This is a genomic window from Bacillus cereus group sp. N11 (genome assembly GCF_016483605.1).
GTDB classification, from domain to species: Bacteria; Bacillota; Bacilli; order Bacillales; family Bacillaceae_G; genus Bacillus_A; species Bacillus_A toyonensis.
This window is the reverse complement of sequence record NZ_JAEHBN010000022.1, coordinates 1-57,671: the sequence shown is the minus strand read 5'-3', so window position 1 is coordinate 57,671 and position 57,671 is coordinate 1. Positions and strand designations below refer to the sequence as shown.

The following is a 57,671-nucleotide window of genomic DNA, read 5'->3' as shown; positions in this document are numbered from 1 at the left end:
TACAAATATGGGTCCTGTTAATGACCAAGCTGCATTCGATAAAGTAATGAGCTATGTTGCAATTGGTAAAGAAGAAGGTAGAATCCTAGCAGGTGGCGAAGGAGACGATTCTAAAGGCTGGTTCATCCAACCAACAATCGTTGCTGATGTTGCAGAAGATGCTCGCTTAATGAAAGAAGAAATCTTCGGACCAGTAGTAGCATTCTGTAAAGCAAAAGACTTCGATCATGCACTTGCAATTGCAAACAATACAGAATACGGTTTAACAGGAGCAGTTGTTTCTAATAACCGCGACCATATTGAAAAAGCACGTGAAGACTTCCATGTAGGTAACTTATACTTCAACCGTGGATGTACTGGTGCAATCGTAGGTTACCAACCATTCGGTGGCTTTAACATGTCTGGTACAGACTCTAAAGCTGGTGGCCCAGATTACTTAGCACTTCACATGCAAGCAAAAACTACTTCTGAAACTTTATAAGAAATAGTAGAGGAGCTTTTCACAGAATGTGAAGAGCTCCTTTTTAAATTAGAATCCCATATATTACTATTATGCGAAGAGGACGAGCTAAACCCTATTAATAGCGGGACAAACATGTAAATAGAAATAAAGTGACGGGAAAAGTTGATTTATTAGTCGCATTTTTTAGTATTCATTTTAAGAATTTCCTGTATAATACAATTTGAAAGAAAATCTATGGTTTGACAAGAAACACTCTTTTCGGTTTTGCTCACTGAATGGAGTGTTTTTTTGTAACCAAAAATTCCTCTGTACTCATTGCATTTGCATATACTCCATTTAAACTGGCCAAAATTGTATTGTGAATATAAACAGCTGGTATAGTAGCATTCTTAAAAGAAAGATCTTTTGTAGCACAAGCATCGTGTATAACGGTACAATGAAAGCCGAAATCAAAAGCAGCTCTTACGGTAGCATCAATACACATATGAGTCATCATCCCGCATATGACGATGTGTTCAATGTCTAAACGTTGTAATTGTTCTAAAAGATTAGTTTCTCGGAAGCTATTTGGATAATGTTTGAGTATAACAGTTTCTTCTCTAAGCGGACGGACATTCTCGTGAATATGGACACCTTCTGTATTAGGTAGGAAAAAAGTAGCATCATCTTTTATTGCTACATGCTGGATATGAAAAATAGGTTCGCCGTTCATTCTAAAGTGTTTTAGTAGCTCACTGGCATACTCACTTGCTTCTACCGGATTGCGCAATTCCATCTTTCCATTTGGAAAATAATCATTTTGGATATCAACGAGTAATAGAGCTGTTTTCATATATTCACCTTCCTCTGATTTCATATTCAAATAATAGTATTCAATTCATAGAAAAAATAATCCTTTTAAAAAATATGAGGGAGAAGAATTTTACATAACCTTCAAGATTACTATTTTATTATGAATTTTTATTTGAAAATTTTAATAAAGAAATAATTAATATTTTTCTAAAAAATGTATTGACTCTCACTATTCTGAGTTCTATAATGAGAATTAATTAAACGACAATTAAATCGATACATTCTTATCCAGAGAGGTGGAGGGACTGGCCCTACGATACCTCAGCAACGGGTTTTTTAATACCGTGCTAACTCCAGCAAGTCTTTATAGGCTTGGAAGATGAGAAGATGTGAACGAGTACATATAAGTGCTCTCCTTCTTATCTTTTATTACTGATAAGAAGGAGAGCACTTTTTATTTTACCTCGAAAGCTCTACTTCTAGTTTTTACAGCATATAGGAGGGAAGAAAATGATTTCTTTTAATAACGTAAGTAAAGTATATGAATCAGGTGGGCAATCTGTTCATGCTGTGGAGGATGTAACATTATCAGTTGAGAAGGGCGAAATTTTTGGCATTATCGGATTTAGTGGTGCTGGAAAGAGTACTTTATTACGCCTAGTAAACATGTTAGAGAGACCGACTGCAGGAACGATCTCAATAGATGATAAAGATATTACATCATTATCAACGAAAGAATTACGGAAACTTAGACAAAGAATTGGGATGATTTTCCAAAGTTTTAATTTATTTAATTCAAGAACAGTGTTTGGGAATATTGCTTATCCATTAAAGTTAGCGAAAGTACCAAAGAATGAAATAAAAGAAAGAGTCAATGAACTGCTGAAGTTTGTAGGGCTAGAAGATAAAGCAAACTATTATCCGGAGCAGTTATCAGGCGGACAAAAGCAACGTGTTGGGATTGCTAGGGCACTTGCAACATCACCAGATATACTTATATGTGATGAGGCAACATCAGCCTTAGATCCAGAAACAACGACAGAGATTTTAAACTTATTAAAGAAAGTCAATCGTGAATATAATTTAACAATTCTTCTTATTACACATGAAATGCATGTTGTGAAAGAAATTTGTCACCGTGTAGCTGTAATGGAGAAGGGAAAAGTTATTGAAGAAGGAAAACTGTTTGATGTTTTCACACAACCAAAAACAAAGACAACTCAAAACTTTGTACGTTCTGTTATTAATGACCACTTGCCAGAAAGTGTTCTAGCGAAAATTCAAAATGGTGGTCAGATTTATCGCTTAACTTTTACTGGTGAGGAGACAGGACAGCCGGTACTATCATATATTGCAAAAAACTATAACGTCGATGTAAATGTACTGTACGGAAATATTATTGAACTTCAAAATGTGCTATTTGGAAATCTTCTTGTAGAATTGCAAGGTGAACAGAAGGAAATTCAAAAAGCATTACAACATCTAAGACTGCAAGTGAAGCTGAAGGAGGTAGAAGCTCATGCGAGTTGATTGGAGTATATTTTGGCCTCGTATATTAGATGCGACGGGGGACACCCTCTTAATGGTAATTGTAACCCTTATATTCGCTACAATTCTCGGTATACCTCTAGGTTTACTTTTATATGTAACGAGAAAAGGTAATTTTTTAGAAAATAAATGGGTTTTTTCTATTCTTAACGTCATCATTAATACAATTCGTCCAGTTCCATTCATTATCTTTTTAGTAGCTTTAAGCCCACTAACAAGAAGCGTGATTGGAACGACGATTGGAACAGCGGCAGCAATCTTCCCAATGACGTTAGTGGCATCTATTGGTATTGCTAGAATGGTTGAAACAAATCTTGTCTCAGTTCCAAAAGGAGTAATTGAAGCTGCACAAGCGATGGGCGCTTCACCACTTAGAATTGTTTTTGAAATTCTCGTGCCAGAAGCGTTAGCACCATTGATCTTAGGTGTTACGTTTATGACAGTTGGTTTAATTGAATTTTCTGCAGTTGCTGGGCTTGTCGGTGGTGGTGGTCTTGGTGACTTAGCAATGACATATGGTTATCAACGTTTTGATACATCAGTTATGTTCGTAACGGTCGTTTTACTTATTATTCTCGTACAGATAGCTCAAAATTTAGGAAACTACTTTGCGAAAGTCTTTTTACGCAGATCATAAAAAGGAAGAGGGGAAAAGAAAATGAAGAAAATTTTAGCATTTGCATTATCAGCGATTGTAGGAATTTCAGCACTAAGCGGCTGCTCAGGTGGAGACACGGGTGCAGGAGCGAAAGAGAAAGTAGTTCGCGTCGGTGTAACTGGAACGGATGGAGACGTTTGGGAAATTTTGAAGAAAAAAGCTGAAAAAGAAGGGATTAAAATTAAACTGGTTGAGTTCTCTGATTATACAACGCCAAATAAAGCGTTAGCTGATGGAGATATTGAATTAAACTCATTCCAGCATATTGCTTTCTTAGAGCAATTTAAAAAAGAGCATAAGTTAGATATTACAGCTGTCGGTACAACACAAATTGCACCAATGGGCTTATTCTCTGAAAAATATAAGAAAGCAAATGAAATCCCAGATGGTTCAGAAATTGCTATTCCAAATGATCCAACGAACCAAGCACGTGCATTAAAACTTCTTGATACAGCGGGGTTATTGAAACTTAAAAAAGATTTTGGTCTATTTGGGGATCCAAGTGGTATCGCTGAAAATCCGAAGAAGTTAAAAATTACACCGGTTATTGCACAGCAAACACCTCGTGTATTAAAAGATGTAGCAGCTTCAGTTATTAATAACGGTGTGGCTGGTCAAGCTGGATTAAATCCAGCGAAGGATCCTATTTTCTTAGAAGATCCAAAGAATGAAAATGCGAAGCCTTATATTAATATTTTCGCAGCTCGTACGAAAGATAAAGACGATCCAACACTGAAAAAAGTAATTGAATTATATCATTCAAAAGAAGTAACAGATGCAGTTAAGAAAGAAACAAAGGATGGTTCAATTTCAGTAGATCTTTCACTTGAGGAGCTTGAAAAAATCGTAAAATAATCATTGGGTTTAATGAACTAACAGAAGGAACCCCTCCGCTGTTAGTTCGTTCAACATATAATCTACTTAACAAACAAAACCCTAATTTTGTACCTTCCAATTTTGTATAACGTAGAATCCAATGTTTGTTAAGTAGAGTGATGGACCGGGAGTTTTCCTGGTCTTTTTTTATTACTGAAAGCAGTTAGTGAATAGTAAGGTAATCCAAATTATAATGGGATAAGAAAGTAAGCTGAAAATGAGTGTAATTACGAATTGCTTTTTATGGATTAATTGTTTTTTGGATGAAAAAAAGAAAATAGAAAAGATAACAATGAAAACTGAGGCTATTACGCCAGGATTATAGGAGCGATAAATCAAAAACAAAATAATATGTTGCACAGCGTTAAAGAAAATGGCTCCTTGTATAAAAATAATCCAGTGTATAGAAGACAAGAAGTTTAGTTGATATAGAAAGACGATAAGTACGACGAAGATTGTTAATATGGAAATGGCAATGAAAAATTGTTGGCTAGTTATAAGATGAATTGAAAATTGATTAGCAAGATATTGTGGCATTTGGAAAGCTTCTTCAAGGTTATGAATGAAAAATAATAAAGGAATGATCCAAAGCGTAATAGTGGAATGTTTTTTTAGCAACTTATATCACTCTAATAAAGTATAGAAAGCCTAAAAAGGCCCTCTATACAGAGATGATTATTCAATTATGATACTTTTTAAATTATCTTCATGATGCTCTCGTTCTTTCGGATAAGCAGCTAGCTCCTCTTGCAAAATACTTAGCATTTGCTTAGCTGATTGCTGGATTGGAGTAGGTAGCTCTTCTAATATACGCATACCGACTCTTACTTTTGTCCGAATTACTTTTCGTAGTAATTCCTCATGCATGCACCACACCTCCAAATCGAATGTTTAGTACATCCTCTTCAAACTTGGCTCCTTGAATAGAAAGGTGTGTTAATGTTTTTGGTAATGTGATGTTCCGTTTAACAGAGCCGGCTCGAATAATAAGCTCATCACCTTTTTGATTTAATGAAAGTTCACTTTTGTTTGAGAAGGGGATGGATAGAACGAAAATATATTCATCGCCATCTTTTTTCACATATTGTGTGCGACCATTGAATTTCACTTCAGTAGGAGAGGAATCGGATTTAAATAAAGCATTGCCTACACGCTCTAACATAGGTAAACCAACAACTTCTTGTTCGAACATGGGAGCTTCGTAAATAGGAAGCGGCTGAAAACTATCTTGAATTAATGTTTTATATTTCTTTTGCGTATCTTTCCATGCTTGAAAATAAGGATCGGTGACAGTGTTAGGGATGACACGGTTAATCATGATGGCATCTACGTTATAATCGTATAAATTTAAATAAGTAAAACTACGCTGAGCTTCTTTAATGACCATTTTTTCGGGATTTACAACGATGCGGATACTTGTTATTTCTCGGTTCGATAAAATATCTCTCATTTCTCCAAGCTGTTCAAGTGTATTTGTTAATTCGTCCATAATATCATCGGTTGGAAGGGGGACACCAAGAAGTGGTTGAGCTACAGGACGAACGACTTTTAAAACTTTTCTTTTAATAGGAAATAATTTTTCCATCCACCAGCCGAGCATGTCTGGAAAACTAAGCATTGCTAATGTTTCTCCTGTTGGAGCGCAATCAATGATGATAACGTCGTATGTGTTTTTTTTATAATAATCGAGCACGCGAAGTAAGCTAATTAAATCTTCCATACCAGGAAACATCGTTAATTCTTCTGTTGTAATATCATCAGCTGCTTTGGAAGTGAATAACAAGGTAATGTATTTCTGTAACTTTCCCCAGCCTTTTTCCATTTCATAAATCGTATTAATCTCTTGTGCCCACAAGTTTTCGCGAATTTCTAATGGCTCAGAAGATAGCTTTATACCAAATGAATCTCCTAAACTATGAGCAGGATCTGTACTCATTACTAATGTTTTTAATCCTTGTTTTGCGCTTTGAAGTGCTGTTGCTGCTGAAATGCTAGTTTTTCCTACGCCGCCTTTACCTGTATACAAAATAATTCTCATCATTCTATCCCCTTTATTTCGGTTATCGAATATTATGAACATCGAAGTATTTAATTGAATAAAAACCCAGTTAGGGCTTTATCCCGCATTAACGGGCAGTAAGACTTCCGTCCAAAAATTCGGCTGGAGCAAAGAAATTAGGTGGGAGGTCAACTGCCCGTAAATGCCCGATTGGTTCAACTAATAATCAGTGAGGGATGAGAAAACCCCTCACTGATTAAAGTTTCACTTTATTCAATCGGAATGTTTTTCATTCTAGGTGTAGAAACCTTTTCTTCTGTTTTTTGCTGTGTCGTAGCAATGTGATTCATAATCTTTTGGAAGATTTGTAGTAAGAATGCTTTTTCTTCTTCTGACAATGCTTCTGTCACTAAGCTAAAGTAATGGGCTGCATTTTGTTTTACTTCTTGAACGAGCATTACGCCGTTTTCTGTTAAACGAATTAATACAATACGTCGATCGTTTTCATCACGGTACCGTTCAATATACCCCTTTTTTACAAGGCGATTTACAACACCTGTCGTTGTACTCATCGGTATATCAAGAAGGTCAGCAATTTTTGTCATTGTAATATCTGTATTTCGCTCCATCCAAAGTAAACAAAATACTTCTGTCTTTGAAAGTGTTAAATCAAGGCTTACCCATTCTTCAGGATAGAAAAGTTTCTTGGCGTTATCTAGCAGTAAGTCTAAAAAATGTTCATATTGCAACAATTAATTCCACTCCCGTATATTTCGAAGTTCGTAATATTTATTTTTATTTTATGCAGAATAGAAATAAATGTAAATAATTTTAATTAATTTTTCAGATTAGAAAGAAAACAATCTTTAAAATGGCATTTTTTTATGATAGATTAATAAATAGAAAAATAATTTTACATAAAAATCCATAACGGTAAATATATTTATCTATAATGGATGTGCATCTAACAAGGGGGATAATGATGAGAAGAAGAAATACGCAAGCGTTCACGTTTTTAGCATGGACTTCATTTGTTTGTGCGCTTTCAGGGATGCTAATTGGGATTTACACGTTAGATGAAACGCTTAGTGTAAAAGGGTACTATTTAATTGGAACGTTATTTTTAACGATGTCTTGTTTTGTATTACAAAAAACAATTCGTGATAATGAAGAAGATAACGAGAGATTTCCAAAAAATAAACCGTTAGATAAAGAGTAAATTGTAAAGAAAGGCGTTTGCCTTTCTTTTTTTATGTAAAAATGCCGTAAGTGCCATGTGTTGACTTGCTTGAAGTACTGAAAATTTGGTATCATCAATAGTATTGTAGATTGAACGATATATTATGGAGGTGGCCTAGCCGTGTCAAGAATTTCCGTTGAGAATGTAAAGCACGTAGCACATTTAGCACGTCTTGCAATTACTGATCAAGAAGCAGAAAAATTTCAAAAACAACTAGATGCAATTGTTACATTTGCAGAACAGTTAAATGAATTAGATACAACAGATGTAAAACCAACAACTCATGTATTAACTATGAAAAATGTTATGCGTGAAGATGTGCCAGAAAAAGGTTTACCAGTAGAAGAAGTATTAAAAAATGCACCGGATCACAAAGATAATCAAATCCGTGTTCCAGCAGTATTAGAATAGAGGAGGGGAATTTCGATGTCATTATTTGATCATTCTGTATCAGAGTTACATAAGAAGTTAAACAACAAAGAAATTTCCGTTACGGATTTAGTAGAAGAATCTTACAAACGTATTGCGGATGTTGAAGATAACGTAAAAGCTTTTCTTACATTAGATGAAGAAAATGCACGCGCGAAAGCGAAAGAATTAGATGCTAAGATCGGCGCTGAAGATAATGGTTTGTTATTCGGTATGCCAATCGGTGTAAAAGATAACATTGTAACTAACGGTCTTCGTACTACTTGTGCGAGCAAAATGTTAGCAAACTTTGATCCAATTTACGATGCGACAGTTGTGCAAAAGTTAAAAGCTGCTGACACAGTTACAATCGGTAAATTAAATATGGACGAGTTCGCAATGGGTTCTTCAAATGAAAACTCAGGTTTCTACGCTACAAAAAATCCATGGAACTTAGATTACGTTCCAGGCGGATCTAGTGGTGGTTCTGCAGCAGCTGTAGCAGCAGGAGAAGTATTATTCTCTCTAGGTTCTGATACGGGTGGTTCTATTCGTCAGCCAGCTGCATATTGCGGTGTTGTAGGTTTAAAACCAACTTACGGACGAGTATCTCGTTACGGATTAGTAGCATTCGCATCTTCACTTGACCAAATCGGACCGATTACACGTACAGTAGAAGACAATGCATACTTATTACAAGCTATTTCAGGTATTGACCGCATGGATGCAACTTCTGCAAATGTTGAAGTTGGAAACTACTTAGCTGGTTTAACAGGCGATGTTAAAGGTTTACGCATTGCTGTACCGAAAGAATACTTAGGCGAAGGTGTTGGCGAAGAAGCTCGTGAGTCAGTACTAGCTGCTTTAAAAGTATTAGAAGGTATGGGCGCAACTTGGGAGGAAGTATCTCTTCCACACTCTAAATACGCTCTAGCAACGTATTACTTATTATCTTCTTCTGAAGCATCTGCTAACCTTTCACGCTTTGATGGCGTACGTTACGGTGTTCGTTCTGATAATGTAAATAACTTATTAGATCTTTACAAAAACACACGTAGCGAAGGTTTCGGTGACGAAGTAAAACGCCGTATTATGCTTGGTACATTTGCACTTAGCTCTGGTTACTATGATGCATATTACAAAAAAGCACAACAAGTACGTACATTAATTAAAAACGACTTTGAAAATGTATTTGCTAACTACGATGTTATTATTGGACCAACAACGCCAACTCCAGCATTTAAAGTGGGCGAAAAAGTGGATGATCCAATGACAATGTATGCAAACGACATTTTAACAATCCCAGTAAACTTAGCAGGTGTTCCAGCGATTTCTGTTCCATGTGGATTCGGTGCTAATAGTATGCCACTTGGATTACAAATCATTGGTAAACACTTCGATGAAGCGACAATTTACCGCGTTGCACATGCGTTTGAGCAAGCAACAGACTATCATACAAAAAAAGCAAGTCTGTAAGGAGGCGAGCATAGATGAATTTAGAAACAATTATTGGTTTAGAGGTTCACGTTGAGTTAAAAACAAATTCGAAAATTTTCTCTGCGAGTCCAACAGAATTCGGAGCAGAGCCAAATACACAAACGAGTGTAATTGACTTAGGATACCCAGGGGTACTTCCAACTTTAAATAAAGAAGCAGTTAACTTTGCAATGAAAGCTGCAATGGCATTAAACTGTGAAATCGCAACGGAAACGAAGTTCGACCGTAAAAACTATTTCTATCCAGATAATCCGAAAGCTTACCAAATCTCTCAGTTTGATAAGCCAATTGGAGAAAATGGTTGGATTGAAATCGAAGTAGATGGCAAAAAGAAACGTATCGGTATTACACGTCTTCATTTAGAAGAAGATGCTGGTAAATCAACGCATACAGCTGACGGGTCATTAGTAGACTATAACCGTCAAGGTATGCCTTTAATCGAAATCGTGTCTGAGCCAGATATGCGTACGCCAGAAGAAGCATACGCATACTTAGAGAAGTTGAAATCAATCATTCAATACACTGGCGTATCTGATTGTAAGATGGAAGAAGGTTCTCTACGTTGTGATGCGAATATTTCCCTTCGTCCAGTTGGACAAGAGAAATTCGGTACAAAAGCAGAACTGAAAAACTTAAACTCATTCACTTACGTACAAAAAGGTCTTGAGCACGAACAAGTGCGTCAAGAAAAAGAATTGTTATCTGGTGGTATCATCCAACAAGAAACACGTCGTTATGATGAAGCAACGAAGAAAACGATCTTAATGCGTATAAAAGAAGGATCTGATGATTACCGTTATTTCCCAGAGCCAGATTTAGTTGAACTTTATATCGATGATGCGTGGAAAGAAGAAGTGCGTGCTTCTATTCCAGAACTTCCAGATGCACGTAAAGCTCGCTACGTTGCTGAAATTGGATTACCAGCTTATGATGCACACGTATTAACATTAACGAAAGAGATGTCTGATTTCTTTGAAGCAACAATTGCAGATGGAGCAGATGCGAAATTAACATCAAACTGGTTAATGGGTGAAGTACTTGCATACTTAAACAAACAACAAAAAGAATTAAAAGATGTTGCATTAACGCCTGCTGGTTTATCTAAAATGGTTCAATTAATTGAAAAAGGTACAATTTCTTCTAAAATCGCGAAGAAAGTATTTAACGAGTTAATTGAAAAAGGTGGAGATCCAGAAGAAATCGTTAAAGCGAAAGGTCTTGTTCAAATTTCTGACGAAGGTACACTTCGTAAAGTCGTAACAGAAATCCTTGATAATAATGAACAATCTATTGAAGACTTCAAAAACGGTAAAGACCGTGCAATTGGCTTCTTAGTTGGTCAAATTATGAAAGCGACAAAAGGACAAGCAAACCCACCGCTTGTTAACAAAATCTTACTTGAAGAGATTAATAAGCGATAAAATAGTATAGATTCTTAAAGATTAAACAGAAAAAACACCCTTATTTGGGTGTTTTTTCTGAGTTAATCAAACGTTTGTTTAAATGGTGAAAAATAATTTAAATAAACGTTTGATTAACTGTCAAAAGTGAAAAAATGTTTGTATAGCAACTATGGTATGATAGTTGCAAAAAGGTGGGAATAATGATAAATCTAGACATAGAGGTTTTTTTTCATCTCATGAAATAATAGATAATTATTATTCGTTATATGTAAATTTTTATGGAAGAATGGATAGACATAAAGTGAAACTTTAATCAGTAGTGGGGGTGTTCATCCCCCGTTGATTATTAGCCTTCACCAATCGGGTTCTTACTGCCTGTTTGAGCGGGATAAAAGAAGGATAGGAAGATGAGAGGAGGTAGGCATAGGGATACTGAATAAGAATTCGGTGTATTCTTTTTTTCAATGAATAAGGAATTTCCTGTGCTAATAAATGATGAAACGAGCAAGGATTATTTATAACCCTACTTCTGGGCGTGAGCTATTTAAGAAGAGCTTACCAGAAGTATTACAAAAATTAGAACAAGCTGGATATGAAGCGTCTTGTCATGCGACAACTGGTCCTGGAGATGCAACTGTAGCGGCGAGACAAGCTGCGGATCGTAAGTTTGATGTTGTTATCGCCGCTGGTGGTGACGGTACGTTAAACGAAGTGGTAAATGGTTTAGTAGGACATGAGCATCGTCCGAAGTTTGGAATTATTCCAGTTGGAACGACAAATGACTTTGCACGTGCGATCGGTGTACCCCGCGCTATAGAAGAGGCAGCCGATATTATTTGTGAAGGGAAAACAGTTCCTTTAGATCTTGGTAGAGCGAATGATACATATTTCATTAATATTGCTGGTGGCGGCCGTATTACAGAATTAACATATGAAGTACCAAGCAAGCTAAAGACAGTATTAGGCCAACTTGCTTACTATTTAAAAGGAATAGAAATGTTACCATCATTACATCCAACATATGTTGAAATCGAGTATGATGGGAAGTTATTACAAGAAGAAATTACGATGTTTTTAATTACAAATACTCGTTCAGTTGGTGGATTTGAAAAAGTAGCACCGTATGCATCGATTAACGATGGATTATTTGACTTATTAGTGCTGAAAAAAGGTTCTATCGCTGATTTAATTAAGGCAGCAACACAAGCGCAACGTGGGGAACATATTAACAATCCGAAAGTACTATACACACAAGCGAATCGAATTAAAGTGCATTCACCAGATAAACTAATGATTAATTTAGATGGTGAGTACGGTGGGGATGCACCGATGGAATTCGAAAACATATATCATTGTCTGGAATTATTTGTTCCTGAACATCAAGAGGATGCCCTGTAAGGGCATCTTTTTTTATTAGAATTGTAAATTGGAAGTTAGTTTGATTTTTATGGTATTTTTACAATTCGTTTATTTTATATCCATATTTTATTGATACACTGAAGAGGATAAGAAATGAGAGGTAGGGTGCTATGGAGAAGGTAAAAGCAATACTATTTGATAAAGATGGGACATTAATGGATTTTCACTCAATTTGGATAAAAGTAGCGGAAGAGCTTGTAGCGGAATGTATAAATTTATATCAATTACCAGAGTCAATGCAGCAAGCTTTATTAAAAGAGATTGGTGTGGATGGGGTATTTGTTCATCCAAGTAGCGCACTAGCGGCTGGAACAAGCCTCGATGTAGCAAAGGGGCTTTGTAAGTATATTAAGTCATCTAAGGAAGAGGAGATGCATGAATGGGTAAGTGAAAAATTATTTTCGCTTATGTACGAGCATCATTCCTATATGAAAATGACGGCAGATCTACCAAGAATTTTACAAAGTTTAAAAGATAAAGGATTTATTTTAGGTGTTGTTACAGCTGATGATTTTGCGCCGACAGAATTATTTTTAAAACAATATCAATTAGAATCCTTTTTTGATTATATTGTAGCTTCTGATACGTTTCCGGCACAGAAACCTGATAAAAGAATTATAGAATCCTTTTGTGAAAGGTTTCATTTAGAGGCATGTGAGGTGGCAGTCGTTGGAGATACGCCAACCGATCTATATTTAGCTAAAAACGGTGGTGATTGTTATGCTATTGGAGTACTATCTGGTACGGGAGACCGCAAAACTTTAGAACCACTTGCGGACTTAGTCGTAGAATCTGTTGGTGAGTTTATTTCTCATTCAGGTGAGTTTATTTGGGAACAAGGAAAGTCTAGTATGCAAGGGAAATAAGTCTATAAAGACTCTTGATGAGTCTTTATAGACTTATTTTTTATGCCTGTATACAAAGAGTATAGGATGAATACTAGAACGGAAAGTTGGCATGTATTTTGCAATAAAAAGAGAAAACAATGTAAAGAAAAGGATGGGGTACGCAATGAACACAAAAAAATTTGCTAAAGTAAATGAACAAATTCCAGGACCAAAAGCAGCAACTTTATTAGAGCGCCGCCAAAATATAGTACCAAAAGGAGTAAGTAACGGCATATCAACGTTTGTACAATCTGCAAATGGAGCTCTTGTAACAGATGTTGATGGTAATCAGTATATTGATTTTGCTGGGGCAATAGGGACAATTAATGTAGGGCATTGTCATCCGGCTGTTAAAGAAGCACTTCATAAACAAGTAGATCAATACATTCATACGGGATTTAATGTCATGATGTATGAGCCATATATTGAATTAGCGGAAAAGCTTGCTGCATTAGCGCCAGGAAGTTTTGATAAACAAGTACTATTTTTAAACAGTGGTGCTGAAGCCGTAGAGAATGCAGTGAAAATCGCCCGTAAATATACGAAAAGATCAGGTATTATTGCGTTTTCTAAAGGTTTCCACGGGCGTACATTGATGACAATGACGATGACAAGTAAAGTAAAGCCATATAAATTTGGATTCGGTCCATTTGCTCCAGAAGTATATAAAGCGCCATTCCCATATGAATACCGTCGTCCAGAGGGGTTAACGGAAGAGCAGTACGATGATTTTATCATTGAAGAGTTTAAGAACTTCTTTATATCAGAAGTAGCACCAGAAACAATTGCAGCTGTTGTTATGGAGCCGGTTCAAGGGGAAGGCGGATTTATCGTCCCAAGTAAGAAATTTGTTCAAGAAGTACGCAATATTTGTTCAGAACATGGCATCTTATTTGTAGCGGATGAAATTCAAACTGGATTTAGCCGTACAGGAAAATACTTTGCAATTGATCATTATGATGTCGTTCCAGATTTAATTACAGTGTCTAAGTCATTAGGAGCTGGTGTACCGATAAGCGGTGTTATTGGACGTAAAGAAATTATGAATGAGTCTGCACCTGGAGAGCTTGGTGGAACGTATGCAGGAAGTCCATTAGGATGTGCGGCTGCATTAGCGGTTCTGGATGTAATAGAAAAAGAAAAATTAAATGATAGAGCGATAGAATTAGGAAAAGTCGTAATGGACCGATTCCAAGAGATGAAAAATAAATATAATTGCATCGGTGATGTGCGCGGATTAGGGGCAATGTGTGCATTTGAGATCGTTCAAGATCGTAAGACGAAAGTGCCTGACAAAATATTAACAGCTAATTTGTGTGCGGAAGCAAATAAACGAGGATTACTTTTATTATCTGCGGGGACATATGGAAATGTTGTCCGTGTATTAATGCCATTGGTTATTACAGATGAGCAACTTGAGGAAGGTTTAACGATTATTGAAGAATCATTACAAGCTTGTTATGAGCAAGCAAATATCGCCCGTGTATAAAAACTGAATGATAAATCGCAAACATTCTAGCTGACTCTATATAAAATGCAGAAAATTCACTTTATAATAAAGGTAGTGAAGTGAATCGATGGATCTGAAGTTAGGGGTGGCTAGGATGGTTGCAGAAAAGGAACGAGTGTTAATGGATTTAAAAGATGTATTTGAATATGCGTTTGACGAAATTTTTGTTACAGATGAGCAGGGAATCGTTGTACGTGTAAATAGTACATGCGAAAGGCACTATCAACTAGCTGCTGAAGAGTTAGTAGGTAAACATGTAAAGGAACTACAAAAGGATGGGATCTTTTATCCATCCGCAACATTAGAAGTAATTGAAAAAAAGAGACCGATTGAACTCGTTCAAACGACGAAATCGGGAGAGTATTTACATGTTCGGACGAGGCCAGTTTTTGATGATGAGGGAAATTTAAGAAGAGTGATTAGTTATTCTCGAGATCTTACTGAACTCTATCAATTACGACAAAAGGTAGAGGAAATGGATAATCAGTTAAAAACATACAAAAAAGAATTAAGAGAAACATATGAACATGAAGGACTTATTTTTAAAAGCATTGCTATGCAAAAAATAATAGAAACGATTAAAAAAGTATCTGTGGTAGATAGTACTGTTCTCGTTTTAGGTGAGACAGGCGTGGGAAAAAGCCGCTTAGTACGTCATCTACATGAAGTAAGTCGCCGGAAGAATGAAAGTTTCTATGAAATTAATTGTGCGGCTTTGCCAACAAATTTAATTGAATCGGAGCTTTTTGGATATTCAGGTGGGTCTTTTACAGGTGCAAATCGTGAAGGGAAAAAGGGATTATTAGAGTCAGCACATAAAGGGACTCTTTTTTTAGATGAAATTGGTGAAATGCCGCTTGAAATTCAAGCGAAGCTTCTGCAAGTATTGCAAGAAAAAACATTTCGTCCTATAGGCGGAAGAGAATTAAAAAAGGTGGACGTTCGAATTGTAGCGGCAACAAATAGAGATTTAAGTGAGATGGTGAAACGAGGAACATTTCGGAAAGATTTATATTATCGTCTGAATGTCATTCCGATTTCAATTCCACCACTTCGGGAAAGAACAGAAGACATTTTACCACTCGTTTATCATTATTTACAGCACTTTAATAAAAAGTACGGACGTGATGTAAAGTTAGCACCTAGTACGTTACAAATGTTTGTTGGATACCCGTGGGAAGGAAACAATAGAGAAATAGAGAATGTAATTGAAAGAATTGTTATTACTGCTGACGATATCGTTACGATAGAGGATTTACCAATAGCAATGCAGGAATCAACAGTTGAACAGTCAGGTCAAAGTCTCTATAAAATGTTGGAAGAAGTGGAACGAAATATTATTTTAAAAGCGTATAAAACATGTGGATCAAGCTATAAAGTAGCAGAGTTTCTAAAAATAAGTCAATCTGCTGCTACTAGGAAGATTAAGAAGTTCATAGAGGAGGAAGAAAACATTGGATAAAAAAGCGACGTTTGTAAATGTAGAGAAAAAAGCGATGTATATAAATGGTGAGTGGATTACACTGCAAGAGCAAATTGAAGTAAACAATCCAGCAACGAAAGAAATATTTGCAACTGTACCAAAGGGCGGGATAACAGAGGCAAAGCAAGCTGTTGATGCGGCGCATGAGGCTTTTAAAACATGGTCAAAATTAACAGCCGCGGATCGTGCAACGAAATTAAAAAAGTGGTTCACACTTATTGATGAAAATAAAGAAGAAATCGCAGCGATTATGACGAAGGAGCAAGGAAAGCCGTTTGCAGAAGCGCTTGGTGAAGTGAATTATGCAAATAGCTTTGTTGAATGGTATGCAGAAGAAGGGAAGCGCGTATACGGTGAAATGATTCCTGCTTCTCATCCGAACAAACGTATTTTAGTTATGAAGCAACCAGTTGGGGTTATGGCAGCTATTACACCGTGGAACTTCCCAGCGGCTATGATTACGAGAAAGGTAGCTCCAGCGCTTGCAGCAGGTTGTACAGCAGTTGTAAAGCCTGCAAGTCAAACACCGTTAACTGCATTGAAATTAGCTGAATTAGCACACGAAGCGGACATTCCAAAAGGTGTAATAAACATTGTAACAGGTAGTGCAAAAGCAATTGCTGATACGTGGATGGAAGATGAGCGCGTTCGAAAAGTGTCCTTTACAGGATCAACGGAAATTGGGAAAGAGCTAATGGCTAGCGCTGCGCAAACGATGAAAAAAGTTTCATTAGAATTAGGTGGTCACGCTCCATTTATCGTAATGAATGATGCAGATTTAGATAAAGCGGTAGAAGCCGTTATTGGTTCGAAATTCCGTAACGCAGGACAAACGTGTATATGTACAAACCGAGTATTCGTTCAAGAAGAAGTATACGAAGTATTTGTAGAGAAGTTCCAAAAGGCAGTAGGGCAACTTAAAGTCGGAGACGGATTCGGTGCGGGAACTACTGTAGGACCACTTATTGATGAGAGTGCAGTTTCAAAAGTACAAGAACATATTGAAGATGCAGTTCAAAAAGGTGGAGAACTCTTATATGGAGGCCAACAGGTTACAGAGCTAGATGGACATTTCATTCAGCCGACTGTAATTGGATTGGCAAATGATACAATGCTTTGTATGACTGAAGAAACATTTGGACCAGTTGCACCAGTTGCGAAATTTAAAACAGTTGAAGAAGTAATTGAACGTGCAAACAATACACCATACGGTTTAGCTGCGTATATTTTTACGAAGGATATTAGCCAAGCGTTCCAAATTAGTGAAGCGCTAGAGTACGGTATTATCGGTTTAAATGATGGTCTTCCGTCAGTTGCACAAGCACCGTTCGGTGGATTTAAAGAAAGTGGTATCGGGCGTGAAGGCGGTCATTTCGGCATCGAGGAATATTTAGAAATCAAATACATTTCATTAGGATTATAAGTAATACACTAGAATCTCTATAAGGTAACAGAGAAGGAGATTCCAGTATGATATATTGGCTATTATTACTTGTTACAATTATTTTTGAAGTAGCTGGAACGATTGCGATGAAATTATCGAATGGCTTAACAAAGCTTGTTCCAAGTGTACTTATTTTCGTTTGTTATGGTATTTGTTTCAGTATCTTTGCTATCGTCGTTAAAAAGATTCATTTAAGTATTGCTTATGCCATTTGGTCTGGCGTTGGAACGTTACTTATTACAATCATTAGTGTGTACTTTTTTAAAGAGCATATTAGTTTATTCCAAGCATTTTGTATTCTCTTTATTGTTTTGGGTGTCATTGGTCTTAAGGTTTCATCGGCATCATGAAAGCTATCTTTTGTAGAAGATAGCTTTTTTCTATTTGTGCAGTTAGCAATTAATACGACAAAATATGACAAGAAAGAGTAAAGCGTTTTGTTATGATACATATGAAATATTGTCTTATGTGGAGGAAAGAGTATGTTAAAAAAGGTGAGTCAAATTGTTTTAATTTTTGGCATAGCTTTTAGTTTAAGTGCTTGCACTGAGACTAAAGATAGTAATGAAAGTAAACAAGAAGATGTTCAAGATAAAGTGTATAAAATAGGGGAGACAGTAGACGTAGATGGTTTGCAAGTAACTATCGATTCAGTTAAATTAGGATATCCGGATTATGATGAGGATAAAAAGAAAGAAGAGATTTTGGGGATTATTTTCAAAGTGGAAAATAATAGTGAAAAGGAAATACCTTTTGCATTTTATGAATTTGAGATTACCGATAAGAAAGGTACAAGATTTAAAGAATATAATAACCCTGATAGCTTTATTAGTAAAAAATTAGCACCAGATGAAAAAATTCAAGATATCATGCTATTTGACGTAGCGAAAGAAAATACGTATATCGCTACGTATAGACCGGAGTTTACGCGTGAAAATAGAACGATAAAATTTGAATTGAAACCAAATAAATAAAAAACACATTGGATTATCCAATGTGTTTCTTTATGGTAATTAATTTAAAACGCCCAGTTACCTTTACGGAAGATAGGCTCATGTCTGCCATCAGCTGTAATACCGTCAATATCAAGCTCAGCTGATCCAATCATGAAGTCGTTGTGTGTGATACTAGCGTTTGCTCCGTTTTCAGCAAGTTCTTCTTTAGACATTGTTTTTCCGCCAACTAAGTTAAATGCATAAGCATTTCCGATTGCAAGGTGGCAAGATGCATTTTCGTCAAATAGTGTATTGTAGAATAAAACATTTGTGTTTGAAATTGGTGAGTCATGAGGTACTAAAGCTACTTCTCCTAAGAAGTGAGAACCTTCATCTGTTTCTACTAAATGTTTTAAAGCTTCTTCACCAGCTTCAGCTTTATAGTCTACGATACGTCCGTTTTCAAATGTTAACGTGAAATTATCGATAATATTACCTGCAAATACTAACGGTTTTGTACTAGAAACTTGGCCGTTTACACCTGTTTTAAGTGGCATTGTAAATACTTCTTCAGTTGGAATATTAGCCATAAATGGTACGTTCTTTTCATTTAAGCTACCAGCACCAGCCCATACATGTTTTTCTGGAAGTTCGATTGTTAAATCTGTTCCAGGACCTGTATAGTGAAGAGCTTTATAATGCTTTTCGTTTAAGTAATCCACTTTTGTATGTAATGTTTCATCATGTTCTTTCCATGCTTCTACAGGATTTTCTAAATCAGCACGAGTAGCTTTGAAAATAGCATCCCATAACTTTGCTTCTTGTTCATCTGGCGCTACGTCAGGGAATACTTTCGCAGCCCATTCTTTCGTAGGAACAGAAATTACACACCAACTTACTTTATCGGCTTGTACGTAATCACGGTATACTTTCATCGCTTCACCAGCTACTTTATGAGCTGTTGCGATACGTGTTGCTTCTACACCTTTTAATAAATCAGGGTTTTCTGCATAGATAGACATAAATGCAGCGCCTTCTTTTGCTAATTCTTCACGAGCATGTGCTTTCCAAGAAGGGAATTCAGCGAATGCTTCTTCAGGAGCTAGATCGAACTTTAAGCGTGTTAACGTCTCATCATTCCAATCAACATATACGTGTTTTGCACCAGATTTATATGCTTTTTCTGTAACGAGGCGTACGAATTGTACAGCTTCAAGAGGTGCGCTAATTGATAAAGTTTGTCCGGGTTGAATATTAACACCAACATTAACTGCAAGGGCAGCATACTTCTCTAACGTTTGTTCAAATGACATATGTATAATCTCCTTTAGCTTGAAAGATTTCTTACTATATATAATACAAGAAAATTCTAAAAATATATATAAATATAAAGTAAAAAGAGAGCTCAAAATGTATTGAGCTCTCACATTTATTTAATGGAAGAAGAAAACTGTTCAACTGTAGTTGTATGGTGTATACGAACACGTTTCATTTTTAGCAACTCATCCGGTTCATCTTTCGTAATGAACTTTCCAGGCTTTGTTGTCGTCGCAAATTGATAATATTTCTTCGTTTCTGTAATGACTTTATCATCTACATGGCCAAATGGATAAGCAATTGCGATAACGGGCTTACCTGTTATTTTTTCTAGCTTTTCTTTCGATCCTTTTAATTCTTCTTCGTAGTTTGTAATCTTCGGTAAATCAGCATGTGTTGCTGTATGAGACTGCACTGAGAAAATACCGGAATCAACAATTTCCTTTATTTCATTTGTAGAGAGAGAGCCTTCAACATCGACATTATCAACAATCATATATTCTGTTGCTGTCGGCTTGAAAGTATCGTCTTTTAGTTTTTGCAAAATATGAAATGCATTCATATTATTTTTCATACCATCGTCAAATGTAACAAAAATTGGTTTGTTGACTTTATTAATATCGCCCCAGCGTTCAAACGTTAATAATGTATAACCGTTATCTTTTAAATATTTCATTTGGCCTTCAAAGTTAGCAGGTGATACGAATAAATCTTTAATGCCTTGTCCATGATAATCATCGATTGCATGGTACATAAGAACGGGAACCTTTTGCTCAAAAGTAATAGCAGATTTTGTGAGTGAGATGATTTTTCCGTCTTCCTTGACTCCTGTTGCTTCAATTTGGAACTCACCGCGTTTTCCTTCAAATTCTTTTATGTCAAATGGAAGTGTAAATTGTTTCTCCTTTTCTTTAGAAGAAAAAGATTTAGCATGTTCCTTTCCATCCGCAGTGCGCCAAATTTTATATTGTACTTCGGTTAGAGAATCTTTTATTTCTGTAATATGGATACTTGTGTTTGTAGAATCGTGTGTAATCGGATTATAAGAAATTTTACCTTGTTCTTGCACAGTCTCCTCTTGTTTTTTAACTTCTTGAACCTTTTTCTCTTTTTTAGGTTCTGGACTTACAGTGCTAGTATTACATCCTGCTAGAATAGCAGACGTACATAAAGCAATTGCTGCGTATTTTCTCATAAAATCACCTTCTATTGTGTAGTATGTTGCATTACTTATATTTAAAATCCCCACCGCTGTAAGAGCGGTGGGGAATTACCCTTGTTTATCGTATCATTTTTAGATGGGGGATAGGTTAGTGACTGTAAACAGATCTCTTCTTTCGTTTTTTAGTAAGATTTAAAATATCTTATGGTTTACTTTATAAGAGATGCGAATTTTTCCATGGACATATCAGGTCCTACAAAATGGCGTTTAATTAAGAGTTGCTCGTTTGGGGTACCTTTTGTAATGTGATTGCCGTGATCAGTAGTTACTGCGAACTCATAATGTTTTTTTGTTTCTTCGACAGCGGCGTCATTATAAGAGCCTACTGGGTAGGCGAGAGCGATGATCTTTTTACCGGTAAGAGTTTCGATTTTTTCTTTAGAACCGCGTAATTCCTCATCATAATTACCTGAATGAGCCATCATTGTATGATTTGCAGTATGAGATTGAATAGAAAAAATACCTGAATCTATCATTTGTTTTATATCATCTGTTGATAGACGGTTCGGTTTGTCTATCTCATTTGAAGTAAGAAATTCAGTTGCTGCAGGTTGGAATGTATCATCTTTTAATTTTTGTAAAACATGAAGAGCATTCATATTATTTTTTCGACCATCATCCATTGTTATAAAAATAGGTTTATTAACACGGTTTATATCATTCCAACGTTCAAATGTAAGCATCGTATAACCGTTATCTTTTAAATATTGCATATGTTTTTCGAATTGTTCAGGCGGTACGTATAAGCCGTAATCACCATCACCTGGTCCAGGGTATTTTTCAATCGCATGATACATCAAAAATGGTACATGTTGCTGGAATGTAATTTTAGATGTTACTAGATTTGTTTCCGTATTATCTTCTTTAATCCCTACTGTTTCAATTTGAAATTCTCCACGTTTTAAATGAAATGTTTTTAAATGAAGTGGGAGGGCAAAATCACGATCTTTTTCTTGTGAAGTAAAAGTTTGTTTGCTTTCAGGTCCATCGGCAGTACGCCAAATATTGTAACGTACTTGTTTAAATGAATCTCTTAAGTTTTTTGTATAAAGCGTGGTGTTTTGTGCGTTATATTCATACGAATCCCATGTGATAGCCCCTTGCGTTAAAGGGATTTCTACTGTTTTTGCTTGTGCTTTTTTTGGTTCAACTGCTTGTTCCGCTGTTGTTTCTTTTATTTGTTTATCACTAGCATTACTAGTGTTACAACCTACGAGAATAGCAGAGGAAAGTAAAGCGATATATGTATATTTTTTCATTCTATCATCCTTCTATTGTGTTTTAATTATAGTCACTTATACCCTTGTCCATCATATCATCATAGAATATATAGGGGAATACATTTTTGGAATAATTCGGAAAGGAGTCTTACGTTTTTTTGGAGTAGTTTACATATAGAAGATAGTAAAAAACTCCACTCAAACTTCATTTAGAAAAATAGAAGTAAGGTGGAGTTTTTTATTAGATAAACAATCCAGCGATTGTCGCAGATAAAATAGAAGCAAGTGTTGACGCGAATAGCATTTTCCAACCAAATTTAGATACGACGCTTCCTTGTTTTTCAGAAAGGGCACGGATTGTACCAACAATTGCACCAATTTGGCTAATACTTGCGAAGCTAATTAAGAATACTGTAACGATTCCAACTGTACGTGGAGCTAATGTTGTAACTGTTTCTTTTAAATCAAGGATTGCTACAAACTCGTTTAATACAATCTTCGTACCCATAATACCACCAGCTGGGATAATATCTTGAGTTGGAATACCCATTAAGAATGCGAATGGAGCAAGTATATAACCGAAGATTTGTTGTAACGTAATAGCATGTCCCATTGCACCTGAAGCTGCGCTAATTACGTAGTTTACAACTTCCATAACACCGATGAAAGCAATCATTAATGCAGCAACGATCCCAGCTACTTTTAAACCGTCAAGCGCACCGTTAATCATTGCGCCAATAAAACTGTCTCCAAATAGAGTTCTATCAAATTTTTGAATCACTTCGTCTTCTTTTTTCGTATCAACTGGTGTTAATAACGAACAAACGATTAAGCTTGAGAATAAGTTTAGCGGAAGAGCAGCTAGTACATATTTCGCATCTAACATCATTACGTATGATGCTGTAACAGAAGCAGAAACGGAGCTCATCGCAGAACAACAAATAATAAACATACGGTTTTTGTTAAAATGCTGTAAATCATTTTTAATAACGATTAACGCTTCACTTGAACCGAAGAATACAGAATTTACTGCGTGGAATGATTCAACGCGTGGTAAACCAGTAATTTTTGAAATTGCACCGCCGACAACGCGAACGATAAATGGTAAAACACCTAAATAACTAAAGATTGAAAGTAGTGCTGAGAAAAATACGATAATTAATAATACATTTAAGAAAAAGACAAAATCTCTTTGAATCCCATTAAAGAGAAAATCGACACCTGTCGTACCAAGTTTAATTAGTTTGTTGAAAACTTTACTAATGAAAATAATGATTTGTTGACCAACCTTTGTAGCAAACATAAACCAACCGATTAAAATTTGGAAACCAATCATAATTGCAATTGCGCGGAAGTTGATTTTACTTTTGTTGTTTGACAAAGCAAAACATAAACCTAAAACGACAAGAATACCGATAATGCTCATTACATATTGCATGTAGTTGCCCCTTTCAGAAGTTCGTATAAAGTTTGTACATAAAACGCTCGTTATATTACTAAAAATAAAACAAAGAGGTTTTATGTCATACGTAAGATGTCTGACCTTTTAGAAAAGTAAAAATAAAAAAAGACCCATATGGATTCACTTTCATCTATGAGAGAAAGCTAATCAATATGAGTCCTTTTTTGCGCATAGGCTAATATTCATTAGTTTTCCCCATAGTCCAGCAATTTAAGGTTGCCGGGTAGAAACTCTCGATCCATATTATCGAGTATATATGAGGTAACATCGTCCGTATTAAATTAGTAGTAGCGTAACATTACTAGAGAACTATCGTCAATAGCTTTTTTTCTTCCAATAGAAATAGACCATATAAGTATGATAAAATGTAACGCAGTGTTATGAAAAAGAGAGGTCGGAAAATGAGTACAAAAATGACGCCACCAGTTGAAAAAAACGAGTTTATAGATGTAGTATTTGAAGATTTAACACACGATGGTGCCGGTGTTGCGAAAGTAAAGGGTTATCCTATTTTCGTTAAAAACGGACTACCAGGTGAAGAAGCACAAATTAAAATTATTAAAGTGAAGAAAAACTTCGCGTTTGGTCGTTTGATAAAACTTCATACAGAGAGCCCGTATCGTAAAGATGCAGAATGCCCAGTATACAACCAGTGCGGCGGTTGTCAGCTTCAGCACTTAACATATGAAGGACAATTACAAGCGAAAGAAAAACAAGTACGTGACGTTATGCAGCGTATCGGTGGGTTAAGCGATATCCCTGTTCATCCTGTACTTGGCATGAAAAACCCATGGGTATACCGTAATAAAGCACAAGTACCGATTGGGGAACGTGAAGGCGGACTTGTAGCTGGATTCTATCGTCAAGGAACGCATGACATCATTAATATGGAATCATGCTTAATTCAGGCAGAAGAAAACGATGCATTAATTCAAGAAGTGAAACGTATTTGTGAGAAACATGGTATCTCGGCATACAATGAAGAGCGTAACAAAGGAACACTACGCCACGTAATGGCTCGCTACGGACAAGTAACAGGGGAAATTATGCTTGTCTTCATTACACGTACAGCAGAATTACCAAACAAAAAAGCAATCATTGAAGAAATTGCAGCGAAATTCCCAGAAGTAAAATCAATCGTTCAAAACGTAAATACGAAACGAACAAACGTTATTTTCGGTGATAAAACGACAGTACTGTACGGATCAGAATATATTTATGACTTTATCGGTGACATTAAATTCGCGATTTCAGCACGTTCATTCTATCAAGTAAACCCAGAACAAACGAAAGTGCTATACGATAAAACGTTAGAATACGCAAAGTTAGATGGTAACGAAACAGTAATTGATGCATATTGCGGAATCGGATCAATCTCTTTATTCCTAGCGCAAAAAGCGAAAAAAGTGTACGGCGTTGAAATCGTCCCAGAAGCAATCGAAGACGCAAACCGTAACGCAGCACTAAACAACATGACAAACGCTGAATTTGGCGTAGGAGAAGCAGAAGTAGTCATTCCAAAATGGTACAAAGAAGGCGTAATCGCCGACACAATGGTCGTAGACCCACCGCGTAAAGGTTGTGACGAAGCGCTATTAAACACAATCATCGACATGAAACCAAAGCGCGTCGTATACGTATCATGTAACCCAGCAACATTAGCACGCGACTTAAAAGTACTAGAAGAAGGCGGATATAAAACACAGGAAGTACAGCCTGTTGATATGTTCCCGCATACGACTCATGTGGAGTGTGTGGCTTGGCTTAAGTTGGTATAATAGAAAAGCAGTTGATATAGGAAAAATCTATACCATCTGCTTTTTGGTTTACAAAAATACCATTCATAAGCGATTTTAGTTAAAATAAATATTGCTGATTTTTACAAATTATAAATTGAGAGTTTGAAATTGCATTCATAATGAGAGGATTTGAATTTGAAATGATAGATAATTTTTGGCGTGAATTACCACGACCATTTTTCGTACTTGCACCAATGGAAGATGTGACAGACGTCGTTTTCCGTCACGTAGTAAGTGAAGCTGGCCGACCGGATGTATTCTTCACAGAGTTTACAAACTCGGATAGCTATTGCCATCCAGAAGGTATGAAAAGTGTACGTGGCCGTTTAATTTTTACAGAAGATGAACAACCAATGGTAGCACATATTTGGGGAGATAATCCTGAATATTTTCGTCAAATGAGTATAGGTATGGCAGAGTTAGGATTTAAAGGTATCGATATTAATATGGGATGCCCAGTACCGAATGTAGCATCGAGAGGAAAAGGTAGCGGCCTTATTCTACGTCCAGACGTTGCAGCAGAATTAATTCAAGCAGCAAAAGTGGGCGGATTACCTGTCAGCGTAAAAACGCGACTTGGCTTTAAAGAGTTAAGTGAGTGGGAAGATTGGTTAACGCATATTTTTAAACAAGATATTGCAAACCTTTCTATTCATTTACGTACAAGAGAAGAAATGAGCCAAGTAGATGCGCACTGGGAACTAATTCCGGAAATTAAAAAATTACGTGACCGCATTGCACCAAATACGTTAATAACAATCAATGGAGACATTCCTGACCGTCAAACTGGAATGGAACTTGCTGAAAAATATGGTATTGATGGCGTTATGATCGGGCGAGGTATTTTTAAAAATCCGTTTGCTTTCGAAAAAGAGCCAAGAGAGCATAGCAGTAAAGAACACTTAGATCTTTTAAGACTACAGCTTGATTTACAAGATCAATATGCAGAAGTACTGCCACGCTCAATCACGGGACTTCATCGCTTCTTCAAAATTTATGTAAAAGGATTCCCTGGAGCTGCGGAACTAAGAAATCAATTGATGAGCACGAAATCGACTGATGAGGTGCGTGCGTTGCTTGATAAGTTTGAGGCAAGTGTTAACACGGCTGGAGATAGTGAAACAGTGTAACTTTTGAAAGTTAGAGCTGCTGGGGTGTATCGATTTTATGAGCGTTTGTTTCAGTTTAATTAAGGTGAGCTGTATCATAAGTAATTGAGGTATTCTATGTAAAACAGGGGGAAGAAAAGAATACAGGAGAAAATCGGAAATGGCAGGTTGATCTTGATTTTCACTGATATTATCATGTTTATTTTATTATGCCTATAATTGGAGGCCATGTGAATGTTAAGTGATCAGGCGAGATATTCTAGGCTCGCGAATATAACAAAAATAATAAATACAAAATTAGAACTACGTGAAGTATTGCAGCGTGTAACAATGGCGATATCAGAGGAGATTGTTAGGTGCAATGCTGTTGGAATTTATTTACCCCAGGAAGATGGAACATTTAGAGGGTTTGCAGGAAAACCAGAGACCATAAATGGTGTAACGCTCGATACGCAAGTAATTGATCCTGAAATAGACTTACTGGCAAAAGAAGTTATTGAAACCAAAAAAACGATCTATATTCCTGATACTTCAAAGGATCATCGGCCGGATCCTAGACCAGTTGATGCGTTCAAAATTAAGTCCTTATTAGCCTTGCCTATCTCATTCGGGCAAGAGTTATTTGGTCTGGTTTTTTTATTTGATTATGGAACTCCAATGAACTTAACAGATTCAGAAATTCAAAGTGTTGAAGCTTATGTAAATATGGCTGCGGTCGCAATTCAAAACGCAAATAATTTAACACAAAAGGAAAACCTTATTGCCGAGAAGCAGTTGTTACTAAATGTTACCCGTGATTTATCAATGTGTTCCTCGATACAGGAGAGTTTTGATAAATGTTTTTTTTACTTAGGACAGATTTTAGAGAGTAAAAACGTGGCTGCCTACCTTTTAGACCCGTTAGACAAAAAAACGATTAAAACAACGAAGTTAAGTAAGGACTGTAATTGGACAGAAGTGGATTGGATGGAAAAAAGCTATGACGCCAAGATCCAAGAGGTTATTCAAACAAAAAATATAGATAGTAAGGGTCTTTTGATGATCCCATTGGTTTCAATGGGAGAAGTATTAGGGGTAATTGTCGTTGGTAAAGAGGGAAAATCTTATAATTACGATAATTCCCAAATTCAATTGGCAAAATCTATCGTTGATGCCACAGCTCCTACGTTTTCAAACTTGTTATATATGGATCAACTTGAAAGCATGGTGGAAGAGCGAACGAGAGAACTAGCTGCTGCTAATGAAAAAGTTACAAGTGTGATCGAAAGTATTACGGATGGATTCTTTACTTTGAATAATAAATGGGAATTTACGTACGTAAATAAGCATCAATATTTTCCACAAAGAAAAACAGCAAAAGATGTATTAGGCAAGAATATACGGGAGGTTTTCCCGAGTAGCGTCGACACAGTTATGTATAAGGAATTTCATCGTGCAATGTCAGAGCGAACTACAGTTCATTTCGAATTTCTTTCTATATCTGATGAATATTGGTACGAAGTTAGTGCATACCCGTATGATGATGGTATTTGTTGTATTTTTAAAAACATAACGGAAAAAAAGCAATATGAGCAGGAATTGAAAAGGTTATCAAACATAGATTTAATAGGGCAAATGGCAGCAGGTATTAGCCATGAGATTAGAAATCCAATGACAACAGTACGAGGATTTTTGCAGTTATTAAAAGAAGAGAACATCTATGAGAAACATAATAAGTACTTTAATTTAATGATAGAAGAACTTGACCGTGCCAATTCTATTATTACTGAATTTCTCTCGATAGGTAATACAAAGAAATCAGATTTGCAGATGTTAGATTTAAACTCAATTATCCACGATATTATTCCTTTAATAAAGATAGATACGCATAATCAAAATAAATATATTCAAGTCGATACAAATGACGTTCCAGAATTACTTTTAAATCGTAATGAGATAAGGCAATTATTAATGAACCTATATCGTAATGGCTTAGAAGCGATGAGTACAGGGAAAATTCTAACCATTAGCACCTATAAGGAAGGGCAAAAATGTGTGGTGCTTGCAGTGCGGGATGAAGGGAATGGTATCAGGCCTGAAGTATTAGAGAAACTGGGGACTCCATTTTACACAACCAAAGATAATGGAACTGGATTGGGATTAGGCGTATGTTATGCCATTGCTGCCCGTCATAATGCAAAAATAGAAATTCAAACAGGATCGGAAGGCACTACCTTTTTTGTTAAATTTAATTATGATAATAATGAAAAATAGTCTTATTTAAGTAAAGCCTAAGTAAACATAATCAATATATTTCACATGAGTTTTGTGTAACATTCATGTTTGAGTTGCCCGCTAAATTAGAGTTGTAGAAAAAGAAATGGACTAACCGATATTAGGTTAGTCCATTTTCAAGTGTGTTAATTAATAGTGAATCTCCCTTCTGTACTTTTAGGAGCTTTTCGGTATTAGCTCCTGACTCTCCATATGTATATTCTGTTAGCATTGGGTCCTCATGTCCGAAATTTCGTTCAGCATTTTTATACCCAATTAAATAATTTAATTGGGTATAAATGGATAATACCAAGTGCCTAAACAACATATGTTGCTGTTTTAAAATCATCCCCAAAAGCATTAATCCACCCAAGACTACAAAACCTCCCCCTAAAATGTTAAAGTAGTAACTTAACGACATTAATTTACACATGCTAAAAGCATTACTATAATCAACATTTCAGGAGGAAACCCAATGGCAATGAGCAACAACGATATATTAAAAAGAGTACGATACGCTTTAGACATAAGAGATATAGATATGGTGGAAATCTTTAAACTTGGCGGGATGGAAGTAACGAAAGAAGACGTAGTTGATATGCTTACAAAAATAAAGAGAGCTCCTCAGCATGAAGCTGAAAATGATGAGGTAGCTGAAGATGAGTACGTAAAAACATGCGATATGATGATGTTAGAGGCATTTTTAAATGGATTTATTACTTTAAAAAGAGGAAAGCAAGATCCGAAACCAGGGCAGCCTGCACCTGTACAGAGCAAGGAGAGTGCCAATAACCTTCTTCTAAAGAAAATGAAAATCGCACTATCTTTAACGAGTGAGGATGTACTTGATATATTAGATAGCGTAGGCGTTACGGTAACAAAAGGAGAGTTAGGCGCTCTATTAAGAAAAAAAGGTCATAAAAATTACAAAGAGTGCGGCGATAGATACGCAAGGAATTTCATTAAGGGATTAGGTGTAAAGTATAGAGGATAATGAGTTCGTTAAAGCAGTAAATGATATAATAGGTAGAGTAGGACGTTCGTATCCTACTCTTTTTTATTTGTAAAAATACTATGCTAGGTGATGAAATGGTACATACATATTTAGGTGAGACAATTAATTTTCATATAACTTATAAGAAGAAAAAGTCCGTGCGTCTTTTTGTGGATTCGTACGGAAATGTGGAAGTGCAGGCTCCGAAAGGGACACCTGTTGAATACTTAGTCCAGTTGCTAGAGGAAAAGTGGAATTGGATTCAGACAACTCGTAAGGAAATGGCGGAGCGAGCGCGTGGACCACAGGAAAAGGATTACGATCAGGGAGAAGGCTTTTTGTATCTAGGGAATACGTATCCGATACAGATTTCCCAAGATGCAAGCATTGAGCAAGACAATGCGATTTTTGAAGGGGATAAGTTACATATTTATGTAAAAGAGCTAAAGGATGAGAAAATACAGCAAGCTTTAAAACGATTTTATTATAAGCAGTGTAAAACTTTAGTAGAGAAGAGCATTAAAGTGCATCAAAGTAACTTTAAGACAAAACCACGTTCTATTCGTATTACAGATAGTAGTCGTACTTGGGGTACTTGCGATTCGAATTTACAACTAACATTCAATTGGAAGCTAGCAATGGCACCACAGCGAGTAATTGACTATGTAGTCGTTCATGAAATGTGTCATATGGTTCATTTAAATCATGATCGCTCTTTTTGGCGTCTTGTCGGGAAGATAATGCCTGATTATAAAGAAATGGAGAATTGGTTAGCCTTATCTAGTTGGAAAATGACGGTCTAATGTTGCGCTTTGTATAGGTTGCAATTATTGTCAATCTTTGTCGGTAAGTCGATATATTTCGAAAATCGCTGATATATTTAGAGTTGCGCCGATATATTTTGAAAATCGCTGATATATTTGGAGTTGCAATCGATATGTTCAATGAAGAGAAAGTAAAAGGAGATGTCACAGCAGACATCTCCTCTTTTCGAGTATATAGATTAGCGTCCAAACATCACAACAAAATCCCCATCCATTTTCTCCATTTCATACCCACGATACCCCTCCGAAAGCAAAGCCTGCTGTCCATTAGCATCACTCATTAGAATACTTTGAACATCTGTCCAATCTCTTTCTTTATCTCCGCGCAATTTCTTTACAAAAACATACCGCAGACTACCACCATACTTCTCCTTCAGCGCAGCAATCTCCATCCCTTGCGCAAACTTATCCTTCAAGCTCGGAATGTTAAAAGGAGCAACAGTGCAGCATACATAATCATATTTGCTATCTTCTTTTTGTAATTCGTCCATGATGACGTTTGCTAATATTTTTTGCATCCCATTTCCTCGACAGTTCGGATGAACGTTTGAGATTTCTTGATAGATGACGCGGTGTAGTTCACTTTCTGGCAAACCAATATCAAGCCCTAAATGTTCATCGTCGATAGGAGGGACGAGTAGAGCGCGAAATGCGATGAGTTTGTTTTTAATAAAAGCACCGATCATCATGCCGTTTCCTTCTAGAATATATTGAAATTCTTCTTGTGAGAGTGGTTGTAAACGACTTTTATCTTCCAACGCTTCAACTATAATGTTTTGTAATGATAAAATTTGTTCGATGTGCTTTCTTGATAGTAGTGTAACGTGAAATGGTTGTTCGTTTTGTTTTAATGTTCCTTCATATAGAACAGTCATGCGTTAGTCCTCCTTTAGCGTACAACGTCTTGAAAGACGGTTAGTTCTTGTAATGTATCTTCGTTTATTTCAATGCCTAGTCCCGGCTTTTCTTTTAAGCGAATGAATGGTACGTCGTAATGTAGGTTTCCGATATCTTTCGTGAATTTTAACGGACCTGTAAGTTCAACACTTGTAATGATTTTTTTTGAGAAAGCGACGTGGAATCCTGCGGAAGAGGCAACGGATGATTCGACCATTGATCCCACTTGGCATTCAATGCCGGCCATTTCTGCTTGATGAGCGAGCTTTACTGCGGGATATATGCCGCCGCATTTCATTAGTTTTATATTTACTTTATCAGCTGCGTCTAATTTAATAATTTGGCGCATTTCACGAGAATTTTTTAATCCCTCATCAATCATAAGCGGAAGGTCTGTTTTCGAACGAATATGAGCCATTGCGTCAATATCATCCGCTACAACAGGTTGTTCAATCCAGTCGATATTTAAATGTCCTAATGAACGAAGTGCAGTTAATGTATTTGCGCTATTTTTCCAGCCTTGGTTCACATCAACACGAATGGCGATGTCATTTCCTACACGTTCACGCACAGCTTCTATTCTTTTTACATCTTCTTTTACATTCGTACCGACTTTCATTTTGAAAGATTGATAACCTTTCTGAATCATGGAAGCAGCTTCTTCCGCCATATCTTCTGGAGGAGCAATGCTTAAAACGTGAGTGATAGGAAATTCTTCATGGTAGCGCCCGCCAATTAATTGATATACAGGTTGTTTTAGTTTTTTGCCCATTATATCAAAGCAAGCAATATCAATCGCAGCTTTTGCTGTCGGCACACCGTAAATGGTATTGTCCATTATGTCGTGTATTCTTTCAATATTCATTGGATTTTTCCCGATTAGAACAGGAGCTAGCGTATGTTTTAAAGTATGGAAAGTACTTTCCCATGATTCACCTGTGACGTGATCATCAGCAACGCCTTCACCGTAACCGATAATGTCTTCGTCTGTTTCCATTTTGACGATAATAGAAGGCATATCAGAATAAGAACCATAACTAATAACAAACGGATTGCGAAGTGGTAAACGAATTGCGTAAAGGTGAATAGCTGTAATTTTCATTGAATAGAAACCCCTTCCTGTTTACAATAGTTTTATACATTTGATATAGTTGACGTTAAATAGTCGTTAATTAATAATAAGGAGTTAGAGAAAATGATAATAAAAATTGCAGTTGTCGGTTCAAAGGAGTTTATGGAGAATCTTTTCCCTATTGCTCATAAATTAGAAGAAATAGAAATTGATCCATATGTTTACCTTCACCCGGCAGAATCTTCTGAACTATTAAAGCGTTTAAAGCCTTGTGATGTTATCTTTTTCTCAGGTGCCTTACCTTATTATATGGCAAAAGAAATAAGAGAACAATTACGAATTCCAAGTACGTACTTACAGCAAGATGAGACAACGGTTGCATCTTCACTTCTTTCTGTCATGTATCATCAAGGTATTCAACCGCATAAAATTTCAATCGATTTAGTAGACCGTTCGTTTATTACAAATGTATGCCGCGATATCGGTATAAAAGAAAAGCCACAAGTGTTGGATTATGAAAATATGTTGTGGAGTAAAGAGGAAATAAATAGAGTCATTGATTTTCATGTAGCTAAATATCAATCCGGAGAGGCTCATTTAGCTTTAACTAGTATTCACGCTGTTTACGATGAGCTTCAAAAAATAGGTGTTCCTTCAGAGCGTATGATTGATCCAACACAGTCCATTATACATGGGCTAAAAGATGCAAAAATAAAAGCTGAGTTAGCAAAAAGCTATTCAGCTACTGTTGGTGCTTGTATTATTTCTTCCTTAGAATTACGAACGAGTTTGCTTGAAAAACTAGATGTCATTTCAAAAGAACTACGTGGTTCATTTAAACAAGTGGATGAAATGACATGCATTTTGTATACAACTCGTGGTGATATCGAATCGATTATTAAAACAAATGCGATACATAACTTGTTTGCGAGCGTAGAAGGAACGATAGCTATTGGATTTGGTTATGGAAAAACCGTGAAAGAGGCGGAGCAAAATGCAAAAATTGCTCAAAGTTTTGCAAAGAATAATCCAATAGATCGTTGTTTTTATATACTAACAAGTGATAAAGATTTATTTGGTCCGTTCCCGAAAGAACAGAGAGTACAAAGTTTGAAAAATGATAATCCGGAACTAATGAAAATAGCGAAGGAAACGAAGCTTAGTCCGGCTAACTTGTCAAAAATCATTCAATTTAGTCAATCGCATCCGTCATTGAAGTTTACAGCAGCTGACCTTTCTGAGTACTTACAAGTGACCCGGCGATCGACAGAAAGATTGTTAAAAAAATTAGTTGATTACGGGTATGCTCATATTTGCGGCGAGGAAATGCCCTATCAACAAGGGCGACCTCGCGCACTATATGAACTGAATTTACCGCTATTTTTAAGCTTCTAGTTGCGCTTTTTGTTTCTTTAGTAGTTCTGCTTTTTCAATGTCTGATAGTTTTACAATTGTGAAGCCTGTTATACCATAAATGATTGAGATAATAGGTACGATGAAATTCAAAATAGCATAAGGGGCATATTCAAATGCACCTACGCCAAGTGTAGCGAGAATAAATACACCGCACGTATTCCAAGGAACGAAGACAGAAGTTAATGTTCCGCCATCTTCTAATGCTCTGGATAAATTTTTTGAATGTAGTCCTTTTTCTGTGTATGCATTTGCGTACATTCTTGAAGGAACAACAATTGAAATATATTGTTCAGAGCAAGTAAGGTTTGTTGCAAAACAAGATGCGATAGTAGAAGCGATAAGCCCTTTTGCTGATTTTGCTAACTTTAAAATTTGATTTACAATTGAGCGAAGAATACCTGTATGTTCTAATACTCCTCCGAAAGTCATAGCGACAATTGTCATAGAGACTGTATTCATCATCGAATCTAAGCCACCGCGGTTAAATAGTTCGTCTACTAGCTTGTTTCCAGTGTCTATAACAAATCCAGCTTGGAGTGCACCGACAGATGCTGAGACAGAACCACCTTGAATAAAGACTTGAGATAAGAATCCTAAAATAATACCGACGAGAATGGCTGGTATGGCAGGAACCTTTTTAGCGACCAATACCATAACGGCTACGGGTATGATTAATAGGAAAGGTGAAATAACAAAGTTTTGTTGTAAGACTTGTAATGTTTGATCGATGCTTTGCGCATCAATATTGTTATCACCGAAGTTTCTTCCTAAGAAAGCATAGACGATAAGAGTAATAATTAAACCTGGAATTGTAGTAAATAACATATGACGAATATGTGCGAATAAATCTGTATTTGTTAATCCTGCGGCTAAGTTTGTTGTGTCTGAAAGCGGTGACATTTTATCGCCAAAATAAGAGCCTGAAATAATGGCACCAGCAACCATTGGAGCTGGAATACCCATACTTAGACCAATGCCCATTCCGGCAACACCAATTGTTCCCATTGTAGACCAAGAGCTACCAATCGCTAATGCAACGATAGAACAGATAATGGTAATGGATACTAAAAATAGTGATGGAGTTAAAAGTTTTAAACCGTAATAAATCATTGTTGCGACGATTCCACCGCCAATCCAAGCACCGATTGTTAAGCCAACAAGAATAATAATGACGATAGCGGGTAATGCAAGACGAATTCCTTTATACATTGCTTCTTCAAGATCATTCCATTTGTAACCGTAACGCCAAGCGACGATAGAAGCAACGGTCGTACCGATAATAAGTGGAACGTGAGGGCTTTGTTTTAATACAACAATTGTAACCATCATAACTGCAACGGTAATGATAATAGGGATAATTGCTATTCCAAAAGGTATTTCTTTTTTCATAAATTTCCTCCTTGTTACGTATGTTTGTTTGTATTTTTTAGAATTGTCGTAAAATAGACGGTTATTAGGTTATGATAACTAAAAATATATGTAAGCGTCAACAAAAAACAGAAAATAAGGAATGTTCTAGTTGTTTATTCAGTTTGTAATATAGATACAGAGTAAGCTTTTAAAAAGTTTAAAAATAAACAATTGACTTTTTTCTTAAAATTCAATATGTTCATAAAAACATCTGTTTTTCATAAGTATAATTAACCTGAATGGTTTGTAATTTGGGAAGGAGAATGGAGCTTTGAAAACATTAGAACTACAAGAGCGTTTAACGGAAATTTTTCAGCATTTACATGAAAACCCTGAAGTAAGTTGGAAAGAGTATGAAACGACAGCTTATATTACTAACTTTTTAAAAGAAGAAGGAATTTCATATAAAACATTTGATGATTGCCCAGGCGTAATCGCTGAGATTGGGAATAGGACCCCGGTTATTGCGATTCGTGCTGATATGGATGCACTTTGGCAAGAAGTAGATGGAGAATTTAAAGCGAATCATTCGTGTGGTCATGATGCTCATATGACGATTGTAATGGGGCTTATTTTACAATTGAAAAATATGAGATGGGATAGTGGAACGGTTAGATTTATTTTTCAACCGGCAGAAGAGAAGGGAAATGGTGCTTTAAAGATGGTAGAGAAAGGTGCTGTAGATGATGCTGATTTCTTATTCGGTGTCCATTTACGACCAATCGAAGAATTATCTTTGAAACAAGCAGCCCCATCTATTCGTCACGGAGCAGCAAGATTTCTAGAGGGTATGATTCATGGGGAGGATGCACATGGGGCAAGACCACACCAAGGTGTGAATGCAATTGATGTCATTTCCATGATTAATATCGGTTTGAAAAATATATGGTTGCCGCCACAAAGTTCATATTCAGTGAAGATGACGCGGTGCCAAGCTGGTGGAGATAATCTAAATATCATTCCAGGTAACGGCCATTTTAGCTTAGATGTAAGAGCGGAGAATAATACATTATTAGAAGAATTAAAGAAAAAGATAGAGCATGTAATAGAATCAGCCGCATCAATGGGATCGAAAACTTCATACGAATGGATTGATCTTGCTCCAGGAGCAGAGGTGTCAGAAGAAGCGGAGCGTTACATGCGTAAAGGCATTCTCGAAGTGTATGGAGAAGAGCAATGCACAGGGCCGCTTTATACGACAGGAAGCGATGACTTCCATTACTACACAGTGAAGAGACCACATTTAAAAGCTGTCATGCTTGGACTAGGAGCAGATCTACAACCTGGATTACACCATCCGTATATGAGGTTTGATCATAGTTGTATTATGGATGGGGTAGAAATATTGAAGCAAACTGTATTGAAAGTGTTAGAAGACAGGGGCTAGAGAGCTCCTGTTTTTTTATCGTGAATTGTCTGTAAATCGATATATTTGAAAAACCGTTGATATATTTTGAGTTATGATAGATATATTGAGAAAATCGTTGATATATTTGAAGTTACGATAGATATATTGAGAAAATCGTTGATATATTTGAAGTTACGATAGATATATTAAGAAAATCGTTGGTATAATTTCACGGACCTATTAATTTGATGAAAAATGAGCCTCCAGTACATGGTGTATAATAATAAGTACCATTTTTTAATAGGAGAAAACGAATGAACGAACAATATTACGATGCAGTTTTACATATAAAAACAGTCGGTGAGCAAAAAGGGTTTAACAAGTCTATGCATTATCACCGCTATGAACCGACGCCGTATAGCGGGTTAGATGAGTTATTGAATCAATATGAAATACGAAGTAGCGACCGAATTGTAGACTTTGGGTGCGGAAAAGGGCGATTAAACTTTTATATGCATCATAAATGTGGTGCTTCAGCAGTTGGAATTGAAATGAATGAAGAGTTTTATAAAGAAGCGATGGATAATAGAGATCGTTATGCACGAAAGGCACGAAACAGTAAGGGGAAAATTCAATTCCAATGTTGTTTAGCGCAGGAATATGAGATTGATCCACATGATAATAGGTTTTATTTCTTTAATCCGTTTTCTGTGCAAGTGTTTATGAATGTAGTCAATAACATTTTGCTTTCAGTAGAAGAAACGGGGAGAGAAGTGGATATTATTTTATATTATCCTTCTGAGGACTATATTTTCTTCTTAGAAAATCAGACTGCGTTTGAGCTGAAGAAAGAAGTTAGATTGCCAGGTGCTTATGAGAAGAATGGGAATGAGAGGTTTTTAGTGTATACGTTAGGATAATAAAAAAGCAGATGCTAAGGCACCTGCTTTTTTTATTAGTTACGGATTAAGTAATCAAATGCGCCTAAAGCAGCGTTTGCACCTGAACCCATAGAGATGATGATTTGTTTGTACGGATTATTTGTACAGTCACCTGCAGCAAACACTCCTGGTACGTTTGTAGCGCCGTGCTTGTCTGTTACGATTTCACCGCGAGCGCGTTCAACTGTTTCGCCTAACCAGTCTGTGTTTGGCACAAGACCGATTTGAACGAATACACCTTGTAATTCAACGTGATGAACTTCTTCAGTTTCACGATCGATGTAAGAAATACCGTTTACTTTGTCAGTACCAGTGATTTCTTTCGTTTGAACGTTTTTCAGAACAGTTACGTTTGGTAAGCTGTTAAGACGCTCTTGTAATACAGCATCAGCTTTTAATTCTGGCATGAATTCAAGAACAGTTACGTGCTTAACAATACCTGCTAAGTCGATAGCTGCTTCAATACCAGAGTTACCTCCGCCAATAACTGCTACATCTTTTCCGATGAATAATGGACCGTCACAGTGTGGGCAGTATGCTACACCTTTATTTTTGAACTCAGCTTCACCTGGTACGCCAACATTACGCCAGCGAGCACCTGTAGAAACGATTACGCTCTTACTTTTCAGAATAGCGCCGTTTTCAAGTTCCACTTCAATAAGTTCTTTTTTCTCTAAACGTTTCGCACGTTGTAGATTCATTACATCGATGTCGTATTCTTTTACGTGCTCTTCAAGGCTTGCTACTAGCTTAGGACCTTCAGTGCGTTTTACGCTGATGAAGTTCTCAATACCCATAGTATCCATTACTTGACCACCGAAGCGCTCAGCAACGATACCAGTGCGGATGCCTTTACGTGCTGCATAAATTGCTGCACTTGCACCAGCTGGGCCGCCACCAACAACAAGAACATCGTATGGATCTTTATCAGAAAGCTCTGATGCATCTGGACCGTTACCCATTTTAGCTAAAATTTCTTCAAGTGTCATACGACCGCTTCCGAAAGATTCGCCATTTAGGAAAACTGTTGGTACTGCCATGATGTCTTTGCTTTCTACTTCCTCTTTGAATGCAGCGCCATCAATCATAGTATGTGTAATACCAGAGTTAAGAACGCTCATTACGTTAAGAGCTTGTACAACATCAGGACAGTTATGACAACTTAGGCTGATATAAGATTCAAAATGATATTCGCCTTGAATGTTTTTAATTTGATCGATTAATTTTTGTTCAACTTTTGGAGCACGTCCACTAACTTGTAGTAAAGCTAACACTAATGAAGTAAATTCGTGTCCTAATGGAATACCAGCGAATACTACACCAGTGTCTTCATCAGGGCGATTTACACTAAAGCTTGGTGTTCTCTCTAGTTCAACTTTTTCTACTGTAATCTTTGATGACATAGTAGCTAATTCATCTACTAGAGATAACATATCTTTAGATACATTATCGTCTCCTGAGCTAACTTTAAGTAAAATATCGTTCTCCATTAACTGAAGGTATTGGGATAGTTGTGTTTTTATATCTGCATCTAGTATCATTTTGATCGAACTCCTTAGATTTTGCCTACAAGGTCAAGGCTTGGTTTAAGTGTTGCAGAACCCTCTTGCCATTTAGCTGGGCAAACTTCACCTGGGTTGTTACGTACGTATTGAGCTGCTTTAATTTTGTTAACAAGAATGCTTGCATCACGGCCGATACCGTCAGCGTTGATTTCCATAGATTGGATAACGCCGTCTGGATCGATGATGAATGTACCACGAGCAGCAAGACCTTCTTCTTCCATTAAAACGTTGAAGTTTGTAGTGATTGTGCGAGTTGGGTCACCAATCATAATGTATTCGATTTTACCGATAGTTTCTGAGCTATCATGCCATGCTTTGTGAGTGAAGTGAGTGTCTGTAGATACAGAGTATACTTCAACGCCTAAGTCTTTTAGAGTTGCATATTGGTTTTGTAAGTCTTCAAGTTCAGTTGGGCAAACGAATGTGAAGTCAGCTGGGTAGAAACAAACTACACTCCATTTTCCTTTTAAACTTTCGTCAGTAACTTGGATAAATTCTCCATTATGGTAAGCATTAGCTTTAAACGGTTTTACTTCTGTGCCGATTAATAACATATTAAATTTCCTCCTAAATGTTGGTTTTGAGCATCAAAAAATAGTTTGCTCATAAAATATATTTTTTAATTAACTATAATAATTCTAATTCGATATTAATTATCATATAGAAGTGGTTATTTTGTCAAGAGAATAAACCAACTTTATACCAATTTAATTAATATTTATTCTCAATTAAGGTTGTTAGGGAATGAAAAGGTAACTTTCATGTCATAAATTTTCAATGAGTGTTTGAAAGAGTAGTGTGTATGTTAGAGATATGGTGTAAGTATAAATTCTTAGGAAGGAGATATTTCTTGGAAGTTGTAGATTTGAAAAGGAACTGCTTATTTCTATTTTACAAAGAATTGTGCGATAAATAAAATAAAATGAATCGGAATCTTTTTGAACAATTTTTGTCCGCTCAAATATATAATTAGGAAGTATATTGCAATGATAATTAGAAACATTGACTCAAAGGGCTAACAAGATATAATAAAATCTAGATATATCTTTCAAAAAGAAGAATATATAATATAGGATGAAAAACATTCAACCTATTATTTTTTTATAGCCTTTAGAAAACGCTTACAATTAGTGTGGGAGGAGAAACCATGTCTAAGTTCACAAAGTATTTTTTAATGGAAGATAAAGATGTAATTGCATATGTGAAAGAGAAAATATCTAAGTTTGAACATGCAAAGGGGTTACAGTGTAAAGAAATAGGTGATGGTAATTTAAATTATGTGTTCCGCGTTTGGGATGAAAAAGAGACCATGTCTGTCATCGTAAAGCAGGCCGGGAATACAGCACGTATTTCAGATGAGTTTAAGTTGTCGACGAATCGTATTCGTATAGAATCAGATGTTTTGCAGTTAGAGGAGGAGTTAGCACCTGGGCTTGTTCCAAAAGTATATTTGTTTGATAGTGTGATGAATTGTTGCGTGATGGAGGACTTATCAGATCACACAATATTACGTACAGCACTTATAAATCATCAAATATTTCCGAGGCTTGCTGAAGATTTAACTACTTTTATGGTAAATACTCTTCTATTAACATCAGATGTTGTAATGAATCATAAAGAGAAGAAGGAACTTATGAAGAATTATATAAATCCAGAGTTATGTGAGATTACAGAGGACCTCGTATACTCTGAACCATTTACAAATCATAATAAACGTAATGAGTTATTTCAGTTAAATGAAGGATGGATTAGAGAGCATATTTATAGTGATAAAGAGCTTCGTATGGAAGTAGCGAAACTTAAGTTTTCTTTTATGACGAATGCGCAGGCGTTGCTTCACGGTGATTTACATACTGGTTCTGTTTTCGTAAAAATTGATTCTACAAAAGTTATTGATCCTGAGTTTGCTTTTTATGGACCTATGGGATATGACATTGGGAATGTAATGGCGAATTTAATATTTGCTTGGGTGAATGCAGATGCAACGATGTTACCTGGAGCTGAAAAAGATACGTATATGGATTGGCTAAAAACGACGATGGTAGAGGTAATTGATTTATTTAAGAAGAAGTTTTTAGTTGCTTGGGATATTCATGTGACAGAAATTATGGCGAAGGAAGAAGGCTTTAATGGCGTATATTTACAATCTGTGTTAGAGGATACAGCTGCAGTGACGGGTCTTGAGTTAATTCGTCGTATTGTTGGATTAGCGAAAGTAAAGGATATTACTTGTATTGAGAATGATGAAGCACGTGCTAGAGCGGAGCGAATTTGTCTTCAAGTAGCGAAGAAGTTTATTTTACGAGCGAATCAATATAAAACAGGTACGAGTTTTGTAGAAACGTTAAAAAAACAGTCCATTCATAGCGCGAAGTAAGGAGAGAAAATGATGAAAGAGCAATTAATACCAATTCAATGGAAAGATGATGCTTTAGTTTTATTAGATCAAACGTTATTACCGAACGAAGTTGTCTATGAATCTTTCAAAACAGCTGAAAGTGTGTGGGATGCAATTCAAGTCATGAAAGTGCGAGGTGCACCAGCAATTGGGGTTTCAGCAGCGTATGGTGTGTATTTAGGGGTAAAGGAATTTGCTGAAAGTACGGTAGAAGGATGTATTGAAGAAGTAAAAAAGGTATGTGCATATTTAGCAACATCAAGACCGACGGCAGTAAATTTATTTTGGGCGCTGGAAAGAATGGAAAGTGTAGCGATAGATAATGTTCACTTATCGATTGCACGGTTGAAAGATAGATTGTTAGAAGAGGCAAAAGAGATTCATAGAGAAGATGAAGAAATTAACCGTCAAATTGGAGAACATGCATTAACATTATTCCATGATGGCATGGGATTATTAACTCATTGTAATGCAGGTGCGTTAGCAACGACTAAGTATGGTACTGCGACAGCTCCAATGTATTTAGCGAAAGAAAAAGGATGGGACCTTAAAATCTACTCTGATGAAACACGACCTAGATTACAAGGTTCAACGTTAACAGCATTAGAACTACAGCGAGCGGGAATTGATGTAACAGTCATTACCGATAATATGGCAGCTATGGTCATGTCACAAGGGAAGATTGATGCAGTAATCGTTGGATGTGACCGTGTGGCAGCAAATGGTGATGTAGCAAATAAAATTGGCACATTAGGCGTATCTATTTTAGCTAAGTACTACAACATTCCGTTTTATGTAGCAGCACCAACACCGACAATCGACTTAAAAACACCGACAGGAAAAGAAATTCCGATCGAGGAAAGAGATGCCTTTGAAGTGATTAATCGCTTCGGACAATATTCTGCTCCGAAAGAAAGTAAAGTATATAATCCAGCGTTTGATGTTACTCCATATGAAAATGTAACAGCGATTATTACAGAAAAAGGGATTGTAAAGGCACCGTTTACGGAGAATTTAAAAAAGCTATTTCAATAAATAGATAAATATAAAAATCAGTCATCATAAGCTTCATACTTAGGGGGATGTATATGTTATTACAAAAAGAAAGAGAAGAAATTGTAGCGTACGGAAGGAAAATGATTTCTAGCGGTTTAACAAAGGGGACCGGCGGAAATATTAGTATTTTCAATCGTGAACAAGGCCTAGTTGCAATTAGCCCAAGTGGTTTAGATTATTATGAAACAACGCCCGTGGATGTAGTTATATTAAACTTAGATGGTGAAGTAGTAGAAGGTGAGAGAAAACCGTCAAGTGAACTAGATATGCATCTTATTTATTATAGGAATCGTGAAGATATAAATGCGCTCGTGCATACACATTCACCTTATGCGAAGACGATTGCATCATTAGGGTGGGAGCTTCCTGCTGTTTCATATTTAATTGCTTTCGCAGGCCCGAATGTACGCTGTGCACCGTATGAAACATTTGGTACGAAGCAATTAGCAGAGGCTGCTTTTGAAGGCATGATTAATCGCCGTGCAGTATTACTTGCGAACCACGGTTTAATTGCAGGTGCAAATAATATAAAAATGGCATTTACTGTTGCGGAAGAAATTGAGTTTTGTGCGCAAATTTATTATCAAACGAAAAGCGTCGGAGAACCGAAGTTATTGCCAGAAGATGAGATGGAGAATTTAGCGAAGAAGTTTGAAGGATATGGGCAGCAGTAGAATGAAACGAAAACACCCTCAAGATTGCACTCTTGAGGGTGTTTTTTATGCTTTCTTAAGCAATAAATACATAAAGTAAGGAGCACCAATTAAAGCAACGACAATACCTGCTGGAATACCGTTAGGTTCAACGATGTTTCGTCCGATTGTGTCTGCTAATAGTAATAGCCATCCGCCGATTAAAAGGGCGATAGGCATGAAGATTTGATGTCTTGGGCCTACTAAAGATTTTGCGATATGAGGAGCCATCAGCCCGATAAAGCTAATTCCTCCTGTTACGGAAACTGCTGCAGCTGCAAGTGCAACGGCTGCAATTAATAAGTATCTGCGTTCTTTTTCAATTTCAATTCCAACGCCGATTGCGACTGGTTCGTTTAATGCTAAAATGTTTAATCGATTTGCTTTATAGAAAACAAATGGAATTAATACGATTAACCATGGGAGCATTGCGAAAATGAAGATCCAATCATCTCCCCAAATGTTTCCGGCAATCCATTTGGCGATAAAGTCGACTTTCATACGATCAGCAGATGAAATAAGGACAATCATTGCTCCAGATAGTGCAAATGAAAAACCGATACCGGTTAATGTTAATCGTATTGGCTGAAGCCCTGTTGATTGACTATATGAAAATACGTAAATTAAAACAGCTGTAAGAAAAGCCCCGATAAATCCAACGACTGGTAGTAAATAAAGAAATGAACCTACATCTATTGGAAAGTATAAAAAGAAAATAGAAACAGCAACACCAGCACCAGAGTTAATCCCGAGAATACCAGGTTCAGCTAAATCGTTACGTGTAATGCCTTGAAGGATAGCACCTGATAAAGCGAGTGCCATACCAGCTAATACTGTAATGATAATTCTAGGTAGTCTTAAAGAATATAAAACGAATTCTTCTTTAAATGAACCTTGTCCCATTAGCGTTGGGAGTAGTCGATCATAAGATAAAGATGCTGAACCGAGTCCCATTCCAATTACAATGGTTGTAATAGTTAGTATAAGTAATGCGAGTATAATAAGACGTTGTTTTCTTAAAATAGATGGCATCATGAGAATGTTTTTCCTCCTTTACGAACAATAAATAGGAAGAATGGTAATCCTACAATTGCGACGATAGCAGCAACGGGTGTTTCATACGGAGCATTAATTGTACGTCCGATTGTGTCTGCAAGTAACATAAAGGAAGCACCAGCAATTGCTGACATCGGAATAATAAATCGGTAATCTGGACCAACAATAGGACGCACCATATGAGGTATCATTAAACCAATAAATGCCATATTTCCGACAAGCGCCACAGAAGCACCAGCAAGTAAGATAATAATGATAAACAAAATTGTTTTAATAACAATGATTTTTTGACCGAGTCCAACAGCAACTTCTTCACTGAAACTAAGGACTGTCAATTTTCTTGCAAATAAGATAGCGATAAAGATACTTATTGAAATGACTGGAATAATAATTTTCAATTGACTCCAAGTAGTTCCAATCACCCCTCCAGCAGTCCAAAGTGATACATCTTGTGAAATTTTGAAGTAAATGCCGACTCCTTCTGAAATTGCGAGTAGAAATGCTGAAACTGCAGCACCTGCTAATACAATTCGAAGAGGAGAAAGTCCGCCTTTTTTCACCATACCAATTCCAAATACCATAATTGCCCCTACCGCAGCCCCGATAAAGCAAGCTAATGTTAAGTACAAATAGCTTATGGAAGGGTTGAAAGCAAGTGTTAGTGCAAGTGCAGCATTTGCGCCACCCGTTAGCCCAAGTAAGCCAGGGTCTGCAAGGGGGTTTCGTGTTAAACCTTGCATAATTGCCCCAGAAACGGCTAGTCCAGCCCCTACAAAAATAGCAGCAACTTCACGTGGTAAACGTATTTCACGAATAATAGATATTTTGTCTCCTTGAGCCGAGGAAGTGAGTGCTAACCATACGTCTTTTATAGAAGTATCTGCAGCCCCTAATACCATTGCAACCATAAAAATTAGAAAGAATGCAATTATGCTCAAAATTAGTTTGTATGTAAAAGCTATAGAACGTGGATTGTCATGATCTTTTGTCATTCGTTTCACATCTTTTCTGTTCATAGAATAAAGGAAGAGGAATTCTTAAATTAAGAATTCCTCATGTTTGTATTATTTACCAAGAAAGCTTTTCTTGAAGAAGTCTAGTTGGAAATCTAATGTAAGTGGATCATTGAAATAGAATTCCATCATGTTTGCTTCGTATACGCGATTATTTTTTACTGCTGGAATGTTTTTGTATGATTCTGTCTCTTGGAAGGAGTTATCAGTATCTTTGTTTTTACTTACGATTAAGTAATCACCAGCAAACTCAGGTAATACCTCAGTAGATAATGCGTAGTAACCTTCTTTTAAAGCTTTTTCTTTTACTTTTTCAGGCATTTTTAATTTCATTTCTTGGTACAGAATTTCTGTTCCGCGGCCCCAGTTCTCGCCGTATACATAAAGCTGTTTATTGAAGTTTTCAACAACAGATACTGTTGCATCTTCACCAATTTTTGCTTTAATTTCTTTACCAGCTTCTTGTGCACGTTTCTTGAAATCATCAATCCAAGTTTTTGCTTCTTTTTCTTTGTTTAATAACTTACCGATTTCTAAATGTTGTGTTAAGTAATCAACTTTTCCGTACGTGTATGTTACAGTAGGAGCAATTTTCTTTAACTTATCGACATTTTTAATATTTGATAAACCAATGATTAAATCAGGGTTTAGTTCAGCGATTTTTTCAACATTTTCATCTGATACTTCAGCAGCATCTTTAAGTTTACTATCAAAACGTGGGTTTTGTTTAGACCATGAATCTACCCCAACAACATTTACTCCTAATGACATTACGTTACCAGCGAATGCTGATAAAACAACAACGCGTTTTGGATTTGCAGGAACTTCTACTTTACCATTTTCAGATTGGTATGTAATTGTTTCTGATTTACTACCTTTTGCATCGTTCTTTTTGTCTGTAGAGCCGTTGCTACAAGCACTCATAACAAGAACGAAAAGAACTGTTAGTGAAATAAATAACTTTTTCATCGTCTTTCTCCTTTAACGTAGATGTATGTGTATACAATAATTTGTTTAACTGCAATCTTTTTGAAAGAGTAGTGGTAATGCAAAATAATTTATTAAAAATCTTGAATGTGAGATTTTATAATATAGTATTAACCATATTAATGAAAGAAGATGTAATCTCAATTTGCTAATTATTAACAAAATGATAATGATTATCACTATTGATTCTTTAAATAATATAATTTTATATAGGTGTATTGTCAATAGTAATTTTGATTGTAAATTTTGCGGAAACAGGTTATATTTTATTGAGAATGATAATCAATGATTGATAGCTGAGGAGTGAGCACGAATGAATCGAGAAGAATTGTTTGATGTAACTGTAATAGGCGGAGGACCTGCAGGGCTTTATTCAGCTTTTTATAGTGGACTTAGAGAGATGAAAACGAAAATAATAGAATTTCAACCACAGTTAGGTGGAAAAATACATGTTTATCCGGAGAAGATGATTTGGGATGTAGGAGGGCTATTGCCAGTTACAGGTGATAAATTAATTGAACAACTTGTACAGCAAGGGCTAACATTTAAACCGGAAGTTGTATTAAATACAAAAGTAGAATCAATTATTCGTAATGAAGATGGAACTTTTACGTTAAAAACAAGTACTGGCGAAGAACATTTTTCAAAAACAATTATCGTCGCAACTGGAAGCGGTATATTGAAACCGCAAAAGTTATCGATTGAAGGTGCGGAGCGATTTGAAGTATCGAATTTAAATTATACAGTTAAATCTTTAATGCGTTTCAAAGATAAAACGATCATTATTTCTGGTGGAGGAAATTCTGCCGTTGATTGGGCGAACGAATTAGAACCAATCGCGAAAAAAGTGTATGTAACATATAGAAAAGAAGAATTATCTGGTCATGAAGCACAAGTAAAACAACTAATGAACAGCTCAGCGGAGTGTTTTCTGAATACATCGATTACAAAATTAATTGCTGGTGATAATCATGAAGCGATTGAATATGTAGAATTAACGAATCATGAGACAGGTGAAGTTTCTCATTTACCTATTGATGAAGTTATTATTAATCATGGATATGAACGTGACATTACATTATTAGAAAATAGTGAGTTGGACGTTGCGATTATAGATAATTTTTATATTGCAGGTAATGCAAATAGTGAGTCTTCTGTAGATGGATTATATGCTGCGGGAGATATTTTGAAACATGATGGGAAATTGCATTTAATTGCGGGGGCATTCCAAGATGCTGGAAATGCTGTGAATAAAGCGAAACAATTTATTCAGCCAGATGCAAGTGAGTACGGAATGGTTTCTTCGCATAATGAAGTATTTAAAAAACGAAATCGAGAATTGATAAAGCAAATGATGAAATAATAAAGTGAAACTTTAATCAGTGGGGGCTATCCTGCACTGATTATTAACCTCCACCAATCGGGCTTTTACTACCCACAAATAGCCGGATAAAGGTACAAGTATACCCCCATTTACTTCTCTATTCAAATAGACGAGAGATGTAAATGGGGGTTTTCCTGTTTACTATATTTTCAATCATTATTATGACACCGGTTTCATCAGTTCATATGACATGAACATTTTATTTGTAAATCAGTCTAGAAAACAATGAATCTATGTTTTGTTTACGCTGTTCCTTTTGCTCGTTCATTAGGAAATGGCATATTTAGTATAGAAGCAATGTATTGTTTTCCATGTTTTCGAGCCAATGATTCTAATATTTGACGAACGCGTTTTGTAAGATGCCCTTGTTTTTTTATCGCTTCACAATATGCGTCGTAGAAAGCATATTTAGCCCATAGAAAATCATCTTGTTGGAATAAGAAATGATTTTTGTACCATTCACCAATTGTATGATAACAATTGTTTTCGTGTATTGCTACGCCTTGAGAAAGAATACGATCAGATAAAGATGTAGTTAAATGAGAAGTTGTATTTTCTGTTTCAACTTGTAATGTTTTTTCTAACATTGTAATGATGTGACGAGTAGCCATATGTTAACTCTCCTTTGTGTAAATGGGTGATACCATTCTATATTTAAAAAAATACTTACTATATTATTATACAATATATGGAATGGTTCTACCTGCTTTTTAAACTGCATTTACAAAATCTTTTTTATTTGTTTACAAAAATAAAGTAAGATACAGTATATATGAAAAAACAATAAAGGAATGAACGCATTGTATATAACAATAGAAGAAGCTGCGGAGTATTTGAATTTACCAAAATCGTATATTGAAGAGCTAATTCAGCAAAAGAAAGTTCGTGCGCTATTCGATGGAGAGCAATATTTATTAAATAAAGAACAATTCAACACGCATTTAGAACAAATGGAGAAATATAAACAATTAGTGGAAGAAATATTAAACGAACCAATTCCAGAAGATATGGACGTTAAAGACGAAGACTAAACTTTAGGAAATTCCGTATGAAGATATGCAGAAATGTATCTTCATACGGGATTTTTTTATCTAAAGACATCAAAATCCTAAGGAGCCCTCAGGATTTCTTAGAATTTTGATAGGTAGTAGTCTACCATGTTAAAAGCATATTTTTTTCGAGCTAGGACAAACATAGAGAACGTAACCTGTACAGATACATATACTATCAGTGCAAAAGCTTATAAATTAATGGAAGGGGTTTTCTCGTGAGTTTATTTCATTGGGATTTTTTGAAAGACTTAATTGGATCTTATGTAAGAGTGAACAGAGGTGGACCAGAATCTCAAAAAGGAACAATAGTATCATTAGGTGCGGACTACTTCGGATTAGAGAATGAAAAAGGAGAGAGCCATTACTACCAGCTTCGCCATCTGAAAAGCATTACCCAAAATACGAAAGATGGTGGAGTGGGTGATTTAGAATGGGTGGAAGAAGACATTGCAGAAGACTTTGAAACGCTACTTCAAGGCTTCAAATACCGCTGGGTGAAAATTAACCGTGGTGGACCAGAGAAAATTGAAGGTATTTTACAAGATGTTTCTGGCGGTTATGTAACATTGATTATTAAAGAAGAAGTTGTATTAATTGCACTATCTCATATTAAGAGTGTTAATTATAATGCACCAGTAAGTGGAGAGAGTAGTGATGAGAGTAGCGATGAGAAAAGTAATGAAAACAGCAATAATTCAGGTCGCGCTCGTGCACAAAGACAATCAAGTAGAGGAAGATAATAAGAAAGGAGGGTACAAAATTGGAGAGTGTATTATGCTGTGATCAAATCAAAGGTTTAGTTGGTGAGAATGTAAAAGTAAATCTTCGTGGACCGGAAAGTCGAGTAGGTGTACTGTCATTGTTAGGAAAAGATTACCTTACACTACAATTACCTCATGGAGAATTAGTGTATTATCAGCTGAAACATGTGAAGAGTCTAGTCAGAAAAGTGAAAGAGGCACAAGGAGAATATGGTTCATGTTTTTATGCGGAAGAAGATACTTTTTTAGATGCATTAAATGACTTGAAGTATAAATGGATAAAGATTAATCGTGGTGGACCAGAGTGTGTGGAAGGTTTATTAAGTGATATACATGATGGGAATATTACACTAGTTAATGGTGATGAGGTCATTTATGTGATTAATTCCCATATTAAGAGTGTGAGTCAAATAGTTAAAAACAAAAAGAATGAAGAAGAATAATGTTTAATAAATAAAAGGGGCATTATGATTGAAAATGAAGAATGATTTCATATTTCTCTGTAATTATTTTTGGATATATGAAAAAGGGTTTCTTACTATTAAAAAACAGAACATTGCCCCTGATTATTTTTAGAATAAAAGAAAGGGAAATTGTAATTTCATAGGAAGGAGGATATAGATGAATGAGTTACACAAAAGTATTGGAGAAAATATATATGTTAAATTAATTGGTGAAAAGAGATTTAAAGGCGTATTAATCGATGTAGGAAATGATATTGTTGTTCTTTACAATGGACAAGACTACGTATATATATCTTTATACCATATCCAATATTATAAGTTTTTAAGACCATATGATGAAGAAATATTAAAACCTGATGTAGATTCTGTAATTAAAAGGGAATCTCCTTCAATTTCTTTGAGGAAAGTATTAAGCACATCTAAAGGGATTTTTACAGAAATTTATGTAGCAGGTAATGCTCCAATACATGGATATGTTACAAGTGTAATGAACGATTATATTGTTTTTTATAGTCCAGTCTATAAAACTGTATATATATCTTTAAAGCACTTAAAATGGTTAATTCCGTATAAAGAAAACCAAGTGCCTTATTCCCTCAATAAAAATGAACTCCCCGTAAATCCATTAAATATTACGTTAGCCCGAACGTTTGAGGAGCAACTTATTAAAATGTATGGAAAGATTATGGTGTTCGATTTAGGTGAGGAATCCAATAAAATTGGAAAAATGGCGAAGATCGATGAAGGACATATTGAAATATTAAAAGCGCGTGATGCAAAAATGTATGTGAATATTCAACATGTAAAATCTGTCCATTGTCCGTAGGCTAGTTGAAAGGGCTGGCTTTTTCTTTTATATGCAGAAGGAAAGGTCGGGCCTGTTTGTTTAGTTCGATTTGGATATGAGGGGAAAAATGAATTGAATATAAATTATGTTAGTATGATTTTTGAAGAGGCAATCTTGTGCTAAATTATAAAAAATATGTACGAGCCACCTTTTGATGTATTCAATTTATTTTTTGAGGAAGAACTGCTCAACTAATTTACTAAAGGGGTTTTATTTGTGGAGCCGTTTCCAAATTCGTTATCGATTACATTACTTGGTAGTGCTGGTGGAGCAGCGAAGGCAGTTTTAGCAATTTTAAATCAAGCGATAGCAAATGAAAAAGATCCAATTTATGAAGTGATAAAGAATGTTACATTTCATTTGGTTGATATAAAACAAAAAGATAGGGCTTATTATGATGAGTTGTTTCCACATTTGAAAGGTCATTTGTCATTATATGAAATAGACCTTCAAGATGTAGTGAAATTTAAACAGCATTTAACAGAAAAAAGTACGAGTGTTGTTATTGATGTTTCGGGTGCAGATACGATCAGGGTACTGAGCTGTTGTAATGAACTTGGAATCTTTTATATTAATTCAGCTTTGGAAAATGAGGCAGTAGATCAGGACGATAGTTTACTTGGATTTCAGCTTACGGAACGATATACGAGGTTTGAGAAAGAGAAAGAAAAATTTACAAATACAAAAGCGATTATAGGTTCAGGTATGAATCCAGGTGTTGTTCAATGGATGGTTGTTGAACTTATGAAAGAACGGCCGAATGAACAGCCACAAGCATGCTATATTGTAGAACATGATACGTCGTTTTTGAATGATACGGCACTTATAAAGCCGTATACACTTTATACGTCATGGGCAGTAGAGCGATTTCTAGACGAAGCGATATGGAGTTATCCGATGTATATGAGTCATCATCGTCCTCTTTATTTTTATGAGGATGTATATGCTTCAGAGTATAAAGTGAAGTTAGGAGAAAGAGAGTTTTATGGTTGCTTAATGCCACATGAGGAAGTTTTAATTTTAGGGAAAAATTTCAACATGGAAGTTGGTTTTCTTTACCGAATTAATGAGTATACAACAAATGTAATTAGACAGAACTTAGATAAGGTAGAAGATTTATGGAACTGGAATCGTAAAGTATTCAATCCAGCGGAAGAAGAGGTTGCAGGAGAGGATCTAGTAGGTGTATTACTCGTTTATGAAAATGGCGAGACGTATATGTATAACGTAATGAATAGTAGCCAAGTTTTTCATAAATATAAAACGAATGCAACTTACTTCCAAGTAGGGTGCGGAATTTATGCAGGTTTGTGTAGTTTACTTTTAGATCACTTTGGACAAGGTGCTTATTATGTCGAGGAATTATTATTAAATACAGAAAGTAAGTACGGTGAATATTTAAATTTATATATGAAGGATTTTGTAATAGGGCATAATGATTTTACGGATGGACTGCTACATGATAGGGTCAGATGGATATAAGTTGTGACTAGAAAGGAAGGAGAAGTCTCCTTCCTTTTTAGTATTATAAGGTTACGTATTGCCCTGAAAGCAATTTCATACTTATAATTTAAGGAGATAACGGTGGGGATTTTTTTTCGTATCGATCAAGGGGAGTTTTTATATGAACAAATACAAGAGCTTGATTTATGAAGAAAGAAAAGCTTTAAAGGTATTTATATTATTATTCTATATTATATTCTTTTCATATGACGCTATATATTATTTTGTATATCCTGCTATGAATATTAATGGAACAACGGTAGGGTGGCCAGAAGGAAGCCTTGGGATAGGCGTATATATATTTGTAATAGCATTATTCCCTATTTCAATGTATCTTCAAAAAAGAGGTTATGTATATTCTATAAAATATTTATTTTTATTTGGCTACATGTTTATCAATCTTATAAATAATTTAATGATTTATTTGCGAACGGATAGAGCTTTTGAACATGGTAGTATGGTAGAAATGTTATTAATTTTATTTGCACCGGTTTTCGTGAACAGAAAATATTTTTATTTAGTTTCCTTTAGTGTAATTGGAAAGTACGTACTTTTTACATTGATACTACAAGATCTAAAAGTTGTGATTCCGCTTGTCTTATGTGTATTCTATTTCATTATTTCACATTCTTTGTTGAAACGATTTCAATCTTATGTAAGAACGGTTGTTGAAATGATGAACAATATGAAAGAGACGGAAAATTTAGCTGTAATTGGGACTATGTCTACAACAATTGCGCATGAAATCCGAAATCCATTAACGGCTTTGAAGGGGTTTACGCAAATGCAAAAAGAAAGAAACCCTGAAGATATGATGAGCTATGAAATAATGTTACAAGAAATTGAGAGAATTAACGGATTTGTTAGCGAATTGATGTTATTAGGAAAACCGAAACCAACAAATTATGAATGGTGTAACATACGGGAAATCCTTTTATATGTTGTGCAGTTAATGGAAAGTTATGCGAGTCAATATAAAGTGAAAGTTTATTTGCAAATAGATGGAAACTTACCCGTTATAAACGGTGATGATAAACAATTAAAACAAGTGTTGTTAAATATTATTAAAAACGGAATAGAATCAATGCCAGAAGGTGGGGATATTCATATTCGGGCATATGAAAAAACTAAGGGGTATTTGTGTATTGCTGTCGAGGATCAAGGATTTGGTATAGAGGCAGGAAAATTAGAGAAGATTGGAAAGGCTTTTTACACAACGAAGGAGAATGGTACAGGGCTTGGTTTAATGATTACATATAAAATTATTAAAGAACATCAAGGGAGTATCACGATTCAAAGTAGTATGGGTGTGGGAACGAAAGTGGAAATTTATTTACCGACGATGTAGCGAAGTAGAAGAAAATATTTTTCAGAAAAGTGTTCTTCTTGTGTAAATATAAACATTTAATAAAATGTTTCAAGAAGGGTTTTTTTTATAAAATACTTCGTTTATAATGGAGGAAAATATCGACATGAGATTGGTTACTCATGTAACGGTTCGGTAGTGTTATGAAAAGAAAAGAAGGGGTGCCCGCGCATCCTTTTTTCTATGCAGATATGATGAAAGAGGTGGTATTGATGGAATTAACATTAAATTCGACTGTATGCTTACACACGATTCAATTTCGAAAAGAGCAAAAGAATTATATTGTAAAAGATACAATTACAGGAGAAAAATATGAAATGCCGCCACTTTGGATTGATGCATTGGCAATGATGCGTGACGGTTTTTTATTGGGAGAAATTGAGGAGAAATTAAAAGAAGAGTATCCAGCAGAAGAAGTAAATATACTAGCATTCACGAGGCAACTGTTAGAGCTAGAACTTGTTGGAATGGTAGATGGGGAAGAGATAGCTTGTACAAAGAAGAAAGAGAAAGATTATTTAGCTTGGGTACGTCCCCGGTTGGAACAATTTTTCCTTAATGTAAATAAAAAATATAGAAGCAAAGGTCAGTGATGATCTTTGCTTTTTTGTAGTCCATATTTTAAAAAATAACAGCGAATGCCCTTGCGAAAGCACCGTCACTATTTTTAATTTTTAAAGGTGCTGCTGAGAAAAAGAAACGTTTCGCTTTAATAGCATCTAGATTTGTTAAGTTTTCAATTAAGAAAATATTATTGCCTAACAGTATGTGATGAATGGGTGATGTTTCTGTCGTTACCTCATCGGGAGAAATAAAATCTAAACCGACTGATTTTACTTTTAATTCAACTAGTTCTTCAGCTAATTCTTCGGAAAGATAAAATGCTTCTTTCTCATAAGCTTCTGTATTCCATTTATTAGATAGATTAGAATGGAAAATGACAATATCGTCTTTTTTTATGTCGGCATTATGCAATACTTCTTTAGGGAGTTTTCTCTCTTGAACATGAGTGACATCGATGAGAACTGCTTCACCTACAAACTGATCAAGGGGCAATTGATCAATCGTTGTTGCACCAGAAATAAAATGCGCGGGAGCGTCGCAATGTGTACCGACATGAACGACCGAATGGAAATCTGTAACTTGATATCCCGTTTCTTCAACGCTTGTAATGGTTTCTAGTTGGATTGTTGGTGTTCCGGGAAATTGAGACATATTATTTTCAAACGTTTGTGATAGATCAATTACTTTCATTTTAAATACCTCCAATATATGTTTTTCAAATAATAAAAAGCCCATCTTTCATGATCAAGAAAGATGGGCTTTACATACTAGTTGCGTTTTATCTTCCAAAATGCAATGCATTTTGCAGGAATTAGCACCTATTCAGTTCTTATAAACTGAGGTTGCTGGGCTTCAAAGGGCCGGTCCCTCTGCCTCTCTTGATAAAGGTTTATTCAGTTTCAGAATTCGGAATATTCATGATATTTAAATTGTAATTCATTTCCTTTTTTCACGCAATACAAATTAGGTGTTCACCCAAATAAAGTTGCTCGCATATTGTAGCTTATGTAAGTAGACTGTTGCGAAGGAGTGAGTGCAGTGACAGGGAATGTGTTAAATTATTATGCTGGTGGTAATACAGCTAGAGGATTTCATAATTTATACGAAGAGAATTTAAAAGGGCTAGATAGGTTGTTTATTTTAAAGGGTGGTCCAGGAACGGGAAAATCTTCTTTAATTAAGGCAATAGGTCGAGAATGGGTTGAAAAAGGATATGATATTGAGCTTTTGCATTGTTCTTCTGATAATAAGTCGGTTGATGGGGTGATTATTCCGAAATTAAAAGTAGGAATTGTTGATGGAACATCACCGCATGTTATTGAGCCGAAAATGCCAGGAGTTATTGAAGAGTATATAAATTTAGGAGTTGCTTGGGACTCAGGTAAATTAAGAAAGCAGAAGGTAGAAATTGAACGGTTTGTATCAGAAGCGAGCAAGGCTTTCAAATCTGCTTACGGATGTTTTAAAGAGGCATTAGTTATACATGATGAGTGGGAGAAAATATATATTAATAACATTGATTTTAATAAAGCAAATGAACTAACAGATCAGCTAATTCAGAAATTATTTGCAGATAAAAAAGGGCAACAATCGATTGTGAAACATCGTTTTTTAGGAGCTGCTACACCGAAAGGAGCAGTTGATTTTGTTCCTAATTTAACAGAAGGATTGCCACATCGTTATTTTATAAAAGGACGCCCGGGCTCTGGAAAATCAACAATGCTCAAAAAGTTATCGAAGGCAGCAGAAGAAAAAGGTTTTGACGTTGAAGTATATCATTGCGGATTTGACCCGAATAGTCTTGATATGGTTATTGTAAGAGAATTAGGATTTGCAATTTTTGATAGTACCGCACCACATGAATATTTTCCAAGTCGCGTGGGTGATGAGATTATAGATATGTATGCTCTTATTGTTAAACCGGGGACGGATGAGAAGTATGCTACAGAAATTCGTGACGTTTCCATTCAATATAAAGCAAAAATGAATGAGGCGATGTCTTTCTTAGCAAAAGCAAAATCAGTTCGTGATAAATTAGAACGAATTTATATTGCTGCTATGGATTTTTCAAAAGTGGATGCATATAAAGAGGAAATTCAAAAAGAGTTTGAACGAATTACCGCTACTGTAATTGAAAAGAAAAAATAGTCTTTGTTAAACTGTCAGAAAAATTCTGGCAGTTATTTTAGTGTGTAGTAAAATTAATAGTATATTTGTCGAATTTCCAAGGAAATAATCAAAAAATGGGGATGGTATGAAATGAGAGAAAAAATTGAATTAGAGTTAGAAAGAATTGAAGAAGAGAATGATGTGAAAATTTTATTTGCAGTGGAATCGGGGAGTCGTGCTTGGGGATTTCCATCGAAAGATAGCGATTATGATGTTAGGTTTGTTTATATACATCCGGTAGAATGGTATTTATCAATTCATGATAAACGTGATGTAATTGAATATCCAATTAGTGATGACTTAGATATAAGTGGCTGGGATATTAAAAAGGCATTACAACTGTTTGCGAAGTCAAATCCAGCTTTACTTGAGTGGGTTCGATCACCAATTTTTTATTCGAAAAACTCTAACTTTCCAGAGCAGCTTCAGCAAATGAGTGAAAAGAATTTTGATCCAAAAGCAACGATATATCATTACTTACATATGGCTTCAAAAAATTATCGTGAATTTTTGCAAGGCGAGAATGTAAAGTTGAAAAAGTACTTTTATGTATTACGTCCTATTTTAGCTTGTCAGTGGCTAGAAGAGAAAGGGACATTACCTCCAGTAGAATTTAATCGATTGATTACAGAACAATCTATAGAACGTAGTGTATTGAATGAGATTGAGAAGTTGTTAATAAAGAAAAAAGCGGGTACGGAATTAGATGTTGGATTGAAAATTCAGGTGTTAAATCAATTTTTAGAAGAACAAATTGATTATTATCAGCAATACGTGAAAGGGATTGAAAAGGGATTAGGGATTGATATTGAGAGTTTGAATACACTATTTAGAAATATGTTGTTTGAAGTAAATAAAAAAGAGCGGAAATTGAAGTGACCCCTAAAAGTTAGACACGGTTATTTCATTAGGCAGCTTGATCCAAATGAGTCCGGTATTGCACCGGGC

General features: G+C 35.8%; 56 protein-coding genes and 3 riboswitches (1 of these 59 running past the window's edge). Of the genes, 36 read left to right on the top strand and 20 right to left on the bottom strand.

Features of this window, described 5'->3' with window-relative positions:
* Window positions 1-481: the 3' portion of an L-glutamate gamma-semialdehyde dehydrogenase gene (gene pruA / locus JDS98_RS25880; RefSeq protein ID WP_000259542.1), read on the top strand. 1,067 nt of this gene lie to the left of the window's left edge; 481 of the gene's 1,548 nt are visible here — the last part of the coding sequence; its start codon lies off the left edge, out of view; it ends in the stop codon at window positions 479-481.
* Window positions 482-731: 250 nt separating this feature from the next.
* On the opposite strand, the gene JDS98_RS25875 is transcribed toward pruA, so the two are convergent.
* Window positions 732-1,295 (bottom strand): cysteine hydrolase family protein, encoded by a 564-nt coding sequence (locus JDS98_RS25875; protein ID WP_000844919.1) that lies wholly within the window; start codon window positions 1,293-1,295, stop codon window positions 732-734.
* A gap of 241 nt (window positions 1,296-1,536) precedes the next feature.
* A riboswitch (SAM riboswitch) is annotated at window positions 1,537-1,641 on the top strand.
* Between the two features lie 124 nt (window positions 1,642-1,765).
* Between JDS98_RS25875 and JDS98_RS25870 the strand changes: the two genes are divergently transcribed.
* The 3 genes from JDS98_RS25870 to JDS98_RS25860 are packed head-to-tail and all read left to right on the top strand — an operon-like array spanning window position 1,766 to window position 4,316.
* Window positions 1,766-2,785, top strand: a complete 1,020-nt coding sequence (locus JDS98_RS25870; RefSeq protein WP_000622986.1) for a methionine ABC transporter ATP-binding protein — start codon at window positions 1,766-1,768, stop codon at window positions 2,783-2,785.
* Complete coding sequence (locus JDS98_RS25865) at window positions 2,775-3,440, top strand: methionine ABC transporter permease (RefSeq protein WP_016107417.1); 666 nt, start codon at window positions 2,775-2,777, stop codon at window positions 3,438-3,440. Before JDS98_RS25870 ends, JDS98_RS25865 begins: the two co-directional genes overlap by 11 nt.
* A gap of 21 nt (window positions 3,441-3,461) precedes the next feature.
* Window positions 3,462-4,316, top strand: a complete 855-nt coding sequence (locus tag JDS98_RS25860) for a MetQ/NlpA family ABC transporter substrate-binding protein (RefSeq protein WP_199634483.1) — start codon at window positions 3,462-3,464, stop codon at window positions 4,314-4,316.
* A gap of 171 nt (window positions 4,317-4,487) precedes the next feature.
* Here the strand turns inward: JDS98_RS25860 and JDS98_RS25855 are convergent, their stop codons facing one another.
* From JDS98_RS25855 to JDS98_RS25840, 4 genes are all read right to left on the bottom strand, one after another.
* Window positions 4,488-4,955: an HXXEE domain-containing protein gene (locus JDS98_RS25855; protein ID WP_199634482.1), complete on the bottom strand. Its 468-nt coding sequence runs from the start codon at window positions 4,953-4,955 to the stop codon at window positions 4,488-4,490.
* Window positions 4,956-5,012: 57 nt separating this feature from the next.
* On the bottom strand, window positions 5,013-5,204 hold the full coding sequence (locus JDS98_RS25850) for a DUF3926 domain-containing protein (RefSeq protein ID WP_000544097.1): 192 nt from the start codon (window positions 5,202-5,204) through the stop codon (window positions 5,013-5,015).
* On the bottom strand, window positions 5,197-6,378 hold the full coding sequence (locus JDS98_RS25845; protein ID WP_097872778.1) for an ArsA family ATPase: 1,182 nt from the start codon (window positions 6,376-6,378) through the stop codon (window positions 5,197-5,199). Before JDS98_RS25845 ends, JDS98_RS25850 begins: the two co-directional genes overlap by 8 nt.
* 227 nt (window positions 6,379-6,605) lie before the next feature.
* Window positions 6,606-7,088 (bottom strand): MarR family winged helix-turn-helix transcriptional regulator, encoded by a 483-nt coding sequence (locus JDS98_RS25840; protein WP_000942485.1) that lies wholly within the window; start codon window positions 7,086-7,088, stop codon window positions 6,606-6,608.
* Between the two features lie 230 nt (window positions 7,089-7,318).
* Here JDS98_RS25840 and JDS98_RS25835 point away from each other — a divergent pair, with 230 nt between their 5' ends.
* The 11 genes from JDS98_RS25835 to JDS98_RS25785 all read left to right on the top strand — a co-directional run bounded on the left by JDS98_RS25835 (window position 7,319) and on the right by JDS98_RS25785 (window position 18,601).
* Entirely contained in the window at window positions 7,319-7,555 is a 237-nt protein-coding gene (locus JDS98_RS25835) for a YiaA/YiaB family inner membrane protein (RefSeq protein WP_001254393.1), read from the top strand.
* Between the two features lie 141 nt (window positions 7,556-7,696).
* Window positions 7,697-7,987, top strand: coding sequence for an Asp-tRNA(Asn)/Glu-tRNA(Gln) amidotransferase subunit GatC (gene gatC, locus JDS98_RS25830; protein ID WP_000086999.1), 291 nt, complete (start codon window positions 7,697-7,699; stop codon window positions 7,985-7,987).
* Between the two features lie 15 nt (window positions 7,988-8,002).
* Entirely contained in the window at window positions 8,003-9,460 is a 1,458-nt protein-coding gene (gatA, locus tag JDS98_RS25825) for an Asp-tRNA(Asn)/Glu-tRNA(Gln) amidotransferase subunit GatA (RefSeq protein ID WP_000051450.1), read from the top strand.
* A 14-nt stretch (window positions 9,461-9,474) separates the two neighbouring features.
* Window positions 9,475-10,902, top strand: coding sequence for an Asp-tRNA(Asn)/Glu-tRNA(Gln) amidotransferase subunit GatB (gene gatB, locus JDS98_RS25820; RefSeq protein ID WP_001047675.1), 1,428 nt, complete (start codon window positions 9,475-9,477; stop codon window positions 10,900-10,902).
* Between the two features lie 474 nt (window positions 10,903-11,376).
* On the top strand, window positions 11,377-12,282 hold the full coding sequence (locus JDS98_RS25815; RefSeq protein ID WP_000977668.1) for a diacylglycerol kinase: 906 nt from the start codon (window positions 11,377-11,379) through the stop codon (window positions 12,280-12,282).
* 131 nt (window positions 12,283-12,413) lie between these two features.
* Window positions 12,414-13,169, top strand: a complete 756-nt coding sequence (locus tag JDS98_RS25810; RefSeq protein WP_199634481.1) for an HAD family hydrolase — start codon at window positions 12,414-12,416, stop codon at window positions 13,167-13,169.
* Between the two features lie 145 nt (window positions 13,170-13,314).
* Window positions 13,315-14,679: a 4-aminobutyrate--2-oxoglutarate transaminase gene (gabT, locus tag JDS98_RS25805; protein WP_088055848.1), complete on the top strand. Its 1,365-nt coding sequence runs from the start codon at window positions 13,315-13,317 to the stop codon at window positions 14,677-14,679.
* A gap of 115 nt (window positions 14,680-14,794) precedes the next feature.
* Window positions 14,795-16,162 carry a sigma-54 interaction domain-containing protein gene (locus JDS98_RS25800; protein ID WP_000225132.1) on the top strand — a complete coding sequence of 456 codons (1,368 nt, stop codon included), beginning with the start codon at window positions 14,795-14,797 and terminating at the stop codon, window positions 16,160-16,162.
* The gene (gene gabD / locus JDS98_RS25795; protein ID WP_000358100.1) at window positions 16,155-17,606 is read left to right on the top strand and encodes an NADP-dependent succinate-semialdehyde dehydrogenase; all 1,452 of its coding nucleotides are present in this window, start codon (window positions 16,155-16,157) and stop codon (window positions 17,604-17,606) included. The genes JDS98_RS25800 and gabD overlap by 8 nt, the downstream gene beginning before the upstream one ends.
* Before the next feature lie 47 nt (window positions 17,607-17,653).
* Window positions 17,654-17,977 (top strand): DMT family transporter, encoded by a 324-nt coding sequence (locus JDS98_RS25790; RefSeq protein ID WP_000641001.1) that lies wholly within the window; start codon window positions 17,654-17,656, stop codon window positions 17,975-17,977.
* Between the two features lie 132 nt (window positions 17,978-18,109).
* A complete protein-coding gene (locus JDS98_RS25785; RefSeq protein WP_199634480.1) occupies window positions 18,110-18,601 on the top strand; it encodes a DUF4352 domain-containing protein in 492 nt (163 codons plus the stop codon).
* A gap of 44 nt (window positions 18,602-18,645) precedes the next feature.
* Here JDS98_RS25785 and JDS98_RS25780 read toward each other — a convergent pair whose 3' ends face one another.
* From JDS98_RS25780 to JDS98_RS25765, 4 genes are all read right to left on the bottom strand, one after another.
* The gene (locus tag JDS98_RS25780) at window positions 18,646-19,875 is read right to left on the bottom strand and encodes an aminopeptidase (RefSeq protein WP_000007350.1); all 1,230 of its coding nucleotides are present in this window, start codon (window positions 19,873-19,875) and stop codon (window positions 18,646-18,648) included.
* 116 nt (window positions 19,876-19,991) lie between these two features.
* Entirely contained in the window at window positions 19,992-21,074 is a 1,083-nt protein-coding gene (locus tag JDS98_RS25775) for a polysaccharide deacetylase family protein (RefSeq protein WP_199634479.1), read from the bottom strand.
* Between the two features lie 176 nt (window positions 21,075-21,250).
* Window positions 21,251-22,360, bottom strand: coding sequence for a polysaccharide deacetylase family protein (locus JDS98_RS25770; RefSeq protein ID WP_097959758.1), 1,110 nt, complete (start codon window positions 22,358-22,360; stop codon window positions 21,251-21,253).
* A 202-nt stretch (window positions 22,361-22,562) separates the two neighbouring features.
* Window positions 22,563-23,759, bottom strand: a complete 1,197-nt coding sequence (locus tag JDS98_RS25765) for a NupC/NupG family nucleoside CNT transporter (protein ID WP_001200495.1) — start codon at window positions 23,757-23,759, stop codon at window positions 22,563-22,565.
* A gap of 202 nt (window positions 23,760-23,961) precedes the next feature.
* Window positions 23,962-24,063, bottom strand: a riboswitch (purine riboswitch).
* Between the two features lie 121 nt (window positions 24,064-24,184).
* On the opposite strand from JDS98_RS25765, the gene rlmD reads away from it, so the two are divergent.
* From rlmD to JDS98_RS25750, 3 genes are all read left to right on the top strand, one after another.
* Complete coding sequence (gene rlmD, locus JDS98_RS25760) at window positions 24,185-25,561, top strand: 23S rRNA (uracil(1939)-C(5))-methyltransferase RlmD (protein WP_097959757.1); 1,377 nt, start codon at window positions 24,185-24,187, stop codon at window positions 25,559-25,561.
* Between the two features lie 161 nt (window positions 25,562-25,722).
* Window positions 25,723-26,712: a tRNA dihydrouridine synthase gene (locus JDS98_RS25755; protein WP_199634478.1), complete on the top strand. Its 990-nt coding sequence runs from the start codon at window positions 25,723-25,725 to the stop codon at window positions 26,710-26,712.
* A gap of 213 nt (window positions 26,713-26,925) precedes the next feature.
* Entirely contained in the window at window positions 26,926-28,944 is a 2,019-nt protein-coding gene (locus JDS98_RS25750; RefSeq protein WP_199634477.1) for a GAF domain-containing sensor histidine kinase, read from the top strand.
* Between the two features lie 121 nt (window positions 28,945-29,065).
* Here JDS98_RS25750 and JDS98_RS25745 read toward each other — a convergent pair whose 3' ends face one another.
* Window positions 29,066-29,317 (bottom strand): hypothetical protein, encoded by a 252-nt coding sequence (locus JDS98_RS25745; protein WP_223268705.1) that lies wholly within the window; start codon window positions 29,315-29,317, stop codon window positions 29,066-29,068.
* Window positions 29,318-29,419: 102 nt separating this feature from the next.
* Between JDS98_RS25745 and JDS98_RS25740 the strand changes: the two genes are divergently transcribed.
* Window positions 29,420-29,938 carry a YehS family protein gene (locus tag JDS98_RS25740; protein ID WP_053565385.1) on the top strand — a complete coding sequence of 173 codons (519 nt, stop codon included), beginning with the start codon at window positions 29,420-29,422 and terminating at the stop codon, window positions 29,936-29,938.
* 95 nt (window positions 29,939-30,033) lie between these two features.
* Window positions 30,034-30,741: a M48 family metallopeptidase gene (locus JDS98_RS25735; protein WP_087969149.1), complete on the top strand. Its 708-nt coding sequence runs from the start codon at window positions 30,034-30,036 to the stop codon at window positions 30,739-30,741.
* A 200-nt stretch (window positions 30,742-30,941) separates the two neighbouring features.
* Here the strand turns inward: JDS98_RS25735 and JDS98_RS25730 are convergent, their stop codons facing one another.
* Both JDS98_RS25730 and JDS98_RS25725 read right to left on the bottom strand, forming a co-directional pair.
* Window positions 30,942-31,637 (bottom strand): hypothetical protein, encoded by a 696-nt coding sequence (locus tag JDS98_RS25730; protein WP_016107430.1) that lies wholly within the window; start codon window positions 31,635-31,637, stop codon window positions 30,942-30,944.
* Between the two features lie 14 nt (window positions 31,638-31,651).
* A complete protein-coding gene (locus tag JDS98_RS25725) occupies window positions 31,652-32,761 on the bottom strand; it encodes a mandelate racemase/muconate lactonizing enzyme family protein (RefSeq protein ID WP_199634476.1) in 1,110 nt (369 codons plus the stop codon).
* A gap of 93 nt (window positions 32,762-32,854) precedes the next feature.
* Here JDS98_RS25725 and JDS98_RS25720 point away from each other — a divergent pair, with 93 nt between their 5' ends.
* Window positions 32,855-34,126: a hypothetical protein gene (locus JDS98_RS25720; protein WP_000584378.1), complete on the top strand. Its 1,272-nt coding sequence runs from the start codon at window positions 32,855-32,857 to the stop codon at window positions 34,124-34,126.
* On the opposite strand, the gene nhaC is transcribed toward JDS98_RS25720, so the two are convergent.
* Window positions 34,115-35,536: a Na+/H+ antiporter NhaC gene (nhaC, locus tag JDS98_RS25715; RefSeq protein WP_199634475.1), complete on the bottom strand. Its 1,422-nt coding sequence runs from the start codon at window positions 35,534-35,536 to the stop codon at window positions 34,115-34,117. The two genes, JDS98_RS25720 and nhaC, sit on opposite strands and share 12 nt — an antisense overlap.
* Window positions 35,537-35,828: 292 nt before the next feature.
* On the opposite strand from nhaC, the gene JDS98_RS25710 reads away from it, so the two are divergent.
* Both JDS98_RS25710 and JDS98_RS25705 read left to right on the top strand, forming a co-directional pair.
* Window positions 35,829-36,944, top strand: a complete 1,116-nt coding sequence (locus tag JDS98_RS25710) for a M20 peptidase aminoacylase family protein (RefSeq protein ID WP_199634474.1) — start codon at window positions 35,829-35,831, stop codon at window positions 36,942-36,944.
* Between the two features lie 275 nt (window positions 36,945-37,219).
* The gene (locus tag JDS98_RS25705) at window positions 37,220-37,825 is read left to right on the top strand and encodes an SAM-dependent methyltransferase (RefSeq protein WP_001005626.1); all 606 of its coding nucleotides are present in this window, start codon (window positions 37,220-37,222) and stop codon (window positions 37,823-37,825) included.
* Between the two features lie 35 nt (window positions 37,826-37,860).
* Here the strand turns inward: JDS98_RS25705 and ahpF are convergent, their stop codons facing one another.
* Together ahpF and ahpC are read right to left on the bottom strand one after the other, a co-directional pair.
* Window positions 37,861-39,387 (bottom strand): alkyl hydroperoxide reductase subunit F, encoded by a 1,527-nt coding sequence (ahpF, locus tag JDS98_RS25700; RefSeq protein ID WP_000599520.1) that lies wholly within the window; start codon window positions 39,385-39,387, stop codon window positions 37,861-37,863.
* A gap of 14 nt (window positions 39,388-39,401) precedes the next feature.
* The gene (gene ahpC, locus JDS98_RS25695) at window positions 39,402-39,965 is read right to left on the bottom strand and encodes an alkyl hydroperoxide reductase subunit C (RefSeq protein ID WP_000924420.1); all 564 of its coding nucleotides are present in this window, start codon (window positions 39,963-39,965) and stop codon (window positions 39,402-39,404) included.
* 593 nt (window positions 39,966-40,558) lie between these two features.
* On the opposite strand from ahpC, the gene mtnK reads away from it, so the two are divergent.
* The 3 genes from mtnK to JDS98_RS25680 are packed head-to-tail and all read left to right on the top strand — an operon-like array spanning window position 40,559 to window position 43,539.
* Window positions 40,559-41,788: an S-methyl-5-thioribose kinase gene (gene mtnK / locus JDS98_RS25690; RefSeq protein ID WP_097959751.1), complete on the top strand. Its 1,230-nt coding sequence runs from the start codon at window positions 40,559-40,561 to the stop codon at window positions 41,786-41,788.
* 12 nt (window positions 41,789-41,800) lie between these two features.
* A complete protein-coding gene (gene mtnA / locus JDS98_RS25685) occupies window positions 41,801-42,844 on the top strand; it encodes an S-methyl-5-thioribose-1-phosphate isomerase (RefSeq protein ID WP_141555989.1) in 1,044 nt (347 codons plus the stop codon).
* A 53-nt stretch (window positions 42,845-42,897) separates the two neighbouring features.
* Window positions 42,898-43,539, top strand: a complete 642-nt coding sequence (locus tag JDS98_RS25680) for an L-fuculose-phosphate aldolase (RefSeq protein WP_000926572.1) — start codon at window positions 42,898-42,900, stop codon at window positions 43,537-43,539.
* A gap of 45 nt (window positions 43,540-43,584) precedes the next feature.
* Here JDS98_RS25680 and JDS98_RS25675 read toward each other — a convergent pair whose 3' ends face one another.
* The 3 genes from JDS98_RS25675 to JDS98_RS25665 are packed head-to-tail and all read right to left on the bottom strand — an operon-like array spanning window position 43,585 to window position 46,595.
* Complete coding sequence (locus JDS98_RS25675) at window positions 43,585-44,592, bottom strand: FecCD family ABC transporter permease (protein WP_000982878.1); 1,008 nt, start codon at window positions 44,590-44,592, stop codon at window positions 43,585-43,587.
* A complete protein-coding gene (locus JDS98_RS25670; RefSeq protein ID WP_002105669.1) occupies window positions 44,589-45,629 on the bottom strand; it encodes a FecCD family ABC transporter permease in 1,041 nt (346 codons plus the stop codon). The genes JDS98_RS25675 and JDS98_RS25670 overlap by 4 nt, the downstream gene beginning before the upstream one ends.
* A 48-nt stretch (window positions 45,630-45,677) precedes the next feature.
* Complete coding sequence (locus tag JDS98_RS25665; RefSeq protein ID WP_000732566.1) at window positions 45,678-46,595, bottom strand: iron-hydroxamate ABC transporter substrate-binding protein; 918 nt, start codon at window positions 46,593-46,595, stop codon at window positions 45,678-45,680.
* Window positions 46,596-46,926: 331 nt separating this feature from the next.
* Between JDS98_RS25665 and JDS98_RS25660 the strand changes: the two genes are divergently transcribed.
* Window positions 46,927-47,976: an NAD(P)/FAD-dependent oxidoreductase gene (locus tag JDS98_RS25660; RefSeq protein WP_001078285.1), complete on the top strand. Its 1,050-nt coding sequence runs from the start codon at window positions 46,927-46,929 to the stop codon at window positions 47,974-47,976.
* Window positions 47,977-48,239: 263 nt separating this feature from the next.
* Here JDS98_RS25660 and JDS98_RS25655 read toward each other — a convergent pair whose 3' ends face one another.
* Window positions 48,240-48,608 (bottom strand): hypothetical protein, encoded by a 369-nt coding sequence (locus tag JDS98_RS25655; protein WP_000235486.1) that lies wholly within the window; start codon window positions 48,606-48,608, stop codon window positions 48,240-48,242.
* A gap of 180 nt (window positions 48,609-48,788) precedes the next feature.
* On the opposite strand from JDS98_RS25655, the gene JDS98_RS25650 reads away from it, so the two are divergent.
* The 7 genes from JDS98_RS25650 to JDS98_RS25620 all read left to right on the top strand — a co-directional run bounded on the left by JDS98_RS25650 (window position 48,789) and on the right by JDS98_RS25620 (window position 54,583).
* Window positions 48,789-49,028 carry a helix-turn-helix domain-containing protein gene (locus JDS98_RS25650; protein WP_002037874.1) on the top strand — a complete coding sequence of 80 codons (240 nt, stop codon included), beginning with the start codon at window positions 48,789-48,791 and terminating at the stop codon, window positions 49,026-49,028.
* A gap of 236 nt (window positions 49,029-49,264) precedes the next feature.
* Window positions 49,265-49,789, top strand: a complete 525-nt coding sequence (locus tag JDS98_RS25645; protein ID WP_097959748.1) for an LSm family protein — start codon at window positions 49,265-49,267, stop codon at window positions 49,787-49,789.
* 20 nt (window positions 49,790-49,809) lie between these two features.
* Entirely contained in the window at window positions 49,810-50,253 is a 444-nt protein-coding gene (locus JDS98_RS25640; protein ID WP_000446700.1) for a hypothetical protein, read from the top strand.
* Between the two features lie 178 nt (window positions 50,254-50,431).
* Entirely contained in the window at window positions 50,432-51,100 is a 669-nt protein-coding gene (locus JDS98_RS25635) for an LSm family protein (RefSeq protein WP_001003899.1), read from the top strand.
* 237 nt (window positions 51,101-51,337) lie between these two features.
* Window positions 51,338-52,603, top strand: a complete 1,266-nt coding sequence (locus JDS98_RS25630; protein WP_098911532.1) for an S-adenosylmethionine decarboxylase related protein — start codon at window positions 51,338-51,340, stop codon at window positions 52,601-52,603.
* A gap of 142 nt (window positions 52,604-52,745) precedes the next feature.
* The gene (locus tag JDS98_RS25625; RefSeq protein ID WP_001046090.1) at window positions 52,746-53,972 is read left to right on the top strand and encodes an ATP-binding protein; all 1,227 of its coding nucleotides are present in this window, start codon (window positions 52,746-52,748) and stop codon (window positions 53,970-53,972) included.
* Window positions 53,973-54,202: 230 nt separating this feature from the next.
* Window positions 54,203-54,583: a hypothetical protein gene (locus JDS98_RS25620; RefSeq protein ID WP_000424106.1), complete on the top strand. Its 381-nt coding sequence runs from the start codon at window positions 54,203-54,205 to the stop codon at window positions 54,581-54,583.
* Between the two features lie 28 nt (window positions 54,584-54,611).
* On the opposite strand, the gene JDS98_RS25615 is transcribed toward JDS98_RS25620, so the two are convergent.
* Window positions 54,612-55,244 (bottom strand): cyclase family protein, encoded by a 633-nt coding sequence (locus JDS98_RS25615; RefSeq protein WP_000862992.1) that lies wholly within the window; start codon window positions 55,242-55,244, stop codon window positions 54,612-54,614.
* Between the two features lie 85 nt (window positions 55,245-55,329).
* Window positions 55,330-55,442: riboswitch (SAM riboswitch) on the bottom strand.
* Between the two features lie 150 nt (window positions 55,443-55,592).
* Between JDS98_RS25615 and JDS98_RS25610 the strand changes: the two genes are divergently transcribed.
* Both JDS98_RS25610 and JDS98_RS25605 read left to right on the top strand, forming a co-directional pair.
* A complete protein-coding gene (locus tag JDS98_RS25610) occupies window positions 55,593-56,702 on the top strand; it encodes a PRK06851 family protein (protein ID WP_000147480.1) in 1,110 nt (369 codons plus the stop codon).
* Window positions 56,703-56,813: 111 nt separating this feature from the next.
* Complete coding sequence (locus JDS98_RS25605) at window positions 56,814-57,602, top strand: nucleotidyltransferase domain-containing protein (protein WP_199634473.1); 789 nt, start codon at window positions 56,814-56,816, stop codon at window positions 57,600-57,602.
* Window positions 57,603-57,671 lie beyond the last annotated feature (69 nt).

Excerpts from the sequence above, each read along its gene's own strand:
- JDS98_RS25875 (WP_000844919.1), bottom strand. The coding sequence starts at position 1,295 with ATGAAAACAGCTCTATTACTCGTTGATATCCAAAATGATTATTTTCCA.
- JDS98_RS25870 (WP_000622986.1), top strand. The coding sequence starts at position 1,766 with ATGATTTCTTTTAATAACGTAAGTAAAGTATATGAATCAGGTGGGCAA.
- JDS98_RS25865 (WP_016107417.1), top strand. The coding sequence starts at position 2,775 with ATGCGAGTTGATTGGAGTATATTTTGGCCTCGTATATTAGATGCGACG.
- JDS98_RS25860 (WP_199634483.1), top strand. The coding sequence starts at position 3,462 with ATGAAGAAAATTTTAGCATTTGCATTATCAGCGATTGTAGGAATTTCA.
- JDS98_RS25850 (WP_000544097.1), bottom strand. The coding sequence starts at position 5,204 with ATGCATGAGGAATTACTACGAAAAGTAATTCGGACAAAAGTAAGAGTC.
- JDS98_RS25845 (WP_097872778.1), bottom strand. The coding sequence starts at position 6,378 with ATGATGAGAATTATTTTGTATACAGGTAAAGGCGGCGTAGGAAAAACT.
- JDS98_RS25835 (WP_001254393.1), top strand. The coding sequence starts at position 7,319 with ATGAGAAGAAGAAATACGCAAGCGTTCACGTTTTTAGCATGGACTTCA.
- gatA (WP_000051450.1), top strand. The coding sequence starts at position 8,003 with ATGTCATTATTTGATCATTCTGTATCAGAGTTACATAAGAAGTTAAAC.
- gatB (WP_001047675.1), top strand. The coding sequence starts at position 9,475 with ATGAATTTAGAAACAATTATTGGTTTAGAGGTTCACGTTGAGTTAAAA.
- JDS98_RS25815 (WP_000977668.1), top strand. The coding sequence starts at position 11,377 with ATGATGAAACGAGCAAGGATTATTTATAACCCTACTTCTGGGCGTGAG.
- JDS98_RS25810 (WP_199634481.1), top strand. The coding sequence starts at position 12,414 with ATGGAGAAGGTAAAAGCAATACTATTTGATAAAGATGGGACATTAATG.
- gabT (WP_088055848.1), top strand. The coding sequence starts at position 13,315 with ATGAACACAAAAAAATTTGCTAAAGTAAATGAACAAATTCCAGGACCA.
- JDS98_RS25800 (WP_000225132.1), top strand. The coding sequence starts at position 14,795 with ATGGTTGCAGAAAAGGAACGAGTGTTAATGGATTTAAAAGATGTATTT.
- JDS98_RS25790 (WP_000641001.1), top strand. The coding sequence starts at position 17,654 with ATGATATATTGGCTATTATTACTTGTTACAATTATTTTTGAAGTAGCT.
- JDS98_RS25785 (WP_199634480.1), top strand. The coding sequence starts at position 18,110 with ATGTTAAAAAAGGTGAGTCAAATTGTTTTAATTTTTGGCATAGCTTTT.
- JDS98_RS25780 (WP_000007350.1), bottom strand. The coding sequence starts at position 19,875 with ATGTCATTTGAACAAACGTTAGAGAAGTATGCTGCCCTTGCAGTTAAT.
- JDS98_RS25775 (WP_199634479.1), bottom strand. The coding sequence starts at position 21,074 with ATGAGAAAATACGCAGCAATTGCTTTATGTACGTCTGCTATTCTAGCA.
- JDS98_RS25770 (WP_097959758.1), bottom strand. The coding sequence starts at position 22,360 with ATGAAAAAATATACATATATCGCTTTACTTTCCTCTGCTATTCTCGTA.
- JDS98_RS25765 (WP_001200495.1), bottom strand. The coding sequence starts at position 23,759 with ATGCAATATGTAATGAGCATTATCGGTATTCTTGTCGTTTTAGGTTTA.
- rlmD (WP_097959757.1), top strand. The coding sequence starts at position 24,185 with ATGAGTACAAAAATGACGCCACCAGTTGAAAAAAACGAGTTTATAGAT.
- JDS98_RS25755 (WP_199634478.1), top strand. The coding sequence starts at position 25,723 with ATGATAGATAATTTTTGGCGTGAATTACCACGACCATTTTTCGTACTT.
- JDS98_RS25750 (WP_199634477.1), top strand. The coding sequence starts at position 26,926 with ATGTTAAGTGATCAGGCGAGATATTCTAGGCTCGCGAATATAACAAAA.
- JDS98_RS25740 (WP_053565385.1), top strand. The coding sequence starts at position 29,420 with ATGGCAATGAGCAACAACGATATATTAAAAAGAGTACGATACGCTTTA.
- JDS98_RS25735 (WP_087969149.1), top strand. The coding sequence starts at position 30,034 with ATGGTACATACATATTTAGGTGAGACAATTAATTTTCATATAACTTAT.
- JDS98_RS25730 (WP_016107430.1), bottom strand. The coding sequence starts at position 31,637 with ATGACTGTTCTATATGAAGGAACATTAAAACAAAACGAACAACCATTT.
- JDS98_RS25725 (WP_199634476.1), bottom strand. The coding sequence starts at position 32,761 with ATGAAAATTACAGCTATTCACCTTTACGCAATTCGTTTACCACTTCGC.
- JDS98_RS25720 (WP_000584378.1), top strand. The coding sequence starts at position 32,855 with ATGATAATAAAAATTGCAGTTGTCGGTTCAAAGGAGTTTATGGAGAAT.
- nhaC (WP_199634475.1), bottom strand. The coding sequence starts at position 35,536 with ATGAAAAAAGAAATACCTTTTGGAATAGCAATTATCCCTATTATCATT.
- JDS98_RS25705 (WP_001005626.1), top strand. The coding sequence starts at position 37,220 with ATGAACGAACAATATTACGATGCAGTTTTACATATAAAAACAGTCGGT.
- ahpF (WP_000599520.1), bottom strand. The coding sequence starts at position 39,387 with ATGATACTAGATGCAGATATAAAAACACAACTATCCCAATACCTTCAG.
- ahpC (WP_000924420.1), bottom strand. The coding sequence starts at position 39,965 with ATGTTATTAATCGGCACAGAAGTAAAACCGTTTAAAGCTAATGCTTAC.
- mtnK (WP_097959751.1), top strand. The coding sequence starts at position 40,559 with ATGTCTAAGTTCACAAAGTATTTTTTAATGGAAGATAAAGATGTAATT.
- mtnA (WP_141555989.1), top strand. The coding sequence starts at position 41,801 with ATGAAAGAGCAATTAATACCAATTCAATGGAAAGATGATGCTTTAGTT.
- JDS98_RS25680 (WP_000926572.1), top strand. The coding sequence starts at position 42,898 with ATGTTATTACAAAAAGAAAGAGAAGAAATTGTAGCGTACGGAAGGAAA.
- JDS98_RS25675 (WP_000982878.1), bottom strand. The coding sequence starts at position 44,592 with ATGATGCCATCTATTTTAAGAAAACAACGTCTTATTATACTCGCATTA.
- JDS98_RS25670 (WP_002105669.1), bottom strand. The coding sequence starts at position 45,629 with ATGAACAGAAAAGATGTGAAACGAATGACAAAAGATCATGACAATCCA.
- JDS98_RS25665 (WP_000732566.1), bottom strand. The coding sequence starts at position 46,595 with ATGAAAAAGTTATTTATTTCACTAACAGTTCTTTTCGTTCTTGTTATG.
- JDS98_RS25660 (WP_001078285.1), top strand. The coding sequence starts at position 46,927 with ATGAATCGAGAAGAATTGTTTGATGTAACTGTAATAGGCGGAGGACCT.
- JDS98_RS25655 (WP_000235486.1), bottom strand. The coding sequence starts at position 48,608 with ATGGCTACTCGTCACATCATTACAATGTTAGAAAAAACATTACAAGTT.
- JDS98_RS25650 (WP_002037874.1), top strand. The coding sequence starts at position 48,789 with ATGAACGCATTGTATATAACAATAGAAGAAGCTGCGGAGTATTTGAAT.
- JDS98_RS25635 (WP_001003899.1), top strand. The coding sequence starts at position 50,432 with ATGAATGAGTTACACAAAAGTATTGGAGAAAATATATATGTTAAATTA.
- JDS98_RS25625 (WP_001046090.1), top strand. The coding sequence starts at position 52,746 with ATGAACAAATACAAGAGCTTGATTTATGAAGAAAGAAAAGCTTTAAAG.
- JDS98_RS25620 (WP_000424106.1), top strand. The coding sequence starts at position 54,203 with ATGGAATTAACATTAAATTCGACTGTATGCTTACACACGATTCAATTT.
- JDS98_RS25615 (WP_000862992.1), bottom strand. The coding sequence starts at position 55,244 with ATGAAAGTAATTGATCTATCACAAACGTTTGAAAATAATATGTCTCAA.
- JDS98_RS25605 (WP_199634473.1), top strand. The coding sequence starts at position 56,814 with ATGAGAGAAAAAATTGAATTAGAGTTAGAAAGAATTGAAGAAGAGAAT.